Source organism: Pseudomonas sp. NY15356, from assembly GCF_048068175.1.
GTDB lineage: Bacteria > Pseudomonadota > Gammaproteobacteria > Pseudomonadales > Pseudomonadaceae > Aquipseudomonas > Aquipseudomonas putida_K.
The window spans coordinates 113,399-171,069 of record NZ_JBLUPW010000002.1 but is presented as its reverse complement, the minus strand read 5'-3'; the positions used below and the strand labels follow the sequence as shown (position 1 = coordinate 171,069).

At 63.6% G+C, this 57,671-nt stretch carries 40 protein-coding genes (2 of these 40 running past the window's edge); 16 read left to right on the top strand and 24 right to left on the bottom strand.

Annotated elements, in window-relative coordinates; genetic code table 11:
• A protein-coding gene (locus ACNFCI_RS03385; RefSeq protein ID WP_368829337.1) for an MFS transporter crosses the window boundary here: on the bottom strand, positions 1-722 show its 5' portion. Its footprint begins 583 nt before the window's first position; only the first 722 of its 1,305 coding nucleotides appear in the window; it begins with the start codon at positions 720-722; the stop codon falls past the left edge of the window.
• A gap of 309 nt (positions 723-1,031) precedes the next feature.
• Here ACNFCI_RS03385 and ACNFCI_RS03380 point away from each other — a divergent pair, with 309 nt between their 5' ends.
• The 4 genes from ACNFCI_RS03380 to ACNFCI_RS03365 all read left to right on the top strand — a co-directional run bounded on the left by ACNFCI_RS03380 (position 1,032) and on the right by ACNFCI_RS03365 (position 5,103).
• Positions 1,032-2,195 (top strand): iron-containing alcohol dehydrogenase, encoded by a 1,164-nt coding sequence (locus tag ACNFCI_RS03380; protein WP_324812989.1) that lies wholly within the window; start codon positions 1,032-1,034, stop codon positions 2,193-2,195.
• A 58-nt stretch (positions 2,196-2,253) separates the two neighbouring features.
• Positions 2,254-2,568 carry an NIPSNAP family protein gene (locus tag ACNFCI_RS03375; protein WP_324812986.1) on the top strand — a complete coding sequence of 105 codons (315 nt, stop codon included), beginning with the start codon at positions 2,254-2,256 and terminating at the stop codon, positions 2,566-2,568.
• Between the two features lie 27 nt (positions 2,569-2,595).
• The gene (locus tag ACNFCI_RS03370) at positions 2,596-4,170 is read left to right on the top strand and encodes an aldehyde dehydrogenase (NADP(+)) (RefSeq protein WP_416767410.1); all 1,575 of its coding nucleotides are present in this window, start codon (positions 2,596-2,598) and stop codon (positions 4,168-4,170) included.
• A 147-nt stretch (positions 4,171-4,317) separates the two neighbouring features.
• Complete coding sequence (locus tag ACNFCI_RS03365) at positions 4,318-5,103, top strand: SDR family oxidoreductase (protein WP_368829336.1); 786 nt, start codon at positions 4,318-4,320, stop codon at positions 5,101-5,103.
• Positions 5,104-5,148: 45 nt separating this feature from the next.
• Here ACNFCI_RS03365 and ACNFCI_RS03360 read toward each other — a convergent pair whose 3' ends face one another.
• The 3 genes from ACNFCI_RS03360 to ACNFCI_RS03350 all read right to left on the bottom strand — a co-directional run bounded on the left by ACNFCI_RS03360 (position 5,149) and on the right by ACNFCI_RS03350 (position 7,889).
• On the bottom strand, positions 5,149-5,553 hold the full coding sequence (locus tag ACNFCI_RS03360; protein WP_368829335.1) for a hypothetical protein: 405 nt from the start codon (positions 5,551-5,553) through the stop codon (positions 5,149-5,151).
• Between the two features lie 198 nt (positions 5,554-5,751).
• Positions 5,752-6,717: a Rieske 2Fe-2S domain-containing protein gene (locus tag ACNFCI_RS03355; RefSeq protein ID WP_416767408.1), complete on the bottom strand. Its 966-nt coding sequence runs from the start codon at positions 6,715-6,717 to the stop codon at positions 5,752-5,754.
• 44 nt (positions 6,718-6,761) lie between these two features.
• Positions 6,762-7,889, bottom strand: a complete 1,128-nt coding sequence (locus ACNFCI_RS03350) for a Rieske 2Fe-2S domain-containing protein (RefSeq protein ID WP_368829334.1) — start codon at positions 7,887-7,889, stop codon at positions 6,762-6,764.
• A 231-nt stretch (positions 7,890-8,120) separates the two neighbouring features.
• On the opposite strand from ACNFCI_RS03350, the gene ACNFCI_RS03345 reads away from it, so the two are divergent.
• The 3 genes from ACNFCI_RS03345 to ACNFCI_RS03335 all read left to right on the top strand — a co-directional run bounded on the left by ACNFCI_RS03345 (position 8,121) and on the right by ACNFCI_RS03335 (position 11,411).
• On the top strand, positions 8,121-9,125 hold the full coding sequence (locus ACNFCI_RS03345) for a LysR family transcriptional regulator (RefSeq protein ID WP_368829333.1): 1,005 nt from the start codon (positions 8,121-8,123) through the stop codon (positions 9,123-9,125).
• Between the two features lie 294 nt (positions 9,126-9,419).
• Positions 9,420-10,547, top strand: a complete 1,128-nt coding sequence (locus ACNFCI_RS03340; RefSeq protein ID WP_368829332.1) for a helix-turn-helix transcriptional regulator — start codon at positions 9,420-9,422, stop codon at positions 10,545-10,547.
• A 129-nt stretch (positions 10,548-10,676) separates the two neighbouring features.
• On the top strand, positions 10,677-11,411 hold the full coding sequence (locus ACNFCI_RS03335; RefSeq protein ID WP_324812964.1) for a TraX family protein: 735 nt from the start codon (positions 10,677-10,679) through the stop codon (positions 11,409-11,411).
• A gap of 142 nt (positions 11,412-11,553) precedes the next feature.
• Here the strand turns inward: ACNFCI_RS03335 and ACNFCI_RS03330 are convergent, their stop codons facing one another.
• The 4 genes from ACNFCI_RS03330 to ACNFCI_RS03315 form a co-directional block, all read right to left on the bottom strand.
• Positions 11,554-11,862, bottom strand: coding sequence for a hypothetical protein (locus ACNFCI_RS03330; protein ID WP_324812961.1), 309 nt, complete (start codon positions 11,860-11,862; stop codon positions 11,554-11,556).
• Positions 11,863-12,037: 175 nt separating this feature from the next.
• Positions 12,038-12,742 (bottom strand): SDR family oxidoreductase, encoded by a 705-nt coding sequence (locus tag ACNFCI_RS03325; RefSeq protein WP_324812958.1) that lies wholly within the window; start codon positions 12,740-12,742, stop codon positions 12,038-12,040.
• 82 nt (positions 12,743-12,824) lie between these two features.
• Entirely contained in the window at positions 12,825-13,736 is a 912-nt protein-coding gene (locus ACNFCI_RS03320) for a LysR substrate-binding domain-containing protein (protein ID WP_324812955.1), read from the bottom strand.
• Between the two features lie 243 nt (positions 13,737-13,979).
• Positions 13,980-16,142 carry a TonB-dependent siderophore receptor gene (locus ACNFCI_RS03315; RefSeq protein ID WP_368829331.1) on the bottom strand — a complete coding sequence of 721 codons (2,163 nt, stop codon included), beginning with the start codon at positions 16,140-16,142 and terminating at the stop codon, positions 13,980-13,982.
• Positions 16,143-16,447: 305 nt separating this feature from the next.
• Between ACNFCI_RS03315 and ACNFCI_RS03310 the strand changes: the two genes are divergently transcribed.
• From ACNFCI_RS03310 to ACNFCI_RS03300, 3 genes are all read left to right on the top strand, one after another.
• Entirely contained in the window at positions 16,448-17,422 is a 975-nt protein-coding gene (locus ACNFCI_RS03310) for an AraC family transcriptional regulator (RefSeq protein ID WP_324812949.1), read from the top strand.
• Positions 17,423-17,601: 179 nt separating this feature from the next.
• Entirely contained in the window at positions 17,602-18,147 is a 546-nt protein-coding gene (locus ACNFCI_RS03305; protein WP_368829330.1) for a carboxymuconolactone decarboxylase family protein, read from the top strand.
• Between the two features lie 137 nt (positions 18,148-18,284).
• Positions 18,285-18,902 (top strand): nitroreductase family protein, encoded by a 618-nt coding sequence (locus tag ACNFCI_RS03300; protein ID WP_368829329.1) that lies wholly within the window; start codon positions 18,285-18,287, stop codon positions 18,900-18,902.
• 91 nt (positions 18,903-18,993) lie between these two features.
• Here ACNFCI_RS03300 and ACNFCI_RS03295 read toward each other — a convergent pair whose 3' ends face one another.
• From ACNFCI_RS03295 to kdgD, 4 genes are all read right to left on the bottom strand, one after another.
• A complete protein-coding gene (locus ACNFCI_RS03295; RefSeq protein WP_416767405.1) occupies positions 18,994-20,571 on the bottom strand; it encodes an aldehyde dehydrogenase (NADP(+)) in 1,578 nt (525 codons plus the stop codon).
• Between the two features lie 76 nt (positions 20,572-20,647).
• Positions 20,648-22,027 (bottom strand): glucarate dehydratase, encoded by a 1,380-nt coding sequence (gene gudD, locus ACNFCI_RS03290; protein ID WP_324812935.1) that lies wholly within the window; start codon positions 22,025-22,027, stop codon positions 20,648-20,650.
• 18 nt (positions 22,028-22,045) lie between these two features.
• A complete protein-coding gene (locus tag ACNFCI_RS03285) occupies positions 22,046-23,392 on the bottom strand; it encodes an MFS transporter (protein WP_368829327.1) in 1,347 nt (448 codons plus the stop codon).
• 112 nt (positions 23,393-23,504) lie between these two features.
• A complete protein-coding gene (gene kdgD, locus ACNFCI_RS03280) occupies positions 23,505-24,416 on the bottom strand; it encodes a 5-dehydro-4-deoxyglucarate dehydratase (protein ID WP_224456199.1) in 912 nt (303 codons plus the stop codon).
• 305 nt (positions 24,417-24,721) lie between these two features.
• Between kdgD and ACNFCI_RS03275 the strand changes: the two genes are divergently transcribed.
• The gene (locus ACNFCI_RS03275) at positions 24,722-25,462 is read left to right on the top strand and encodes a FadR/GntR family transcriptional regulator (protein WP_368829326.1); all 741 of its coding nucleotides are present in this window, start codon (positions 24,722-24,724) and stop codon (positions 25,460-25,462) included.
• A gap of 54 nt (positions 25,463-25,516) precedes the next feature.
• On the opposite strand, the gene ACNFCI_RS03270 is transcribed toward ACNFCI_RS03275, so the two are convergent.
• Entirely contained in the window at positions 25,517-26,023 is a 507-nt protein-coding gene (locus ACNFCI_RS03270) for a YkgB family protein (RefSeq protein ID WP_224456197.1), read from the bottom strand.
• A gap of 181 nt (positions 26,024-26,204) precedes the next feature.
• On the opposite strand from ACNFCI_RS03270, the gene ACNFCI_RS03265 reads away from it, so the two are divergent.
• Positions 26,205-27,050 carry an AraC family transcriptional regulator gene (locus ACNFCI_RS03265; RefSeq protein ID WP_368829325.1) on the top strand — a complete coding sequence of 282 codons (846 nt, stop codon included), beginning with the start codon at positions 26,205-26,207 and terminating at the stop codon, positions 27,048-27,050.
• Between the two features lie 13 nt (positions 27,051-27,063).
• Here ACNFCI_RS03265 and ACNFCI_RS03260 read toward each other — a convergent pair whose 3' ends face one another.
• Positions 27,064-27,810, bottom strand: coding sequence for a sulfite exporter TauE/SafE family protein (locus tag ACNFCI_RS03260; protein ID WP_324812921.1), 747 nt, complete (start codon positions 27,808-27,810; stop codon positions 27,064-27,066).
• Between the two features lie 114 nt (positions 27,811-27,924).
• Here ACNFCI_RS03260 and ACNFCI_RS03255 point away from each other — a divergent pair, with 114 nt between their 5' ends.
• Positions 27,925-28,821: a LysR substrate-binding domain-containing protein gene (locus tag ACNFCI_RS03255; protein ID WP_368829324.1), complete on the top strand. Its 897-nt coding sequence runs from the start codon at positions 27,925-27,927 to the stop codon at positions 28,819-28,821.
• Positions 28,822-28,846: 25 nt separating this feature from the next.
• Here the strand turns inward: ACNFCI_RS03255 and aspT are convergent, their stop codons facing one another.
• The 10 genes from aspT to ACNFCI_RS03205 form a co-directional block, all read right to left on the bottom strand.
• Entirely contained in the window at positions 28,847-30,535 is a 1,689-nt protein-coding gene (aspT, locus tag ACNFCI_RS03250; RefSeq protein WP_368829323.1) for an aspartate-alanine antiporter, read from the bottom strand.
• A gap of 170 nt (positions 30,536-30,705) precedes the next feature.
• A complete protein-coding gene (locus ACNFCI_RS03245; RefSeq protein ID WP_368829322.1) occupies positions 30,706-31,374 on the bottom strand; it encodes a DUF3313 domain-containing protein in 669 nt (222 codons plus the stop codon).
• A 65-nt stretch (positions 31,375-31,439) separates the two neighbouring features.
• A complete protein-coding gene (locus ACNFCI_RS03240) occupies positions 31,440-32,753 on the bottom strand; it encodes an OmpP1/FadL family transporter (RefSeq protein WP_368829321.1) in 1,314 nt (437 codons plus the stop codon).
• Positions 32,754-33,298: 545 nt separating this feature from the next.
• Complete coding sequence (locus ACNFCI_RS03235) at positions 33,299-34,306, bottom strand: AraC family transcriptional regulator (RefSeq protein WP_324812910.1); 1,008 nt, start codon at positions 34,304-34,306, stop codon at positions 33,299-33,301.
• Between the two features lie 190 nt (positions 34,307-34,496).
• Positions 34,497-36,596: an HlyD family efflux transporter periplasmic adaptor subunit gene (locus tag ACNFCI_RS03230; protein WP_368829320.1), complete on the bottom strand. Its 2,100-nt coding sequence runs from the start codon at positions 36,594-36,596 to the stop codon at positions 34,497-34,499.
• A complete protein-coding gene (locus tag ACNFCI_RS03225) occupies positions 36,596-37,936 on the bottom strand; it encodes an efflux RND transporter periplasmic adaptor subunit (protein WP_324812904.1) in 1,341 nt (446 codons plus the stop codon). Before ACNFCI_RS03225 ends, ACNFCI_RS03230 begins: the two co-directional genes overlap by 1 nt.
• Positions 37,937-37,942: 6 nt before the next feature.
• The gene (locus tag ACNFCI_RS03220) at positions 37,943-38,704 is read right to left on the bottom strand and encodes an efflux RND transporter periplasmic adaptor subunit (RefSeq protein ID WP_368829319.1); all 762 of its coding nucleotides are present in this window, start codon (positions 38,702-38,704) and stop codon (positions 37,943-37,945) included.
• Positions 38,688-40,226, bottom strand: a complete 1,539-nt coding sequence (locus ACNFCI_RS03215) for a TolC family protein (RefSeq protein ID WP_324812897.1) — start codon at positions 40,224-40,226, stop codon at positions 38,688-38,690. The genes ACNFCI_RS03220 and ACNFCI_RS03215 overlap by 17 nt, the downstream gene beginning before the upstream one ends.
• A 38-nt stretch (positions 40,227-40,264) precedes the next feature.
• Positions 40,265-51,196, bottom strand: coding sequence for a VCBS domain-containing protein (locus ACNFCI_RS03210; protein WP_416767401.1), 10,932 nt, complete (start codon positions 51,194-51,196; stop codon positions 40,265-40,267).
• A 47-nt stretch (positions 51,197-51,243) separates the two neighbouring features.
• Entirely contained in the window at positions 51,244-52,380 is a 1,137-nt protein-coding gene (locus ACNFCI_RS03205; RefSeq protein ID WP_324812892.1) for an AI-2E family transporter, read from the bottom strand.
• Positions 52,381-52,723: 343 nt separating this feature from the next.
• Here ACNFCI_RS03205 and ACNFCI_RS03200 point away from each other — a divergent pair, with 343 nt between their 5' ends.
• From ACNFCI_RS03200 to ACNFCI_RS03190, 3 genes are all read left to right on the top strand, one after another.
• Positions 52,724-54,361, top strand: coding sequence for a mechanosensitive ion channel family protein (locus ACNFCI_RS03200; protein WP_416767399.1), 1,638 nt, complete (start codon positions 52,724-52,726; stop codon positions 54,359-54,361).
• An 85-nt stretch (positions 54,362-54,446) separates the two neighbouring features.
• Complete coding sequence (locus ACNFCI_RS03195) at positions 54,447-56,708, top strand: tetratricopeptide repeat protein (RefSeq protein WP_416767457.1); 2,262 nt, start codon at positions 54,447-54,449, stop codon at positions 56,706-56,708.
• A gap of 214 nt (positions 56,709-56,922) precedes the next feature.
• A protein-coding gene (locus tag ACNFCI_RS03190; protein ID WP_368829316.1) for an AAA family ATPase crosses the window boundary here: on the top strand, positions 56,923-57,671 show its 5' portion. It continues 232 nt past the right edge of the window; only the first 749 of its 981 coding nucleotides appear in the window; its start codon is at positions 56,923-56,925; its stop codon lies off the right edge, out of view.

Sequence of the window (57,671 nt, the reverse complement as noted above, 5' to 3'; positions counted from 1 at the left end):
TTGAGCAGCACGCGCAAGGGGATGCGGGCCTTGGTCGCCGCCGCATGGGCGCTGGCGTTGCCCTCGGTGATGTGCTGAAGCTCTGCCTCGTTGACGCCCGGGTGCTCACTGGGGTGATTGCGGATGTACTTCCACGCCAGGATACCGGCCAGGATGGTGCCTACGCCTGCGACCACGAAGGCCAGGCGCCAGGAGCCGAGCCAGGCGATCAGCCCGGAGATCAGGATCGCACCCAAGGCACTGCCCAGCGGTGCGCCGCCGTCCACCAGGACCGCACCACGGCCCCGTTCGTTGGGCGTGAGCCAGGAACTGTTGAGCTTGGCGCCGGCGGGCATGATCGGTGACTCGGCCACGCCCAGGCCGATGCGTGTGAGCAGCAGCACCACCCAGTGGTGCGACGCTGCGCCCAGGGCCTGGAAGGCGCCCCAGGCGATGGTCGCGGCGCCGATGATGCCCCGGGTGTGGAAGCGATCGAGCAGCAGGCCGCCAGGGATCTGCATCAGCGCATAGGACCAGAAGAACGCACTGAGCATCAGCCCTTCCATGGCCGGTGTCAGGTTGAATTCCGGCGCGATCAGCGGCAAGGCCACCGACAGCGAGGCACGGTCGATGTAGTTGATCGCGGTGAGCAGCAACAGGATCAGGAAGATGCGCCAGCGCACCGTGGTCATGGGGGCGTTGGCGTCCAGCGCCAGCGCAGCCGGGGAGGAGGTCGTCTTCATCGCAGGTGCTCGTTCTTGTGATTATCGGGAGTGCACCGGCTGGAGCCTGCGACGTGGGCATTGCCCGTGGCCATCGGCGGTCCGGCCCGTGTGCGCTCCGATTGTTGGAGGCCTGGGTAGACGCCGGGTAATGAAAAGAGCTGATCCGGGGATAACGGCTGCTTATCGATAAGCCACGGTTATCCCCGGATCAGCTCTTTTCATTATCTGGTGCCGGCCGGCGCCGCCTAGATTGCCCAGGCACGGCCCGCTGCGACTCACGGCGGGTTCAACAAGAACAACGCGGCTCCACGTGCCCGAGGACCTTCCATGAGCAATTTCCAGTTCCATTTCCCCACCCTCACCCGATGCGGTGAAGGCCTGGCCAACCAGGCCGGTGCGCTGCTCAAGCCCTATGTACAGGGCGCTCTGCTGGTGGTCACCGACCAGGGTTTGATCGACGCGGGTATCCTCGGCGGGTTCTTCGCCTCTCTGGAGCAGGCCGGTATCGACTACCACCTGTTCTCGGCGGTGCAGGCCAACCCTAGCACCGACGTGCTCGATGCCGCCGTGCGCCTGTTGCGCGAACATGATTGTCGGGCGGTGATCGGCGTGGGGGGTGGCAGCAGCATCGACACAGCCAAGGGCGTGGCGGCGATGGCCACCAACCCGGGCAACATCCTCGACTACGAGGGCTACGACAAGCTGGTCAACCCACCGCTGCCGATCTTCGCCATCCCCACGACCGCCGGCACCGGCAGTGAATGCACCGCCTCGACCGTGTTCACCAACACGCAGACGCTGTTCAAGACCGTCATCATCAGCCCCCAGCTGTTCCCGCGCCTGGCCATTCTGGACCCGGCACTGACCTTGAAACTGCCGGCGTCGATCACCGCCGCCACCGGCATGGATGCGCTGACCCATGCCATCGAGTCCTACGTTTCGCGCCAGGCCAACCCGATCAGCCAGTCCATGGCGCTGCAGGCGATCCGCATGATCGCGGGCAGCCTGGAGAAGTGCTACTTCGTCGGCACCGACATGGCTGCGCGCGAGCAGATGCTGCTGGGCTCGTTCCTGGCCGGCGTGGCGTTCTCCCAGTCCAAGCTGGGCAATGTGCATGCCATCTCGCACACCTTCGGTGGTGTGTTCAACATCCCCCACGGCATCGCCAACGCCGCGTTGCTGCCCTATGTGATCAAGTTCAACGTCCCGGCCTGCCCGGAGCGCTTCCGTGACATCGCCATTGCCCTGGGAGCCGATGTTACTGGTCTTGACCTGATGCAGGCGGCGGCCTGCACCGTGGAGCGTGTAGTGGCGCTCAACCGCGCCATCGGCATCCCGGCCACCATCCGCGAGCTGGGCGTGGACCTCGAGTTCCTGCCGCAGATGGTCAGCGACTCGATGCGCAGCGGCAACGTGCTGGTCAACCCACGTTTGACCACAGCCCGCGATGTCGAGCGGCTGATCACTGACGCCTACCACGGCCACCTCTGACCCCCCATTACCCTCCGCGTGCCCGGCTGCGGGCACGCCTGCCTAGGAAGCCTTGACCATGTTCTATGAAATGCGCACCTACACCCTGCACATCGGCAAGATGAAGGAATACCTGGAGCACTTCGAGAAAGAAGGCCTGCCGGTGATCTCGCGCTACGCCACCCTGGTGGGCTGGTGGTACACCGAGATCGGTGAACTCAACCAGGTAGTGCACATCTGGGCCTATGAAAGCCTGGATGACCGTATCCGCCGCCGCGCCGCACTCTATGAAGACCGCGACTGGCTCGAACGCTTCATTCCAAAGGCCTTCCCCATGCTGGTGCGCATGGAGTCGAAGCTGTTGATGCCGGCGGCCTTCTCGCCGATCAAGTGACCTTTGTTTTCTCGCGAGCGTATTTCCATGTCCGACGGTTACAACTACATCGGTGGGCGCCGTAGCGGCTTGGGCACGGTGCTGTTGAGCAGCATCGATGCCCACAGCGGCGAGCGCCTGCCCGGCTTCTTCCACCAAGCCACCGAGCAAGAGGTGGATGCCGCGGCCCAGGCTGCGGCGAACGCCTACCCGGTCTACCGTGCCCTGGCGCCAGAGCGCCGAGCGTGTTTTCTGGAGGCCATCGCCGATGAACTGGACGCCTTGGGCGGAGATTTCATCGCCCTGGTCGGGCGCGAGACTGCTTTGCCGGCCGCGCGGGTCAGCGGCGAACGCGGCCGCACCAGCGGCCAGCTGCGGTTGTTCGCCCAGGTGCTGCGCCGGGGCGATTTCCTCGGCGCGCGCATCGACCGCGCCTTGCCCGAGCGCCAACCGCTGCCGCGCCCGGACCTGCGCCAATACCGGCTGGGCGTCGGCCCTGTGGCGGTGTTCGGTGCCAGCAATTTCCCGTTGGCCTTCTCCACGGCAGGTGGCGACACCGCCGCCGCACTGGCCGCCGGCTGCCCCGTGGTGGTCAAGGCGCACAGTGGGCATATGGGGACGGCACAGCAAGTGGCCGATGCCATCGAGCGGGCCGCGCGCCGCACGCAGATGCCGGCAGGGGTCTTCAACATGATCTTCGGCAGCGGTGTCGGCGAGCGCCTGGTGCGTCACCCGGCGATCCAAGCGGTGGGCTTCACCGGGTCGCTCAAGGGCGGGCGTGCCCTTTGCGACTTGGCGGCGGCACGGCCACAGCCGATTCCGGTGTTCGCCGAAATGAGCAGCATCAACCCGGTGCTGGTGCTGCCCGAGGCTCTGGTGCAGCGCGGCGAGGCCATCGCCCAGGAACTGAGCGCCTCGGTGGTGCAGGGGGCAGGGCAGTTCTGCACCAACCCTGGCCTGGTGATCGGGCTGCGTTCAGCCGCGTTCAGCGCCTTCGTCGAGGCCTTGGGCCGACAGCTGGATGACCAGCCGGCGCAGACCATGCTCAACCCTGGCACCCTGGCCAGTTACGCCGCGGGGCTGCGCGCCTTGGAAGCGCACCCCCACGTGCAGCGCCTGAGCACCAGCCGCCACGACGGCCCGCAGGCGTCGGCGCAGCTGTTCAGGGCCGATGCCCGGTTGCTGTTGGAGGGCGACGAGCTGTTGCAGGAAGAGGTGTTCGGCCCGGCCACGGTGGTGGTCGAGGTGGATGATCGGCAGATGCTGCTGCAGGCCCTGGCCGGGCTGCGCGGGCAGCTGACTGCGACCTTGATCGGCGAACCTTCGGAGCTTGCCGAGGCAGGCGACTTGCTGGCGGTGCTGGAGGAGAAGGTCGGGCGGGTGCTGGTCAACGGCTACCCGACCGGTGTCGAGGTGTGTGATGCGATGGTCCACGGTGGCCCTTACCCGGCCACCTCCGATGCCCGGGGAACCTCGGTCGGCACCTTGGCCATCGACCGCTTCCTGCGGCCGGTGTGCTACCAGAACCTGCCGGATGCGTTGCTGCCCGATGCCCTGAAGAACGCCAACCCGCTGGGGATCGATCGACTGGTGGATGGGGTGTTCAACCGCAGCGCGTTGTAGCACCATCGGGGCGAGTGGGGACAGCGACCGTTGTGGCAGTGGGCCGGCCCTGCGATCGGGCCCGCCCAGCCAAGGGCGTTGCCCGTTGATCGCTGGGCCAGCCCGCTCCCACAGCGCCGTACAACGTATTGGTAATTGGGAGTCAACATGGATCTGGGTATCAACGGCCGCTGGGCCATCGTCTGCGCCGCCAGCCAGGGGCTGGGCAAGGGGTGTGCCCAAGCCCTGGGCGGCGAAGGCGTCAACCTGGTGATCAACGCCCGCACCGCCACCACCCTGGAACAGACAGCCGCTGAGTTGCGTGGCCTGTTCCCGGGCATCGAGGTGCGTACGGTGGTAGGCGACGTAGCCGAGCCAGCTGTGCGTCAGGCCCTGCTCGCGGCCTGCCCGCAGGTCGATATTCTGGTCAACAATGCCGGCGGCCCACCCCCGGGTGATTTTCGCGACTGGGGCCGGGACGACTGGCTCAAGGCGCTGGATGCCAACATGCTCACGCCCATCGAGCTGATCAAGGCGGTGGTCGATGGCATGGCCGAGCGTGGTTTCGGGCGGGTGGTGAACATCACCTCCGGTGCGGTCAAGGCACCGATCGATATCCTTGGCCTGTCCAATGGCGCGCGCAGTGGCCTGACCGGTTTCATCGCCGGGCTTGCTCGCCAGCAACGTCTGGCCGGGCGCAACGTCACGCTGAACAACCTCCTGCCAGGCGCCTTCGACACCGCTCGCCTGCAAAAGACCCTGCAGGCTGCGAGCCAGGCCAGCGGTGACCTGCAGGCAACCACCCAGGCCCGTCGTCAGGCGATCCCGGCGGCGCGTTTCGGCAAGGCCGAAGAGTTCGGGGCGTATTGCGCGTTCCTGTGCAGCGCCCAGGGTGGCTATATCACCGGGCAGAACCTGCTGATCGACGGCGGGGCGTATCCAGGGACGTTCTGACAGGCTTCGGGCATCAAGATGCCCGAAGCCGAAATGAGAGGGATATCAACGACGATAGTAGCGGCGGTCGTAATCGCGGTAGTCGCGGTCGTAGCGATGGTGCATCGCGCGATAGTGGTGGCGCTCCCAGTCGCGGCGGCGCTCGGCTGCGCGGCGGGCCTGCTCGCGGCGCCAATGGTCGCGACGCCAATCACCTCGGCGGTCGTGCCAGCGGCCGTCGTGGTCGTGCCAGTAGCGGTCGTCATGGGCAAGCAGCGGTGCCGATTGCAGGTCGGCGGTGCTGGCCAGGTTGGCCCAGGGGTTGTCGACGGCCTGGCGCGGAGCCTGGGGGGCTGCGACGTGCGGGGCAGTCGCAGGGGTGGACGCCTTCATTTGCGTTGCTGATGCCGAGCCCATTGCCGCGAACGCGAACAGGCCGAGCAGCACTATCCGTGGGACATGGAATTTCATGAGCGAAGACAACCTCTGGTGGACAATGGGATGTAGCCGGCTGGCAAATGGTTTGCCGAGCTTCGTGCCTATCCACATAGACCGATAAATAGGAAAAAGTTCTAGGCAGGTGCGTACAAATAGCTGCCGCGGCTTTTGTGAATGCAACCATGAACAGAAACGCCACCCGTTCGGGTGGCGTTCTGGCGACGCTCGGCGTCAGGCGATAATGGCCTGTGGGGGGGTATCGACGAAGAACTGGCGATACCACTTCCTCAATTCGAACAGTTGGCCATCCTCCTTGCACAGCAGCGGAGCCTCCCGGTACACCTTGTTCTCCCAGATCTCGACATCCTCGTAGAACGCTTTGTGGGCGAAGCCTGCATATTCCTCGGCGATGGCGTCGATGTCGCTGATTGCCGGGTCGTGGCGTAGCTTGAGGCCATAGCACAGGTCCAGGCTCTGGTGGTCCACCGGCGTATGGAAGTTGACCTGCCGGCTTTCGTGGGTGCCTTGCATCTCGACGTGCATCAGGCCCGGCCCGAAGTAGGTCGCCACGGTATCCAGTTGGCTGCCCAGCGTGGGGTGTCGGCCGATCAGCGAGATCTGCCGGGCGATGTGTCCGTCGTATTCGACGGTGATCTTGTCGATCGGCGACTGGTGGACGATGGCGAAGTGCGGGGTGTCCACCAGGTTCTCGATGATCTCCTTGCCCTGGGTCTTGATCCTCCAGCGCTTGAAGTACCAGCGTGTCCAGCCGTCATCATCGTTCATCTCGGTGGAGCGCGGCACCTCCCATTCGGGCTCGCCCCCCTGCGGATCGAACCAGAGGTGGATCATCTGGTTCAGCTCGCACACCGGGTGCCACTTCAAGGCGCCTTCCTTTGCCTTGGGCGGAATGCGCTCGGCATAGGGGATGGCGGTGCATTTACCTTGCTGGTCGAACTGCCAGCCATGGAAAGGGCAACGAATGGTGTTGCCTACGCACTGGCCGCCGCCCAGGTGGGCGCCAAGGTGAGGGCAATGGGCATCGAGGATCGCGACCTCACCGTTTTCGCCTCGAAAGGCGACGTAGTCCCGATTGAAGTACTTGAGCGACTTGACCTGCCCGATGGCCAGCTCATTCGAAAAGAGCACGCCAAACCAGCCCTTGGGAAAGCGTTCGGCAAAGAAATCTTTGTTCACGGCTGAATCTCCAGGTGTTTATTGTTTTTTTTCGCCCATCCACCCTAGGCGTCAGAAGGTGCCAGCTGGGTTTCCTGCTGCCTGACCGGCTGGCCGTCCAAGCCCACGCCGTGAACGTCCATCAGCCACTGCGCCGTGTCTGCACGTTCCCGCGAGATGAATACGCGTTTCTCGGCGGTCTTGGCAGGGACTTGGTCGCGGTCGAGATAGAACTGCTCATACCATTCGCGCAGCTGATAGACCGGCCCGTCGCCGCCACACAGGATGGGGTTGTCCACGCGTTTCTTGTTGTCCCAGATGCGCAGGTCCTGGAAGAACGTTTCCTGGCCGTTGGCAATATAGGCGGCGATGAGTTTCTGGTTTTCGGAGAACGACAAATTATCCAGCGCTCGTACTTTCATGCCGAAGTGCATCATGAAACGATCCTGGGTGATCGGCACGTTGCCGATCATCATGATGCATTCAAGTTTATGGCCCCACATTTCCGCTTCCATGTCGGCAATGACATAGGACGGGCCATAGTAGTAAGCAATGCTGCGCAGTGAATCGCCGGTGCCGATCAACTGGTTGCCGCCGGTCAACATCTGGCAATAGGTATGCCCCTGGGAGACATTGAGGTAACTGCTGACGGGGGAGCCATGCACCGGTTCGAAGTGGTAGACATCGGCCAGGTTATCGATAAGTTCGCGGCAATTGGTATTGGCCGGTTTGCTCAACACCACCCAGTCCGACCAGTTTTCTTCCTGGCAGCAGCGGTGCGGTGGAATACGTTGCTCGGCCATGGGTGGCAAGCCTTCATGGTCATGCCAGATGAACAACAATTCGTTTTCCACCATGCATTCCCATTGGCGAATTCGCGCCTTGGGCGGGATCTTCTCGCAGTAGGGGATCTTCTCGCAGTAGCCGCCATCGCCCCATTGCCATGAATGGAAGGGACACTCCAGGGCATTGCCCTTGACCGTACCGTTCGCCAGGTTGGCGCCCATGTGCGGGCAATAGGCATCGAAAACCCGAATGACACCGTCTTCGCCGCGAAAGGCCACCAGTTCCGTTCCGAAGACTTCGAACGCGGTCACTTCGCCTTGCTTGATCGTGCGTTCCAAGCCAAAACAGTGCCAGCCACGCGCGTAACGATTGGGTGTCTTGGAAATGATCCGTGCAAACTCCACCATCGTCCTTTCCTCTTTTTTATATATTTCCAGGCTCCGCCGTTAGACGGTTCGGCGGGAAGAAAACTAGTGGCGCAGGTCAGGCCTGTAAATGTTCAAATTTGCACGCGTGTGTGCAATCGTGCACCGCTGGGCCAATCGCTGGCGCTTCATTTTTCTTGGGGGCAACCCCGGCCAAGTAGCTGTTTACAAGGCGATGCCACGCGGTTGACCCTGGCACGGGTGCGTGCTTTTATGCACCCCGTTCGCGCCCAGTTGGATACGTGGCCATGGTTGCCAGGGTGGGGCAGGCTACCCGGCGCGGCCCGATATCGTCGGCACCACATGGAGGGGCGCGAAGTGTTGGACTGGGATGATCTACGTTATTTTCTCGCCGCCGTGGAAGCGGGCTCCTATTTGGGGGGCGCCAAAGCGTTGGGCGTGAATCGGACTACCGTAGGTCGTCGTGTCGAAGCCTTGGAAAAGTGCATCGGCAGCCCGTTGTTCAAACAAACCGCCTCGGGATACCACCCCACCGAAGTGGGGATCAAAGTCCTGAAGTGTGCCAAACAGCTGGAAAAGCACGTGGCGCAACTGTCCACGGCCCTGGTCAACCATCAAGGCGCACTGCAAGGGCATGTACGCATTGCCGTCGCCGCGGAGCTTGGCAGCGACTTGCTCGCCGAAATATTGCGATTCCAGCGCAACCACGGCGAGGTCACCGTGGAAATCTCGAGTGTGCGTGATCCCGTCACCGCCTTGACCCAACGCAAGGCCGACATCGCCCTGGGCGCCTTGCGTGCCAAGCCTGAGTACCTGGCAGGGCAGTGCCTGGGGCGATTGTCGCTCGGCGTCTATGGTGCCGCGCATGTGTCGCGTCATGGCATGGGCGCGCAGGACACCGCCTGGGTGGGATGGTCCGAAGACATGCACGGCTGCCTGCTGGCCAGCCTGATGGCCAGCCATGTTGGCGAAGATGCCCGTACCGTCAGCTGGGTGGACTGCTGGGCGGCCCTCAAGGCAGCGACCTTGGCGGGTAGCAGCGTTGCCCTGATGTGGCAGGCCTTCGCCGAAACCGATCCAGGTCTGGTTCGCCTCCCGGGTTTGCTGCCCGGCCAAGGGCAGGGGGCCGACCTGTGGTTGCTGTCGCTCGAGGCGATCCCGCTGGATGCCTGCAAGAAGGCAATGAGTGATTTTCTATTCGCAAGCCTCAGGCAAACACTGGCCGCAGGGCCAGGTTTCACCGCCGCCGGTTGCTAGGGCGCCTACCCGCGAGCGTTGGGCCATAGTCCCAATGGCCGATGTCTGCTCGGTGATCGCTGCCGAGAATGCTTTCGCACTCGTCCAACCAGACGTAGCGAGGAAAGGGTGATGATCGATCTGGGCGCGAACGTGGCCATCGTGACCGGTGCCGCAACGGGCATTGGCTGTCGGGCTGCGTTGAACTTCGCCAAGGCAGGTACACTGCCTGGCAAGCCTCATGCAATCGGCCAGAGGGCCTGATGGCAGTGCTTCCAACACCGTGCCAACGTCAACAAGAAAAGCGGTTTTTCAATGCACAACCTCAGCGTCGAGTTGTTCAGTGACCTAGTCGGCAAACTCTATCAAGGGCCACGGGAGACCATTCCCTGGGCGGCATTCCTCAACCAGCTCAATGTGCAGATGCGCAGCAAGTACGTCACGTTCATGCTGCGCCCGCCAAGCCATCTGGACGTCGGCCTGATGATCAATACCACCGGCTCCACGGCGGAGATCACCAGCTCGTACAACCAGTATTTCTTCGCCCTCGACCCCTTCGTCGATTTACCTAACCGCCAAGTGGTCACCAACTCGGAGTTCATCACCGACAACAACTGGCTGAATTCGGAGTTCTACAAGAGCTTCCTCGAGCCGTTGGACGTGTTCCATATCCTGGGTGCCGACATCACCACCTGTGACGGTGTCAATTGCCGGATCCGCATCAGCCGCAGCCGTAGTGCGCCTGCCTTTGGCGATGAAGAAAAGGCGCTGTTGGCGCAGTTCATCCCACACCTCGAACGGTCGGTCGAGATCCACACCCAGCTCAATCGCATCGCCACCGAACGCAACCTGTATGCCGAGGCGGTGGACCAGCTCGAGGTCGGCACGATCCTGCTCGATGAGGCCGGCCGTGTCCTGCAGACCAACGAGGTCGCCAATGGCCTGATCCAGGCCAAGGATGGCATCAGGTTGGTCCAGGACTCGCTGGTGGTCGGCAGCAGCCGCGAGACCCAGGAGTTCCGCCGCCTGGTCAAGCGTTCCTTGCTCTCGCACAAGAGCAATACCCCGTCGGTGGTCGAGGCCCTGCGGGTCAAGCGTACGTCCGGGCGCGCGGACCTGGGCATCATCGTGCGCTCGGTACCGCCGCTGGAATGGAGCGAAGGCAAGCAGTGCCCGGCGGTGGTGATCTTCATCAGCGACCCGGAGCGGCATTCCAGCGCGCCGAAGGAAATCGTCAGCGCGCTGTTCAACCTCACGCCAGCAGAAACCAGCCTGGCCATGTTGCTGGCCAACGGCTTGACCAAGGACGAAGCCTCCAAAGAGCTGGGCATCAGCACCAACACTGCACGTGCCCACCTGCGATCGATCTTCTCCAAGACCGGCGTGACGCGCCAGACGATGCTGGTGCGTCTGATCCTGCGCAGTGTCGCGACCTTGGGTTGATGCGCACGACTGCCTGGCCGTGGCTACCCTCTGTATTATCCGAACCGACGACAGACCTCATCGGCGTTCGCCGCGTTGGACGAGGTGCTTCGTTACAGACGTTGACACACGTAGGCCGTGGAGCATGCCGTGAACCCTGGAGAAGCCAACGCCAACAATAGGCGCCATGCGGGCCAGGACCTGATCAAGTGGATCGCCCTGGTGACCATGGTGCTCGACCACATGCGCCTGGCCTGGCCGGCGCTCAGTGGCCTGTTCGTGCTTGGCCGGCTTTCGTTCCCCTTGTTCTGCCTGGCCATTGCGATCAATGTTTCGCGCACCCGGCCAGGTGAGCTGTTCACCCGGAGCAACGGCCGCTACCTTGCGCTGTTGGTGCTGTTCGCTGCGCTTTCAGAGGTGCCGTATCGCCTGATTGGCACCTCGGACACATTCAATGTGCTGGTGACCCTGGCCCTGGGCTTGCTGGTTGCCTGGGGGGCGCACCACCGAAGCGTCGAAAGCCTGGCTATGGCGGCCGCGGCGGTGGCAGTCGCCTGTCTGCTGAACGAGCCGCTCATGTATGGTTTCTTTGGCGTGCTTCTTCCTTCGGCGTTGTTGCTGGCGATCAAGCGCCCGATGTGCTTTGCGCTCGTGCCCGTTGCGCTGTGCGTCATCATCAACACGCGCACCGGGTTGTTCACGCGTGCCCTGGAGCTGGAACCCTATGCCATGCTGGCGTTGCTGGTTGCCGCGCTTGCGCCTGTACTTGGGCTGGCGCTGTTCGGATGCAGGTTACCCTTGCGGGTCATACCGGTCACGCGATGGAGCTATTGGTTCTACCCAGGCCACCTCGCTGTGCTACTCGGTATACGCGCTGTGCTCTAGCGCTTTTTCCACATGGCGTTGCTGCCGTTGGCCGGAGCGGGCTTGCCCCGCGGTCAAGGGGGTAGCCCTTGCCAGGCGGCCTTGTCCAGAAGGCCAGGCAGGCGCCAGGGCAGTCACCCACCCCGGCGCCGCTCAATGGCAATCAGCGATTCTTGTCCCACTGCTGAGTGTCGTTTTGCGATTGCTGCCCACCCATGCGATCCCTGTCGGTGGGGTTCTGCTTGTCGGTCATGTCCTGGCCTGCCTGGCCGCCCTGGCTTCCGGATTCCCGAGACCGATCCCAGTCCTTGTTCATCTTGTCCTCAGGCTTGCGGTCCGATTGCTGCCCACCTTTTTGCTGGTTAGGCATGCCGCTTCCCGGGCCCTGGCCACCTTGCTGGCCTGTGCCGGTGTTGTTGCCCATGCCGGTGTTGGTGTTGCCTTGGTTACCCTTGTCTTGATTGTTAGCCATGATCGCTTACCTCAAGTCAAACACAGGAAGATCTGTGTCCAATTTGGAGTGACCGGCTTCGTCTCGGTATGCATTTATCGCAACCTTTTCGGACCAAACGCGTTAACAACCAGTGGGCCGGCATTTAAAGCGCCAAGCACAGGTCGGCACCGGCAAGACGAACGCTTCACCTTCATCAGACGCTACGCGTCACCCCACCATCGACCCTGATGTTCTGCCCGGTGATATAGGCCGCGCCATCGCTGGCGAGGAAGGCGATGGTCGCGGCGATTTCCTCGCTGGTGCCGTATCGCTTGAGCGGCACGCTGTCGCGACGCTGTTCGGTGGCGGGCAGGCTGTCGATCCAGCCGGGGAGTACGTTGTTGATGCGCACGTTATCGGCGGCGAAGTTGTCCGCGAAGATCTTGCTGAACGCCGCCAGGCCAGAGCGGAACACCGCCGAGGTGGGGAACAGTTCACTCGGCTCGAAGGCCCAGGCCGTGGAGATGTTGATGATCACGCCGCCTTTTTGCCGCTGCATGATCGGCGTCACCAGTCGCGTAGGGCGGATGACGTTGAGCAAGTAGGTCTCCATGCCCTTGTGCCAGTCCTCGTCACTGATCTCGAGGATGGGCGCGCGAGGGCCGTGGCCGGCGCTGTTGACCAGCACGTCGATGCGGCCCCACTTCTCGACGACGGCATCGACCAGGCGCTGCAGGTCTTGCACCGACTGGTTGCTGCCGGTGACGCCGATACCGCCGAGCTCGGCGGCCAGCGCTTCACCCTTGCCCGAAGATGAAAGGATGCCGACCTTGAAGCCATCGGCCGCGAGACGGCGCGCCGCGGCTGCACCCATGCCACTGCCGCCGGCGGTGATGATTGCTACTTTTTCTACCGACATGCTACCTCCTGGGAATTGAAAACACGCTGTTGCAGTGGGTTCCACACTAGCAGTCGCAGGAGTCTCCAGGGAGGCAGCCCAGCTATGCCGAGCCAGTAGATTGACTTTCGTCTGCCTGGGCGTTGAGCCAGTGCCTGACGATATCCAGGGCGGCAGGCTGTTGCGCCTTGCGTGGCCATACAAGGTAGAACGCCTTGTCCAGACGCAAGTAGTGGGGGAAAACCTGCACCAGCCTGCCCGTGGCGATATCGTCCTTGACGAAGGCATGGCTGGCCAGGGCAATGCCTTGCTTGCCAACGGCAGCTTCGATCGCCAGCGACGTCTGGTTGAAACGGACATGCCTGGCTGTCGTTGCGCGGTGGCCGGGAAATACGGTGGCGATGAACTGCGGCCAGTAGTCATGGGCATCGTGAAGCGCGGCGTACCCTTGAAGGGCTTCGAAGCGATCAGGGTGGCCGCGTTCAGCCAGCAAGGCGGGGCTTGCCACCGCAACGATCCGTTGCTCCATCAACCGCTCCGTGTTCAGGCCGGGCCCGAAGGGTGGGTGGCCGTAGCGCACGGCGATATCGACGCCATCGGTATGGAAATGCGAAAGCCGCTCGGTGGCCAGCACCCGAAGGTCGATGTCCGGATGCGCCTGGGCGAAGTGCCCCAGCTTCGGGATCAGCCATTTAGCGGCGAAGGTCGGTGTGACGCTGACGGTGAGGTGGGAAGGTTCTGGGCGCAATAGGCGGGTGGCCTCCTCGAGCATCGTCAGCGCACTGCGAACGTTCGCACTGTAGGCACGCCCGGCATCGGTCAGGCCAAGGCCGCGGGGCAGGCGGTCGAACAGGCGAACTTGCAGGCTCGCTTCCAGCCCGCGGACCTGTTGAGCTACTGCAGCCTGGGTCACGCCGAGCTCCTCGGCGGCAAGACGAAAGTTCAGGTGACGCGCCGCCACTTCGAACACGCGTAGTGCGTTGAGTGAAGGCAAACCAGGAAAACCTGCGGGCATGGCAATGGGAATTCTATTGGGTAACGAGGGGAGAGTGTGGCACGTGCCTGTCTGCCAAGGGAAGCCGGACCAATCGCGGGACAAGCCCGTCCACAGGGGATTCGCAAGTCTTGAGAACAGCGCAATCTCGGTAGGAGCTGGCGCTGTCCGGGCATATTGCGCGGTGCCTGTGGGAGCGGGCTTGCCCCGCGATAGGGCCAGCCCAGGCAACGACCTCCCATATGGCACCGCAGCGTCGTGGTGTCAGAAGGTATATTTGGCGGTCAACATCAGGTTGCGCGGATCACCGAAGGTATCGCCGCCGTAGTCCACCGATTCGGAAATGGACGAGTAGTATTTCTTGTCGAATACATTATTGGCGTTGAGCTGCAGATCGAGATGCCGGTTCACCTGGTAGCCGGCCATCAGGTCGGTGACCGCATAGCTGCCCTGGATCAGTCGGTACTCACCGCCCTCGGTCGGGATGTCGTTGTACATGCGGCTCTGCCAGGTCACGCCACCACCGATGCGCAGCTTCTCCAGCGGGCCCTGGAAACGGTACGTGGTGTACAGCTTGAATTGGTGTTCGGGGGTGTCGGTTTCAAGCGGCTTGTTGACCTTGGCGGGGGCATTGTCATCCTTGATGGTATGCACGCGGGCGTAGGTGTAGCCCGCACCGATCTGCCACTGGTCGGTCAGCGCACCTTGCAGTTCAAGATCGATACCTTGGCTGCGCACTTCGCCGGAGGCCTGGTAGCAGGTCAGTTGTGGGCAGCTCGGCAGTTTGACCTCGACCTGGCGGTTTTCCTGGTCGATCCGGAACAGCGCCAGGCTGGCATTCAGCGCGCCATCGAAGTACTCGCCCTTGATCCCGACCTCGTAGTTCTTGCCCACGATGGGCGTCACTGGCTGGCCGGTGCCATCCCGGCCACTTTGCGGGGTGAAGATATCGGTGTAGCTGGCGTAGACAGAATGGTGCTCGTCCAGGTCGTAGATCAGGCCACCATAGCGAGTGACCTTGCGCGTCACTTTGTAGTCGCCCGCGTCATTGTCTCGCTGGTCGTAGTCGTACCAGTCCAGTCGCCCGCCCAGGATCAGCTTGAGCGGGTCGGCCAGGCTCAGGCGGGTAGTGGTGTAGACACCTTCCTGGTTGATCAGGTAGCGGTTGTTGCCGGTATGCACGAAGTTGGGCTTGCCGCCGTCGAGAGGGTAGTCGGTGTCGTACGGGCTGTAGTTGTGCTCGTTCATGTCGTACAGGCGCTTGCTGGCGCCGACCACCAGCTCGTGGGTGCGGCCCAGGGCTTGGAACGGGCCGCTGGCGAAGGCATCGAGGCCCAGTTGGTTCTCGTCGTGCTTGGACTGGTAGACGGTACGGCTCAAGGTCTTGGCCGTGTTCCAGCGCGATTGGTACGAGCCCCGGAACAGGGCGTTCTGCTCGCTGTAGTTGGCGTTGACCTGCAACTTCCAGTCATTGGCCAGCAGATGACGCAGTTCGGCGAACAGGGTATTGATTTCCTGGTCCTTGTTTTCCCAATCCGTGCCTGGGTTGTACGAGCGCGACACGTCCAGGTGGTGGCCGCTGAGATCGGTGGGGATGGCGCCCCAGAAGAAATTGGTCTTGTCCTTCTGGTGGGAGAAGCCGAGGGTAAGGGTGGTGTCCTCGCTCAGGTCGGCTTCGGTGATCGCATAGAACAGACCGTGATCTTCCTTCTGCCCATCTCGGAAGCTGTTGGCGTCACGGTACGAGGTGACCACCCGCCCACGCAGCGTGCCGCTTTCGTTGAGCGGGCTGGAGGCGTCCAGTTCGCCCCGATAGTTGTCCCAGCTGCCGGCAGCACCCGTCAGGGTGATCTTCCGTTCGGCCAGCGGGCGCTTGCGCACCAGGTTGATCGCCGCCGATGGCGTACCGGCCCCGGTGACCAGGCCGGTGGCGCCGCGTACCACTTCCACGCGGTCGAACATCGCCAGGTTCGGTTGGGCGCCTACCACCCAGCCGGTGTACGAGCTGGGGATGCCGTCGTACATGATGCTGTCCACGTCGAAGCCACGGGCCGTATAGGACTGCCGGCCAGGGCCGCTGGATTGATTGAGGAACAGGCCGGGGGTGTACCTGGCCACATCGTTGATGCTGGTCATGTTCTGGTCATCCATGCGCTGGCGGGTGATGACGGCCACCGCCTGGGGTGTTTCGCGCATGGTCAGGGGGAGCTTGGTGGCGGTGGACATGCTGCCGGTGGTATACGACTGCGATCCTTCGGTGGTGCTGCCCAGGCCCGTGTCCGTGATGGCCGTGGCGCCTAGCTCGAGCACCGCGGGCGCTGCGGGTTGCTCGCTGGCGACCGTGGGTGTGAGCGGCGCCACGCAGATGGCGATTGCCAACAGGCTGCGTGTGGGCGTGAAGCGTTGGGGCGAAGGGGCCTGGGACATGCTGTCATCCTTGTTGCTGATGATTATGATAATGATTAGCAATAAGTTTGTCAGAATGTGTCTCTTGCTGACAATGCATTCGAATGGAGAGGTTGGACGTGGGCTATCGTCGCGGAGGGTAGAATGCAGGCAGGGTTCGCTGCGATGGTCCAGCGCCTACGTGAACGCCGCTCGATCTCGAGGCGCTGACGATGCCATGATGGACATTTCCAAGCCGCTCCCGATCAAGGACACTCAATGTTTGCCGAGCACCTTTTGATGTTCTTGCCGATCACGCTTAGGCCACAGCCAGGTTCGGAGGTCGTATGTCCCAGATCGATTGGCTGAGCCAACTTTTGAAAGTGATTACCGTCACCGGCCAGTTGGAGGTGCGTTGTTCCTTTGGTGCGCCGTGGCGTGTCAGCTGGGAAAGATCTGCGGCGCACGAGATTCCCTATCACGTCGTGCTCAAGGGCCGAGCGATTGTCGAGGACCTGGAGAAGGGAACCTGCAAAGAGCTCGTGGGTGGGGATATCGTGCTTCTGCCCCATGGCGCAGCACATGTGCTGCATGATGGCAGTGGCGATGAAACCGCGACGGCCTCCATCCGGCATAGCGCCGCGGGATGGATGGTGAGTGAGAATCGAGGCCAGGGAGAACGCCTGGACATGTTGTGCGGTCATTTCTTCATCGCGCCACCTCATCACCGATTGATTCGAGATTACCTGCCGGTAGATCTGGTCGTTCGTGCCCTGGATGGGCCGTGTGCAGGCAACGGCCTTTCGGCGTCGAATCATCTGGCTGGCTTACTGACCCTGATGCGCATGGAAACCATCGAGGACAAGCCTGGCGCAGGCGCCATTCTCGACGCACTGACTTCTGCATTGTTTGCCTTGGCGCTTCGCGCTGGCAGTGAAGCTGAACACGCTCCCGTGGGCTTGTTGGCGCTTGCGGGACACCCTCGACTGGCCCCGGCTATTTCCGCCATGTTCTCCAATCCAGCGCACTCCTGGAGCCTGCCTGAGCTGGCAGGGCTGTGCAGCATGTCCCGCGCCACTTTCATGCGGCATTTCCAAGGCAAACTGGGACGGTCGGCCAACGAACTGTTGCTCGATATCCGCATGAGCCTGGCAGCAAATGAGCTGAAAAAACCTGCAGCGACGACCGAGGCCGTAGCCGATTCGGTCGGCTATCGATCAGTGGCTGCGTTCCGGCGTGCATTCACGGACAGGCTGGGGATGACACCTGGACAATGGCGTCGGCAGGCATTCGATGAAAGCAGAGCTTCAACATCTCGGTAGCCGAAGTGTGGCGGGAGTATTGCCCCGTTCGCGCCAATTCAGCGCTAGCCGCAATAGGGGCTGGCGGATTCTTGATTGATCCTTTTGAGCATTTTCTTGAGCGAATGTAGTCTCGAAAGGTATATCGCGCAGGCCTAGAGTGGCGTCTCCCAATCGATGTACCCCTACGGAGACATACCATGACCAGAACCATCGTCCTCAAGCCCGAACATGTGCCGGCCGCATCCCAAGCCACGCTCGACTCGTTCAGCAAGGGGCTGGGCTTCACCCCGAACATGATGGCGAGCTTTGCGCAAAGCCCGATTGCGTTCAACGCCTGGGCAACCTTGCTTGGCGCCTTGAACAAGGCACTTGATGTGAAGACCCGAGACAGCATCGGCCTGACCGTGTCGGAAGTGAATGGCTGCAATTATTGCCTGGGTGTTCACAGCTTCACGGCCGAGCATCTGGCAAAGATGCCGGCCGATGAAATCATCCTGGCGCGCCAGGGCCATGCCAACGATCCCAAGCGTGATGCCGCGGTGCAGTTCGCACGCAAAGTCATCGAGACCCGTGGCCAGGTCAACGATGGCGACCTGCAGAAGGTTCGCGAGGCCGGCTATACGGATGCGAACATCATGGAAATCGTAGCGCTGGTGGCGATGTACTCGCTGACGAACTTCTTCAACAACGTATTCGATCCGGAAAAGGATTTCCCAGCCGTCACGCCGGCAGGCTCGATCTGAACGCAACGGCCGCGCCGCTGACGCGGCCGTTCTCCATAGACAGGGGGGGCTGTTCGCTTTTTGCGATCGTCCTGGACGCCTGGCGTTGGAGCCCCGTTTTTGCTTGCTCGCTTGAATCTTCATCGACGAGGACCACCATGACCAACACTGTCATCGAAAACATCCTGAGCCGCAGTGCCGCCAAATACTACGACCCTGCCGCTACGCTGAGCGACGATCAGATCCGTGACCTGGTGCGTATCGGTACGTGTGCGCCAACCTCCTTCCATCTGCAGAACTGGCGCTTCATTGCCGTACGCACACCCGAGGCCAAGGCCCGGTTGCGCGCGATCGCATGGGACCAGCCCGCGGTCACCGAAGCTGCGGTGACCTTCGTTGTCATCGGTCAGTTGGCAGATGCCAGCACCATTCCTGACCGTCTGGCGCCGGTGGTAGAGGCGGGCATCATGCCGGCGCATCTTGTGCCCGAATGGGAAACGCCCGCTCGTAGCCTGTATGACGATCAACCCCAACGCCAGCGCGACGAGGCGGTGCGTACCGCGACGTTCGGCACTGCAGCAATGATCTATGCCGCCCGCTCACTGGGCTGGGGTACGACGCCGATGATCGGTTTCGATGCCGAGGCTGTTCACCACCAGTTCGGCCTGGCGGACGAGGAGATTCCGGTGATGCTGCTGAGCGTTGGACCGGAACGCGCCGGCAATTGGCCGCAGAAGCCGCGTATGCCTGTCATCGATGTACTGAGCTTCGCTTGATCCTCGATCCAATCGATTGCCCGGGCATCAAGAATGCCCGATCTTTCTGTGATAAAGCCCCGGCCACCTTGCGCTGCCCGGGGCTTTATCGTTACACCGCGTCGCAGCTGGGCACGCCATCGATCAGGCGCAGCAGGCCCAGGGGGTTCGCATTTTTCAGCGCGTCCGGCAGCAGCGCGTCCGGATAGTTCTGGTAGCAGATTGGGCGTAGGAAACGATCGATCGCGAGCGTGCCGACCGATGTTCCTCGAGCGTCGGAAGTCGCCGGATATGGCCCACCATGTACCATCGCGTCGCAGACCTCCACGCCCGTAGGATACCCGTTGAGCAGGAGGCGTCCGGCCTTTTGTTCCAACAGCGGAACTAGGTTCGCGAACGAATCCAGGTCCTGCGGCTCGGCGATGAGCGTTGCGGTCAGTTGGCCGTGGAGCCCTTGCAATGCTCGCTCGAGCTCGCTTGCGTCGGCGACTTCGACAACAATGGACACGGGCCCGAAGACCTCTTCTTGCAGCAGTGTGTCTCCCCCGATCAACAACTCAGGGTCTGCCTGGAACAGTTGCGGATGAGCGTGTCGACCTTCCTGGCGAGCCCCTGCCAGATGATGGATCCCGGGGTGAGCATGCAGCGCTGCGATACCGCGCTCGTAGCTGCTCAGAGTCCCCGCGTTGAGCATGGTCTGAGCGGCCTGATCCGCCATGCGAGCGGACAGTTGCTCCAGGAAGTTATCGAACGCGGCCGAGCGGACGCCAAGTACCAGGCCTGGGTTGGTACAGAACTGGCCGCAGCCCAGCACCACCGAGGCCGCCAGCTCGGTAGCTATTTGCTCACCGCGTTTTTCCAGTGCAGTGGTCAGCACCACGACCGGATTGATGCTGCTCATCTCGGCAAAGACCGGGATCGGCCGAGGTCGCGAAGCGGCCAGGTCGCACAGCGCGCGTCCACCTTTCAAAGAGCCCGTGAAGCCGACAGCCTGAATGGCCGGGTGCTTTACCAACCGCTCGCCGACACCCGCCCCGTAGATCATGTTGAAGACGCCTGCAGGCATGCCGGTATCGGCAGCCGCACGGGTGATCGCGCAGGCAACGAACTCTGCGGTGGCCATATGGCCGCTATGCGCCTTGACCACAACGGGGCAGCCGGCAGCCAAAGCTGCCGCTGTATCTCCGCCGGCGGTGGAGAAGGCGAGCGGGAAATTGCTGGCGCCAAAGACAGCGACCGGGCCGACGCCCAGTTTGCATTGCCGAAGATCGGGCCTGGGCAGTGGTTGACGATCAGGCTGGGCCCGATCGATGCGTGCGCCCAGAAAGTCTCCGCGACGCAGCACTTGGGCGAAAAGGCGCATTTGGTTGCTGGTGCGCGCACGCTCCCCTTGGATCCGCCCAGCGGGCAGGGCGGTTTCCCTGCTCACAGTGGCGATGAATGCCTCGTCCAATGCGTCCAACTCGGTTGCGATCGCTTCCAGGAAGTCAGCTCGGCGGCTCGGCGACATGCTGCGATAGGTCGGGTAGGCAGCCTCGGCAGCCAGTGCTGCGGCATCGACTTCTTCTGCAGTGGCCTGGAAAAAGGTCGTCGGGAGTGCTTGGCCAGTGGTTGCATCCAGGCTCTGGAGCGTGATGGGGCCGGCTGCGCTTCGAGCGCCCGCGATGAAGTTGTGTCCGATAAGAGGCATGGCGAGGTCCTGTGATCGTAGATGTCGAAGGGGCGGCTTGCTTGTGGCTCACCGCTGCGAAAGGCACAAAAGGGTGTCAACGCACCAGGCAAGGGCGCTTGTTGTCGAATGTCCAGCCAGGGATCAGGAACTGCATGGCGACGGCGTCATCACGCGCGCCCAGGCCTTTACGTAGGTAGAGTTCGTTGGCTTTTGCCAGTTGATCCTCATCGACCTCGACGCCAAGGCCAGGGCGTTGAGGTACCGTCACGAAACCATCGACGATCTGCAACGGGTCACGAGTCAGGCGCTGCCCATCCTGCCAGATCCAATGGGTATCGATGGCCGTGATCTGGCCCGGCGCAGCAGCTGCCACCTGGGTGAACATCGCCAACGAAATATCGAAGTGGTTGTTGGAGTGCGAGCCCCAGGTCAATCCCCAGTCATGGCACATCTGGGCAACGCGTACCGACCCTTGCAGCGTCCAGAAGTGAGGGTCGGCGAGTGGAATGTCGACGGACTGCAGTTGAATGGCATGGCCCATTTCGCGCCAGTCGGTGGCGATCATGTTGGTTGCAGTGGGCAGCCCGGTAGCGCGCCGGAACTCGGCCATCACCTCTCGGCCAGAATAGCCATGCTCAGCGCCACAGGGGTCCTCGGCATAGGTCAGGACATGATGCTGGTCGCGGCAGAGCCTGATGGCGTCCTTCAGTGACCAGGCGCCGTTGGGGTCAAGGGTGATTCGGGCTTCAGGGAAGCGCTCGGCGAGCGCGGTCACGGCCTCGATCTCTTGTTCGCCGCGTAGAACGCCGCCCTTGAGCTTGAAATCGGTGAAGCCATATCGGGCCTTGGCGGCTTCAGCGAGGCGAACGACGGCTTCGGGTGTCATCGCTTTTTCGTGGCGTATACGGAACCAGTCGTTGTCGGCATCCGGCTCGCTGCGGTACTCCAGGTTGGTATCGTTGCGGTCGCCAACGTAGAAGAGGTAGCCCAGCATCTTTACCTTGTCGCGTTGCTGGCCTTCGCCCAGCAGGGCTGCCATCGGGACGCCCAGGTGTTGGCCGAGCAGGTCCAGCAGTGCCGACTCCATGGCGGTCACGGCATGGACAGTGATACGCAGATCGAAGGTCTGCAGACCGCGCCCCGCTGCATCGCGGCTGGCGAAGCTCTGGCGCATGGCATTCAGTACGCGCTGGTAATGGCCGATCGGTTGTCCAACGACCAGGCTGCGCGCATCTTCCAGCGTCTGGCGGATGCGCTCGCCACCAGGGACTTCACCGACGCCTGTGTTGCCAGCGCTATCGCGCAGAACAATCACGTTGCGGGTGAAGTAGGGGCCATGGGCGCCGCTCAGGTTCAACAGCATTCCATCGTGGCCCGCGACAGGAACCACCTGCAGGTGCGTGACGACAGGCGTCCCACTGGGGGGCTGCACGGGCTGGTTGGAGATAGGCTGGGTAGCAGTGTGAAGGTTCATGAAGGCTTTCCTGCAGTATCAGTGGGGCTGGCTCAGTGCCGTGGGGTGTTTGGCGCTTTTGTCGTTCGCACTCTTTGGCGTCGTACGAACGAAGAAGACGAGAACGGCGGCAAGGAGCGAGGTGCAGGCGAGACCGTAAAGGCCGCCCTGGATAGAACCGGTTTGCTGCTCGAGAATGCCGAAGGTCGTTGGGGCTACGAAGCCGCCGAGGTTGCCCAGGGAGTTGATCAGCGCGATCACCGCGGCTGCGATACGTGCATCGAGATACCCCTGGGGAATCGGCCAGAAGAGCGAGGAGGCCGACTTGAAACCGATCGCAGCGAAGCACACGGCTATGAAGGCGAAGACAGGGCCCCCCGTGGTCGAGAGGAACATACCCAAGCCGGCGATGAGCAGCGCGGTGGCGACCCATGCCTGCTGATACTTCCAACGGCCCGCACAGGCGGCGAATGCGTACATCGCGAGAATGGAAATCAGCCAGGGGATCGAGTTGAAGAAACCAACCTGGAGGTCGCTGAGGCCACCCATGCTTTTGATGATGCTCGGCAGCCAGAACGTTGCGGCATAGATGGTCAACTGGATGCAGAAATACAGCACGCAGAACAACACGATCTGGGGATCACGCAGCAGCGTCCAAAGGGTTGGCTTGGGGCCCGTCATCGACTCGCGCTCACGTTGCTCGCGCTCGATCGCACCGTTAAGTGCATCCTTCTCGTCTGCAGACAGCCATTTTGCATCGTTGGGCGTGGAATCAAGCCAGAACCAAACGGCGAAGCACAGGGCGACGGAGACCATGCCTTCAATGAACAGCATCCATTGCCATCCATGCATTCCGAGCCCCTGGATTTGCATCAGTGCACCTGCAAGCGGGCCGGAGATGAGCGATGCTGCCGCAGACCCACTCAGGAAGATGGCGATCGCTTTGCCGCGCTCTTCTTTCGGCAGCCAGCGCGTGAAGTAATAGATGACGCCAGGGAAGAACCCGGCCTCCGCTACGCCCAGGAGGAAGCGCAGGATATAGAAGTGGGTTTCGTTCTGCATGAAGGCCGTGGCACTGGCAACCAGCCCCCAAGTCAACATGATGCGAGTAAGCCAGAGACGGGCGCCGACTCGCTGCAGAAGAATGTTGGAGGGGACTTCGAAAAGTGCGTAGCCGATGAAGAAAAGGCCTGCACCCAATCCATAGGCGGCCGCTCCGATACCGAGATCGCTCTCGATGTGAGGGCGCACAAAGCCGATATTCACCCGGTCGATGTAGTTGACGATGAACATGACGACGAACAGCGGCAGCACATGACGCTTTACCTTGCGTACCGCCCGGCTGAGCGCGTCGCCATCGGTGGCTGAATCTGCGATCTGGTTCATGACCGGATCTCCCATTAATTGTTTTTGTGTGGGCTTCACCGACCAGGCTTACACCGGGCCGGTGGTTCTTTGAAGCGACAGGCGATCAGCGTTAGGCGCCTGGCGCTCTGTCTTATTGCGGGCCGAGCTTTTTGATCAGGGCGTCGAGCATTTCCATTTCTTCACCGTTCAGATCGGTCAAGGGCGCACGCACCGGACCTGCGTCATGGCCCGCCAGTTTCGCGCCGGCCTTGATGATGCTCACGCCGTAGCCTTCGCAACGATTGCGGATGTCCAGATAGGGTAGGAAGAACTCGTCGATCAGGCGGTTGACCGTAGTGTGGTCGTCGCTGGCGACGGCGTTGTAGAACTCGATGGCGGTCTTGGGGATGAAATTGAAGACAGCGGAGGAATACACCGGCACACCCAGGGCCTTGTAGGCAGCGGCATAGACTTCGGCGGTCGGCAGGCCGCCGAGATAGGTAAGGCGCTCGCCGAGACGGCGGCGGATGGCGACCATCGGCTCGATTTCACCGATGCCGTCTTTGAAACCGATCAGGTTCGGACAGCGATCGGCGAGCTTTTCCAAGCTGTCAGCGGTCAGCCGGCAAACGTTGCGGTTGTAGACCACTACGCCGAAGTCCACGGAGCGGCAGACCTGCTCGACGTGGGCTACCAGGCCTTGTTGGCTGGCTTCGGTCAAGTAATGCGGCAGCAACAGGATGCCAGCGGCACCTTGACGCTGTGCTTCCTGGGCATACGCGATTGCCTGGCGAGTCGGGCCGCCAGCGCCGGCGAGGATCGGTACCTGGCCATGGCAGGTCTCTACCGCAGTCTTGATGATCGAGGAATATTCGTTGGGCTCGAGCGAGAAGAACTCGCCGGTGCCGCCAGCGGCGAAAAGCGCACTTGCGCCATAGGGGGCCAGCCACTCTAGCCGCTTTGCGTAGCTTGCAGCGTTGAAATCGCCGCTGGCGGTAAAGTCGGTGACGGGGAAGGACAAAAGCCCGGAAGACAGGATCGATTTCAGCTCTTGAGGATTCATGGCGGGTCACAGCCTGGTTAGCGTTGTTGTGGTGAGTTCGGTCTGGCTTGTCTGACATGTCGGAGTCGATCATAGGAGCGAAAAAGTTGTCCTACAAGCGATTTTTTGTGTGGGAAAATCAGCATACAACCAATTTTATGCGTAAATTAATCGCAATTTAGGTCTATATTTCAGGTTTTTGTGTTAGGGATGGTGGGTGATCGAGCAGATAAATTTTATCGAAAACACTATGTTGTCATACAAGTTGACGATGTTAGACTCGCCTAAAACCGCTTCGGTTGTCATACATCTATAAAGAGGAATGCATGGAGCTCCACGATTCTCCGGCCCCCGCTACCCGGAAGAAGGGCCATACGCGCGCTCATGACCTCGTATCGGACCTGACGCGTCGCATTTTGATGGGAGCCTTCAAACCAGGGGACAAGCTACCTTCGGAAGCGGCTATCGTGCGTGAGCATGGCGTGAGCCGAACGGTGGTGCGCGAAGCGCTTTCGAAGCTGCAGGCTTCGGGTTTGGTCGAGACCCGGCATGGGATTGGCACGTTTGTCATCATGCGTCAGCCCCAAACCGGCTTTCACCTCGGTATGGAAACCGCCGCGAGCGTTCGTCAGGTCCTGGAGGTGCGCATTGGCCTGGAAGGGCAGGCTGCCGCCCTGGCTGCGCTCAGGCGCACTGATGAGCACCTGCGCAGAATGCGTGAAGCGTTGGATGACTATCAGGACTTGGCTGCAATAGGGGACAGTTGCGTCGAACCTGATCGCCGGTTCCATCTGCTGATCGCCGAAGCGACCGGCAACGTCTATTTCACCGAACTGATGGTTCATCTGGGGAGCGCCCTGATTCCTCGGAACCGGATCGAATCGAACGAGCGCCCCGAGGCCAATCTGGCGCGCCAGGCCTACCTCGCCAATCTTGAACACGAGGCCATCTTCAACGCGATACGCACCCAGGACCCGGATGCAGCCAGAGCGGCAATTCGTCTGCATTTGACCAACAGCCAGAATCGCCTGATCAACGACGATTCGCGGCCTAGGGGTAGGGGATGAGCGAAAGAGGGCCTTCTGCTGGTGCAGAAGACCCTTGTCAAAACACGCGATTTTTTATTTCTGCTCAAGTGCAGTCATCGATGTGCCGGCAATGAAAATCGAAGCGGCGAGCAAACCCAAGTCCTTCAGCAAGAACTGGCCTGGCACCACGGAAATCGCAGGGAAACCGAGGCTCGGTTCGAACACGCCTGGGGTGGTCAGCATGAATGAAAGCGTCGTGATGAACAGGCCTGCGGAGAGCAACCCGCCCAAAGCCGAAAACTTGGCAGAAAACACCCGGCCGGCAATGAGTAGGCCAATGGATACCTCCAGAACCCCCAGAAAGTTGGAGAAACCTTGGACGCTCATGAGGTTGTATACCCAGTAAAGCAACGGGCTGTTGCTGACGAAGCCATGAATGCCGTTTGCCTCGTAGCCTGTGAACTTCATGCCTCCAAACCAGAAGTAGATGATGGCCATGGCCACGTAGATGCCTGCAACGCCGGTGCGGGTGACGTGCTGGCCCAGCCCTCTGTTCAGAAGGCGGGTGGCGATGGAACGGTCAGCGAGAGAGGTGTTCATGAGCGATCTCCAAGAAAGTGTGTTGCACGGGCCTGCTTATCAGGGGGCGTACGGCGCACTTCCTTTCGAAGCAAGCAACGCCGTTTGAGTACGGGGTCATGATGCAACGGAGCGTCGTTCTTTTGGGCTTAAATAGTCTAGAATTTGCTGCAGATCGTCCAGACTAGGGGTGCACAAATCCATGGATCGTTTATCCAAGCTACTGGCGCTATACGGCGTGCGTGCCGAGCTGTACTACAGCGGTGGGTTTTGTGGCGCCAGGCAGTACACCGGCGCAGATCGCAAGGGGCATATGCATCTACTGCAGGGCGGGGTATTGGAATTGTCGGTCGCGGGGCGCTCGAATGTACGGCTGACCGAGCCGAGCCTGATTTTCATTCCTCGCCCCAACTGGCACCAGTTATCCAGCACGCCGGCGGGTGAAGCCCGTTTGCAATGCGCGTCCCTGGAGTTTGCAGGCGGTGTGGACAACCCGCTGGCGGCAGCATTGCCTGATGTGATGGTGTTGCCGTTGGCCGAGCTTCCAATGCTCTCGGACACGGTCAAATGGTTATTCGCCGAGGCCGACGGCGACCATTGCGGTCGTCGCGCTACGCTGGATCGGCTCTTCGAGCTGACCGTCATCCAGCTGTTGCGGCATCTGCTCGACCATCATCAGCTTGAGTCCGGAATGATGGCCGGCCTTGCCGATGCTCGCCTGTCTCGCTCATTGGTCAAGATTCACGAGACGCCTCAACATCCCTGGTCGATATCGGAATTGGCCAGCGAATCGAACATGTCGCGCGCGAGCTATGCGGCGCGCTTCAAGGCTGTAATCGGGCAGACACCTGCCGATTATCTGCTGAGCTGGCGAATCAGCTTGGCCCAGAAACTGTTGCGGGAAGGAACCGCCATGGCGCTGGTTTCCGACCAGGTCGGGTATGAAAGCCCCTCTGCGCTGGCTCGGGCCTTCCGGCGCAAGACGGGGCTCAACCCTCGTGATTGGGTGAAATCGATCGATGCAGCTGATGCGCACCCTGTTCGATAGTCGGCAGCGTGTATCAACAGAATGGACGACAAAAAAGCTCAACCCCCAGCACGATCAGGAACAGCATGAAGCACTGCCGAAAGCGCTTGGGGCTGATCCGCCTGCGTACAACCTGACCGGCCCACATCCCGGCCAATGCCGGAACGATGGCCAGCGTGGACGTGCCCAATTGCGCGACCTGAAACGCGCCGTGGGCGAGCAGCCCTGTCGCGAGCGCGAGGGTGGAAACGGTGAACGACAAGCCAAGCGCCTGCACCAACTCCTCGCGGCTCATGTGCAACGACCCAAGATAGGGAACCGCCGGCATCACGAACACGCCCGTAGCGCCGGTGACCATACCCGTGGTCAAACCGATCATCGGCGACAGCCATCGCTCGAGCTGCGCGGGAACGGAAAAGGCAGGCGTGATGAGCGCATACATGGCGTACACGATGAGCGCTACGCCAAGGGCGAACCCAGACCAGGCAGGATTCACCTTGACCAGCCATGCTGAACCGGCAACCGTTGCGAGCGTGATGCACAGCATCATGGGCCATAGGCGGCGCATCAGCCGCGCCACTGATGGGCCGCAAAACAGCTGCCACACATTGGTCACCAAGGACGGAATGACCAGAATCGCGGCGGCACTGGCTGGGGGCATCATCGTTCCCAGTAGCCCCATGGCTACGGTAGGAAGGCCCATGCCTGTCACGCCTTTCACCATCCCTGCGAGCAGGAAGGTGCCGATCAGCAGCAAGATGTTCAAAGCAGCGTCGTGCATCGCAGGCCTCTATAGCAATGTGTTTGAGCCAATTGAAGCCACGTGCGCGTCTGGGCACAATGCGGAAACATCAGCTGATGCTTCGGACATTCCGAAGGCAGGAGTAGAGTTCACATGCGCCTCGACTTGGCAGATCTGCAGCTGTTCCTGTGCATCGTGGATGCCGGCAGCATCACCGCCGGGGCCGCGAGCGCGAATCTCGCCCTGGCCTCGGCAAGCGAGCGTCTGCGCAACATCGAAAGCGCAGCCGGGGTGGCGTTGCTCGAGCGACGCCCCAGAGGCGTCGTCACCACGGAAGCCGGCGAGGCGCTGGCCCATCACGCCCGCCTGATACTCAGGCAGCAAGAGATGCTCAAGGGCGAGCTTCAAGACTTCGCCGCAGGCGCCCGGGGAACGCTGCACCTCTATGCCAATACCGCCGCGCTCATCGAGTTCCTGCCCAGCCGTCTTGCGCCATGGCTGGCCGCCCGGCCTCGTTTGCGTATCGAACTCAAGGAGCGCACCAGCACCGAGATCGTTCGCGCCGTTGCCGCGGGGTTGATCGAGGCGGGTGTGATTTCGGATGCCATTGCGGCCGATGGGCTGCAAGTGCAGGCCGTGGCACGGGACCACTTGGTCGTGATCACGGCTGCACAGAATACCTACGCCCTCGGCAAGCAGGTGACGTTCGCGGACGTGCTGGGGCTGCCCTTCGTGGGCCTGTCCCAAGGAAGTGCATTGCAAGACCACATCGACGAGCATGCCCGTGCAGCGGGTAGGCCGTTCGACCTTCGAATCCGCATGAAGACATTCGAAGGGTTATGCGAAATGGTCGCGCATGGCGTTGGCATCGGGATCGTGCCGCAGAGCATTGCCAAGCGCTATCGGCGGCGCTATTCCCTTCACGTGGTTGCATTGCAAGACGGTTGGGCGCAGCGTCAGCTGTGCTTGTGCTTCAAGGCGTGGGGCGAACTGAGCGGGCCCATGCAAAGCTTGCTTGCCCACTTGGGCGGGAGCCCTGGGGTTGTATGAGGGGCCGCTTTAGGAGCGCAACGGATCATTGCGCAGTAAAGGCGATGATGATCGGTCCGCAGACAGCCAGCAGGACGTTGGAAATGGCATAACACACGGTAAAACCGATCACGGGTGTGTTGCTACCCGATTGTTCAATGATTTTGTTCATCGAGGCGGCTTCGGTCTGCGCACCTGCCAGGGCGCCAAGCAGGATCATCGGATGCAAGCGCAGCAGGTAATGGCCAAAATACAAGGCTACAAGGGGAGGAAGCAGGGTCACTGCCACCCCAGAGATCAGTATCGCCAAACCTTGCTCCTGCAACGCGGCGAGGGCAGCGGGACCGGCCAGCAGGCCCACCACCGCACCAAACGCAGTCAGTCCGAATTCGGAGAAAGCCCATTGCGCTGCCGGTGGCAGCGTACCGACATCCGGATGTCGAGAGTTGTACCAGCCAATGACAAGGCCGGCTACCAGCACCCCGCCGCCGATCCCCAGCTCGACGGGGATCAACCCAACATGGGTGGACATCATGCCAGCCAGCGAGCCCAGCACCATGCCGAGCGCATGGATGGCGATGTCACTTTTGTAGTTTCCCTGGCGAACCCGGCCGATTTGCTGGGCCAGTGCTTCTACGCTGGTTGTACGGCCCACCAAGGTAATGACATCCCCTTTGCGCAACACCGTCTGTGGCAACAACGGGAGTTCCAGACCCTGGCGGGTGATTGTCTTGATATAGCAGCCCATGCGCTCAGCGCCCACCAGGTCATGCTTTATCTGTTGAATCGTTTTATTCGTCAGAGTGCGTGAAGTCAGGGCGATCTCGGCGGTCAAGGTCGGGAAGGACATCGAATCGGGGTGATCCAGCTCTGGCCCGATCCATTCGCTCAGGTGGGGTACGGCCTCGCGCAACGCGAACACGCCAAGAACATCCTCTTTTTCCAGGCGCAGGCTGGGATCTCGGTCGAGGACTTGGCTGCCACGCACGACCCGCTCCACGCTCATGGATGGGTGCAATGCCTCGACATCACTGACAGTCAAACCGTGCATCGACGGGGACGCAAGCCGATAGGCGCGCACCACGATGCGAGTGTACGGGATGCTCAGAGCATCTTCTTCGCGCTCGACGCCGAGTTCTTGTTCCAACGCTCGCGCCGATTCGACGAGATCGATACGCAAGAGGCGGGGTGCAACGCTTCCTACGAAAACGACCAGGCCAATGGTGCCAAACAAATAGGTGATCGCGTAGGCCACGGCCATATGGCTGTTCAGCTGAGCCTTGGCGGCCTCGCCCAACGGGAGCTGGGCGATGGCACTGCTGGCGGTCCCCATGATGGCAGTGTCGGTCAAGGCACCGGCCCCAAGCCCTGCGGTGAGGCCTGCATCAAAACCATAGAATCGGCACAAAACAAGGATAGTGGCCAAGGCCGTGGCGCAAAGCACGATCGATAGCAATACCAGTTTGAACGTCCCACGGTTCAGGCTGCCGAAAAACTCCGGCCCGCTTTTGAAGCCGACGGCATAGATGAACAAAGCGAAAAATACCGACTTCAGCTCATGGGGTACCGTCAGCCCGATCTGTCCGATCAGAAGGCCAACCAACAAGGCGCCGGCGACCGAGCCCAAGTGAAAACTACCCAGACGAATACGTCCGATCAGGATGCCCAATGCGATGGTCAAGAACACCGCGATTTCTGGATTGGTGCGTAGGGCGTTGAACAAGAAGCTTGTCATCTGCAGCAAGTCCTTGGTGCGAGGTCTCAATCAAAAGGCACAGGCGTTGCCCGCTGCCAAAAGCTCCTTTGGGCCGATAGCGGCCGGTCCTGCATGGCCGCTATCGATCCAACACTGATGTTTCGTTCAAGCTGTCCCCCGTGTGGGGTAGCACCAATAGCCTGCGCAGCCTATTTTTTTAAAGCCTGGAAGGACCTAACCATGTCCTTTGCCCAAGCATCGAGCACCGCTCGGGCATCCTTGGCTTGCATCACCTGCGAAGAATTCTCCAGCTCCGCTCCGGCGCCCTTGCGCACCACTTCAGCCACCAACTCGTTACTGGTCCCATCGATGAACGCCGCCTCGGTAGCGACGCTGGTGTCCTGGTCGCGAATACCGGTGGCAGTGCTGATGCCGGCCGCCACCAGGGCGATCGGGATCACCTCGTAGGGGCGCAGACCCTTGGTGGAGGCGCTTACGGCGGTAATCGCCGGGCGTACCACCAGCACGCCAGGGCCAGGGCTGGTGGCCAGCGGCAGCACTTTGGAGAATTGCGTCTTCAGGGCCTGGTCGTAGTACTGGGTGATGCCCTGCAGGGTGGTCTGTGGGATCTTCTCGGTCGGCTGCGGGCGTGGGTAGAGCTGGCTGGGCTCGATATAGACGCTGGTGTAGTCGTTGGCGTTCACGCCAGGCTTGATCCAGCGCATCACTGGGGCGCCGGTGGGGGACTTTTCTTCCTTGAGGATGCTGTAGTCCTTCAGAAAGCCTGAATACTGATCGGATTCCACGTACTTGCTCGCACAACCGCTGAGCAATAACGAGGAAAGGCACACGGTAGTAGCGAACGACTTGAGTTTCATGCAGTTTCTCCTTGGGACATTCGGCGATGCGTTGCGACCTTGCAGTTCGGTACGCGAGAGTCGGGTCAGAAGCGCCAGGTCGCGCCTCCTCCAATGATGTGCAGGGCACTGTTATCGAAGCTGCCGGACAAGGTATTGCCCGAGCGCGCCTTGGTCTGGTCCACGTCCATGTCACCCAGCCACACGAGGGTGTAGGCCAGGTGCAGGTCGAGGCCGTCGTCGACCGCGTAGTTCACACCGGTGGCCAGGCGCCAGCTCTCGCCCATGGGGTTGTCGACGGTGCGGTCCTCGTCGTCCACCGCCGAGCTGTCGTAGCCCAGCCCCATGCTCCAGCGCACACGGGGCGTGGCCTGGTATTGGGCGCCGATGGAGGCGTGCCAGGTATCCTTGTACTTGCGGTCGACGGAGCGGCTGACACCGCCGTTGTTGGCGTCGACATCCACGCCGACATCGCCGAAGTCGCTCCAGTCTTGCCAGCCGAGGCTGCCCAGCAGCGTCCATTGCTCGTCCAGCTCATGGGCCACGCTGAGCGTCACCGTCTGCGGCACGTTCAGGTCCAGCTCCAGTGAGTCGACGTCCAGGCGGCGCAAGCCTGCGTTGATGATTGGGTTGCTGATATCGCTCAGGTGGGGGCTGTCCTCGAACTCCAGCTTGATCTTGCTGGTGTAGGCCAGGCCCAGCTTGGTGCGAGGGGAGAGTTGGTAGAGCACACCCAGGTTGACGCCGGTGCCGACGTCGGTGTCTTTGTATTCCAGCTGGCCGTCGGGCCGATCGCGCAGGCCCAGCAGGTTGTTGTCGATGGCCATTTCGGTGCGGTAGTAGCCGTACATGATGCGCGGGCCGATGCCCACGGAGAGGTCATCGGTGAACTTGTACGCCAACGTGGGCTGGAAGGAGACGCCGATGATCGCGGCCTCCTGGGTGAAGTAGCGCCCGGCCCAGTCGTCATCGTAGTCCAGTGCCAGGCCGAAGTTGCCGTACATGCCGAAGCCGATGGCCGCGCGATCGTCGATCTGGTGGCTGATGAACAGGCTGGCGCCGGGCAGGTACTGGAGGGCGTTGCCCCCTTCGTTGCCGTCGAACTGGTTGTTGCGGTCTCGCGAAAAACGCAGGTCGCCCAGGATCACTTGGGCATTGGCGCTGACCTGGGTGCCGTGCAATTGGGTAAGGCCCGCCGGGTTACTCATCAGCACACTGGGGTCTCTGGCCAGCGCTGCCGAGCCGGCGTTGGCCAGGCCGTTGCCTTCCTGGCCGGCCTCGTAGATCAGGATCCCGCCGGCATTTGCGGCGCTGCAGCCCAGCAGCAAGGCGCACGCGGCGGCCTTGGCCCGCCGGTGACTCTTTTGTTGATGCACTGCTTCAACTCGATCACTCGTCATGTGCGTCAGTCCGTACAGAAAAATTTTGAAGAGGTCGCGCTCTTAATGGTGTGTTACTCGCAAACACAGGCCGTCATTAACCACGTCGAAGCGGTGGTCTTGTTCCGGGCCAGGTTATCGGTGCAACGTGTGTGTGCGCTTCGATCATTGGTGATAACGAGCACGTGGTAGGGGACTTGCACGGCCGCTGCCCCGCACAAGGGGCGCATAGCATCAAGGCGCATTCAGGCATCATCGACGCGTCGTGATCGTGTGCTCTTAACACGTGATCGAAAAGGGAAGCGCGACAAGGGGAGGCATGAGAACGAATTGGCAACGACCTTCATTACAAGCTCCTTTTGAATGGCTGCATTGCCCCAACTAGAGAGGCCAGATCAATTGAGCATAGCGAGCTTTGAACGCTTTCTCGGCGGTGTGGCTGTACTCTTTTGGCGACAAGGAGCCAACGCGCGTACTGGTATGTTTGCCGAGCCTTTTCCAGGGAAGGCCTGCCAGGTGCCCGAGTAAGCTGTCATCAAATGGGTATATCTTCGTGTGTGGCTACATCAACTGCTTTCGCGCTTATCGAATTTCTGGCGATGCTCCAACGGCGTGCACTCATACCAGCGATAATGCGCACGGCAGAATGAAGCCGGTCGCCGGTAACCCAGCTCCTGGGCGATCTGGGCAACCCCCAGGGAGGTGTGGTGCAGCAGCTGCCTGGCCTGTTGGCAGCGCACCTGCTCGACCAACTGTTCGAACTCCACGCCGTTGCTGGCCAGGCGCCGCTGCAGTGTCCTGACGTGGACTCCCAGTAACAGTGCCACCTGCTCCAGGCTGCAACGCTGCTTGGGCAGCAGTATCTGTATTTGCTGTTTCACCTTCTCGAGCAGTTCGGTCTCGGCCCCGTATTGGTTCTCCAGATAGAACCGCACGATATCGTGCAAGGCGGGGTCGTACTGGACGCAGCGGTATTGCAGGTCTTCGGCATCCATGACGAGTGCATCGTGTTCTTGCCCGAACAGTACCGGGCAACCGAAATAGCGTTGATACACGGCCATGTGCGCCAGGGGCAGGTGCCTGAACAGCACGGTCTTGGGTACGAACGAGCCACCTTGGAGCTCATTGATCAACAAGCCGCCTTGCAGTACCGATTTTTCGATGATCTGTGGTGTCTCCCGGCTGTCGGGCAGCGAGTTCTGGAAGTACAGCAGCGCACGGCCGGGTCGACGTTCCAGGCTGTAGTGGATCGACGGGCTGTACACGCGCATGTAGCGGATCACCGCGATCAGGGCATCGCCGACCGTGGGCGCCGAGCGCGCCAAGTGCTGGAGCGGGCCGAGCAGGGTGAGCCCCTGGCGCGTCGCCAGCTCCAGGCCGAAATGCGGTAGGTGCAGGGCCCGGGCGCTGCCTTCGAAGATCTGCACCAGGCTCTTGTAGGCGAAGCGTTTTTCGTAGTTGCCGACCACGTCCAGGCCGATGCGGTGGGGCGCCAGGTAATCACGCAGGTTGGCGCCGTGGGCGGCGAGCAGCTCGCCGTATTGGAGGAAGGCGGTACCACGGATGCTGTCCATATCGTTCCCTTGCGTTCAGGTGGCACGGTACAAGCGCAACGCTTTCGAGTATGGCTGCTGCGCCGATGCCGCGTACGGTGAACCGATGACCGTTCACTCGATCATGTGGTGGGCGTATTAAAGGCCAGGCGAGCGCGTATCTCCAGTATCCACCGGATGAATTGCGGCAGGGTTCGCAGTCGGTGGCGGGTCAGAAGCCGCTTTCACGCATGAACACCGCCGCCAGGTGCATCAGGCCCTCGGCCAGCAGGCTGCGACGCTGGCCCTCGATCTGCAGGTGGCCCCGGGTTTCACGTAAGGAGGGCGGGGCCGTGTCGAGCTGAACCAGCAAGTGGAACAGCGGCGAACTGGGAACCCGCGCCTCACCTTCGCCAACGACCTCCAACGGCCCGCCGTGACGGGACGCCAGCGCTTGTTGAGGCAACTGGCTGATGCGGGTGGTGCCGATCTGCACGACCTTGCCGGCGATGGCCTGGGGCACGCCTTCGGGGTAGAAGCGTACTGGGCTGCCCTCGCGCAGCCGCTGAACCTCGTCCGGGCCTACGTAGGCATCCACCTGCCAGCTGCGCGGGTCGATGAGCACGCCCAGCGGTTCGCGGGTGCCGACCCACTGGCCGCTGCGCCAGTCCGGGTTGAGGTCCAGCCATTGCCCGGTGAAGGGGGCCTGCAGGTTCAGGCGGGCGATCTCCGAGCGGGCGGCGCGCACTTCTTGGTACTGCACGCCATAGCGCTGGCGGGTCGCGGCCGCTTCGGCCAGGCCTGCAGGGTCGGCCAGCAAACCGGCCAGGCGCTCGTTGTAGCCGCGCATGCCGGCTTCGCTGCCCGCCAGGCGGGTGGCGATATCGGGTTGGGCGAGCTCCACCAGGGTTTGCCCGGCCTGTACCGGACCGGCTTGGTGCACACGTTGCAGCAGGGCCGGGAAGGGGGCGTACAGGCGTATCTGGTGCTCTGCGCGGGCAAGGCCCACCGCATGGATCTGGCTGCGCCAAGGCACCGCCACCAGCAGCAGGGCCAGCGCCAGCAGGCTCCAGAACACCCGGCGACGGCCAGGCAGCACGGCGCTTCGGTGGTGCCACCAGTGTTTGAGTTCGCGTCCGATCGGTTGCAGGATGAACCAGGCGATTTCCACGGCGAAGAGAAAGATCCCGAGCAGTTTGAAGAAGAACAGGTACACCGTGACCGCGATGCCGAGGAACAGCACCAGGCGGTATACCCAGGTCAATATGGCGAACGCCACCAGCAGCCTGCGCTGCGCGGGTGGGAACGGCTCCGGCCAAGGTTCGTCCAGGCCCAGCAGGGTGCGCCGCAGGGTCACCTTGGCCAGGGCGGTGGCGCGTTCGTGCAGGTTGGGGAAATCCAACAGGTCAGAGAGAATGAAGTAGCCGTCGAAGCGCATGAACGGGCTGGCATTGAGCGCCAGCGACAGCGCCCAACTGGTGGTGGCCAAGTAGAGCAGTGCATTGCGCAGCGCCCCCGGGTCGCACAGCGCCCAGCCCAGGGTGGCCAGCCCCGCCAGCCCCAGCTCGGTGACGATGCCGGCGCTGGAGATCGCCAGGCGCTGGCGGGGGCTGCGCAGTTTCCAGCTTTCGCCGGTGTCGGTATAAAGCATCGGCCACATCACCACGAAAGCGATACCCATGTGGGCTACCTTCAGCCCCAGGCGGGTGGCCACCAGGGCGTGGCCCAGTTCATGGAGCGTCTTGGCCACCACCAGGGCGAGGGCGAAGCTGAGCAGCCCTTCGGCGGAGAACGACTCCACCACGTCGTGGCGGAATGTGTCCCACTGGTGCGCCACCAGTACGATGCCCAGCAAGCCAAGGCCGGCGACCAACGCACCCGTCAGGGGATGGAACAGCCAGCCCAGCCGGTGCGCGAGGCGCCGCAGATGGCGTTGCGGATGCATCAGAGGCACACGGAAGAACAGGTAGTGGTGCAGCCACCATTTCCAGGTCAGCCATTGCCGGCCCTTGCTGGCCTGGCGAAGGCGTTCCAGTGCCTGGGCACCGGGGTGTACCAGTTGATGTCGCTCGAGAAAGGCGCGAAAACCCAGTACTTGCTCCGGGTCAGGCTTGAGTGCGGTCTGTTCGGCGATCTGCTCGGCGATGCGTCGCGGTGTCTGCTCCCAGCGCAGCAGGCATTCGAACTCCAGCCAGCCGATGCGGAAAAAGCGGTTGGTGACGCTGTCGTGGATCACCCATGCAGGTTCGCCTTCGCGGTTGCTGTGGGCTTCGGCGATGTCGAGGTCATCGCGCAATGGCGGCGTCGGCAGGTCTTCGGCGCTCGTGTTCATCACCATCCCGTCCAAGCTCGGGCAGCCGCCAGCGGGCGACGCAGCAGGTAATAGCCCAGGGGCACGCGTTCGCCATACAGCTTGGCGGTACCGTGCAAGCCCAGGCGGGCATGTTCAGGCGAGCCTTCGACGCTGGCCAGCAGGCGGTAGGCGGCCACGCCATCATCGCCGGGGCGGGCTTCGTAGCTGGTCTCCAGGATCGCTCCGTGCAGCGGCGAGAGAGGGTAGGCGGTGAGGAACAGGGTGACCGGCGCGCCGCTGTCCAGGGCGATCGCATCAGCCACCGGCAGATGGATACGCAGGCCGGGCTGGCTTGGGTCGGCGACCTGCAGGATACGCTCGCCGATGACCACCGGCTTGCCCAGCCAGTCGTTGGGGTCGCTGTACACGGCCACCCCGGCGCGTGGCGAGAGCACGGTGGTACGTGCCAGCTGCGCCTGCACCGCGGCAAGTTCGGCGCGGCGTTGGCGTAGCGTGCCGTTGAGCACGGCCAGTTCGCCTTTGCTCTGGGGGTTGTCGAAGGCGCGCTGGTTGGCCGCCAGCAGCTCGGCGTCGGCCACGGCGACTTCCTTGGCCAGCACTTGGGCACGGCTGCGCAGGGTGGTTTCGTCGAGCGCGAACAGGGGCGTGCCGACGTCCACCGGTTGGTTGGGCCGGACCAGCATGCGGGCGATCACCCCATCGATCGGCGAGCTGATCACCTGGGCGTTGCGCGACACGACTTCCGCCGGTGCCAAGGCGGTCTGGCGCACCGGTAACAGCAGCAAGGCGGCCAGCACGGCGGCGCCGACCAGCAACTGGCGCCGGCTCGGGCGCCAGAAACGCAGCGACCGGGGCTTGCCGAACGCGGCCCAGCAGTGCGCCCAGGTCTGGAACACGCCCTGCAAGAGGCTCACCATCGAGGGCGCCGGCGCCTCGTCGAGCAAAAATACCAACAGCCCCAGGCGCTGGCCATGGCGGTCGTGCAGCGGGACGCACCACAGGCCGCTGGGCCACCATTCGGCCCAGCCATCGGCGATATCGTCGGGCAGCTGCAGACCCTCGCGCGCCAGCCAGGTGGGCGAGGGCTCGCTGAGCTGGGCGTTGAGCCAGCGGCAGGCGCGGCGCAACCACACCAGATAGGGTGAATCTTCGGTGGGCCGCGCCAAGCCTGAGAGGCACAGCAACTCCAGCTGGTCGCCGTGTCGGGCCAGCACCAATGCCTGGCGAAAGCGCAGCAGGGCATAGAGGTCGTTGGCCATTGAGAAGGCCAGGGCGTTGAGGCTCTCGGCCGCCAGGGCACGATCACGCAGGTTGGCCAGGCTCAGCAGCAGTTGTGGCGGCGGCAACAGTTCGCTCATGGCCGCTTACTCGTGCGCATCGGGGAAGCGTGCAACGCCACTCATGCCCGCGATCAGCTCCGGGTAGGCGGCGTCCAGGCGGGCCTCCAGCTCCACGGTTTGCGCCACGGCATCGACCCGGGCGTTGATCGCGCTGACTTTCGCCGGGTAGTGTTTGCCGGTTTCGTGGATCTGCACCACCAGGGGCATGTCCGGCTTGAGCCGGGGGAGCAGGGTGGAGGGCACGTTCAGGCGAACCTTGAGCGCACTGTCGCTGACCAGGTCGAACAGCGGCGCGCCGGCCTGCACGGTCTGGTAGGGCTTGACGTAGACCTTGACCACCCGCCCGCCGAACGGTGCCTGCACCTGGCAGTAGCCGGCCTGGGCTTTGGCCAGCGTGAGGGCGCCTTCGGCCTTGCTCACTTCGGTGTTGGCCATGGCCACCTCCAGGTCGCCGGCGGCGTCGAGCTTGCGCAGGTTGCGCTTGGCCTCGAGGTTCTGCCGCGCCATGTTCAGCTCGGCACCGGCCACCTTGGCCCGGGCTTGTACCTCCACGCATTGCAGCTTGGCCAGGGTGGCGTGCTTGGCGACCTGTTGGCCGAGGCTGGCATCGAGCGCGCCCAGGGTGCCGTTCATCTGGCTGGACAACGTGGTCTCCAGGTCGGACGCCAGCAGGACGCGGATGGCGTTGGCATCGTCCTCGGCCGCTTCGCTGGCCAAGGCCAATGGCGCGCAGGCCAGGCACAGCGACAGCAGGGACCATGACAGGGACTTAGGGCTTGGCGACATTGGCGCTTCCTTGGTTGCTGGCGGTGAGCAGGTGGCTGCTGGTCTGTTGTTCCAGGGTGCGCTGGATCTCCTGGGCCAGGGTCTTGACGTCGTGGTCCTGGACCTTGTCGGGCAGCACGGCGAAGCCTACCGAGTTGTACAGCCGGCCCCAGGCCGCCTGCGCGTCGGAGTAGGCGGCCTCGCGCTGGTAGCGCGAGAGCAGGTAGCGGCCTTCGGCGCGGATCAGCTCGAGCTCGGTGCCCAAGGCCGCGCTACGGGCTTTTTGTGCGTAGTCGAGCAGGCTCTTGTCCACGCGCAGGCTGTCGTCGGCGAACTGTACTTCCTGGCTGGCCAGCTGGTAGCGCAACAGGCCCACCCGTACCTGGGTGAGGATCGCCATGGACAGGGCGGTACGGCGCATGTCGTCGGTCTTGGCCTGGCTCTGCTCGGCGGTCTTGAGAGCCGGGTACTGCAGCAGACGCAGCAGGTTCACCGACACCTGCAGGCCGGTGTCGTTCCAGTGGTTGTTGTACAGGTACTTGTTGGAGTCGTAGGTGTAGCTGTAGTTGACGCTGACGTTGGGCCAGAGCTGGGCCTTGGCGATCTTCAGGTCGTTCTGGTCGACGCGCTTGCGGTACCACTCCTCCATGATCTCCGGGCGGTTGCGCAAGGACAGCTGTTCCAGCGCATCGACGTTCTGGGTCACCTGCGGCAGCGGTGCTTCAAGGTTGTCAGCCAGTTCCATGCGGGAGTTGGGCGGCAACGACATCAAGGCCGCCAGCTCGGCGCGGGCGAACTCCAGGTCCTGGCGGCGCACGGTGAGCATGTACACCGAGTCGAGCAGGGCGCGTTGGTAGGCGAGGATGTCCTGGCGCGGCAGCAAGCCCTTGGTCTCGGCCTCACGCGCGGCGGTCAGGGCGCGGTGGGTGCGCATCAGCAGGCTATCGACCTCTGGCAGCAGGCGTTGGGCGCCAAGGGCACGCCAATAGGCGTTGCGCACATCCTGCAGGACGTTCTGCGCCACGCGCTCGCGGCGCTCTTCGGCCATGAGGATCTGGTCGGCCTTCTGCTGGGTGCGGTAGTAGGCTACGCCGAAGTCGAGCAGGCTCCAGCTCAGCCCCAGGCTGTCGATGGTGCGGTAACGCTCCTCGGAGGTAGAGGGGCGCAAGCTGACCTGGCGGTCCTGGATGCCGATGGAGGTGCCGCCGGAGTCATTGTTGCGCCCGGCGTAGCCGGCCGAGGCCACCAGGCGCGGGAGCATCTCGTGGGCGGTGACATCCCGCAGGTCGGAGGCCAGCGCGCTTTCCAGCAGCTTGAGGCGGTAATCGAGGTTGTACTTCAACGCCCTGGCGGCAGCTTCGTAGAAGGTGATGGGCGTGGTGACCGGCTCCTGTTCACGGTACATGCGCGCCTGGTCGTCGATGACGCGCTGGCGCATCTCCTGTTCGTCGTAGGGCTCGGCCTCCTTCAGGGCCGAGCAGGCGCCCATCAGGAGGCTGGCGGCGATGATTGCACTCAAGGCTGTGACACGGTGTCCAGGCATATACGGTCCTTGATTTACGCGTGGTCTTTTCAGGTTGTTCATGGGCGCGGCCCTCGGCGTTGTGCGGCGTCCTGCAACTGGGCGCGCAGACCGGGGGCGGTCTGTGGGCGGTCGGCGGCAGGCACCATGTCCGCAGGCAGCGGCGCCCACAGCGACGGGTCGCTGAGCAGGCCGTCGGCGCTCAGGCCGGTGACGCCGTTGCGGCCCTGCACCCACAGGGTGTCGAGTTCGCTCCTCTGGCGGCTCTCGGCCACCGCCTGGGCGACGAACTGTCCGGGTACCAGGTCCAGGTCGGGGGCGATCCTGGCGCGGATCTCGGGCGCGGCGAACAGGCTGGCGGCATCGCCGTTGGCGCCCCGAATGATCTGCTGGCGGGCAATGTCGATACGGCGGATCTCCGGCTCCACGTACAGCGCCGGTTCAAAATCCAGAGGTGGTTCGGCGAAGGCGTTGCGCCCGGCATCGCGATCCAGGTAGGGCCCTGGTGGGATATAGGGCGAGGCGATGTCCAGGTTGATGGTCAACTGCGCCTGGTCGGTGGCCCCGGCGAGGTCGGCGATGGTGTAGGTGAATACATCCTGCAGCACCTGGCCGAGCCCCGCCGCGGCGAGCACCTCGGGGTTGCTCTGGTCGATGGTGTAGGTGTAGCTGCCATCGGCGTTGAGGGTCAGGAAACCGTAGCGGCCGGCCAGCACCTGGCCGACGCTGCCCTGGGTGCCGCCCGCTTGTTCGGCGCCGGTGCGCACGCCCACCACGGTGAGGCGATCGCCGCCGTCGACATCGCTGTCGTTGGGCAGCACATTGCCGCTGCTTTGCGGTGCCTGGACCTGGTCGCTGGCGACATTGCTGTCGTCGCGGGCCACCGGGTTGTCGTCCGCGCCCTGGACGGTCACGTTCAATTGAGCGGTGGAGGTCGCCCCGGCAGCATCGCGCATCTGGTAGGTGAACACCTCGCGCAGGGTTTCGCCGGCGCTGCGCAAGGCCTGCACGCGCGGGTCGGCATTGTTCACTTCGTAGCGGTAGCTGCCGTCGGCGTTGAGCCGAAGGGTGCCGTAGCGCCCCTGCAGGAGAATGCCTGCGGCCGCCGATTGCCCGGTTTCGCTGGTGACGGTGAGCACCTGGCGGGTTTCGCCATTGGCCAGGCTGTCCACGTCGGTATCGTTGGCCAGCACGTTGCCGGTCGGGTCGACGCCGGGGCGGGTGTTGCTCACACCGCCCGCTTCGACGGCGATGGCCGTGTCATCCTGGGCGACGGGCGTGTCGTTGGCGCCACGGATGACGATCACCAGTTGCGTGCTGCCAGTCGAGGTCCAGCGGTCCTGGACCACGTAGGTGAACTCGTCGGTCAAGGTCTGGGAGGCGGTACGCAGGGCCTGCACGGCTGGGTTGTCGTTGTCCAGCTGGTAGTGCCAGGTGCCATCGGCATCGAGCACCAGCGTGCCGTACTGGCCTTTGAGCGGTTGCCCCGGCACGCCGTCGGGCGCGCCGCTCGGGTCGGTGCCGGTACGGACTTCCACCACCGTCATCGCATCGCCTTCGGCATCGCGGTCGTTGCCCAGCACGTTGCCGCTGGGGTCCACCCCCGGGGTTGTGTTGTTCAGGCCGCCGGCCTCGACAGCCTCGGCAGTGTCCGGGTTGGCGTCCGGCGGCGAGTTGCGGGCGAAGACCACGATGTGGATCTGCGCCTGGTCGACCAGGCCGCCTGCGTCGCGCACTTCATAGGTGAAGTAGTCGCTGAGGGTTTCCAGCAGGCCCAGGGCCAGGACCGCCGGGTTGCTGTTGTCGACGCGATAGGTGAAGGTGCCATCGGCACCGATGATCAGTTGCCCGTAGCGTCCATCGATGAGGGTGCCGTTGCTGTTGTCGGTGCCGGCGTTGACTCCGGTCAGCGTGCCGCCGGCCGACTCCTGGCCGGTACGGATACCGCTGACGCGCTTGCTGTCGCCGGCATCCACGTCGGTGTCATTGCCCAGCACGTTGCCGCTGGGGTCGAAACCGTTGTTGATGTTGGGCTTGGCCGCCAGGGCCAGGGCAAGGTCGTCGTTGGCCACGGGGGCGTCGTAGGCCCCCTGCAGGGTGATGGTGAGCTGGGCGATATCGCTGGCCCCGGCGGTGTCGTGCATCCGGTAGGTGAACGTCTCGACCAGCGTCTGCCCGGCCTTGAGCGCCTGGACCCGGGCGTCGTTGTTGTTCACCCGGTAGCTGTAGCGGCCATTGGCGTCGATGGTCAGCACGCCGTACACGCCATTGACCACCTGGTTGCCGCTGACCGTGACGAACGTACCGCCAGCAGCCTCGCTGCCGGTACGGATGCCGTCTACCTGCTTGCTGTCGCCGGCGTCCACGTCGGTGTCGTTGGCCAGCACGTTGCCGCTGGGGTCCAGCCCCGAGGTACCGTTGGCAGTACCGCCGCGTTCGATGGCTGTGGCCTGGTCGTCGCTTGCCACGGGGTTGTCATTGCGGCCTTGGATGGTGATGGTCAGGATCGATGTGGTGGTGGCGCCGGCAAGGTCGCGAACGGTGTAGACGAAGCGCTCCTGCAGGGTTTCGCCGGAGGTTCGCAGGGCCTGCACCAGCGGGTTGCTGTCATCCACCACGTAGGTGAAGCTGCCATCGGCGCGCAGGGTCAGGGTGCCGTAGGCGGCCGTGAAGGCGCTGCCCACCTTGCCGGTGGCCAGGCCCTGGTGAACCCCGATCACGCCCATCAGGTCGCGGCTGTCGACATCACTGTCATTGCCCAGGACATTGCCGGTGGCATTGCGCCCGGGCGTGGTGTTGGCCACGCCGCCTGCCTCCACGGCCGTCGCATTATCGGGGCGGGCCACCGGGGTATCGTTGGCACCGGTGATGGTGATGCGCAGGGCGGCCTGGTCGGTGGCGCCGGCAGTGTCGATCACGGTATAGGTGAAGGTATCGACCAAGGTATTGCCGCTGGTGCGCAGCGCCTGCACCGCGGCGTTGTCGTTGTCCAGGCGGTAGCGGTAGGTGCCGTCGGCATTGAGGGTCAGCCAGCCATAGGTGCCGCGCAGCTCGGTGCCGAGGCTGCCGGTGCTGCCGCTGGCGTTCTCGGCCCCGGTACGTACGGCGTTGACGGTCTTGGTCTCCTCGTTGAGCACCGAGTCGACGTCACGGTCGTTGGTCAGCACGTTACCGGTCGGGTCGCGCCCTGGCTGGTTGTTGCCCACGCCACCGGCCTCGATCGCCGTGGTACCGTCGTCGGCAGCCACCGGGTTGTCGTTCTGGCCTTCGATGAGGATGAACAGGAACGCAGGGTCGGAGAAGCCGCCCTTGCCGTCGGTGACTTCGTAGCTGAAGGTATCGATCAACCGGTCGGCATCGGTGCGCAGGCCTTGGACGGTGGGGTTGCTGTTGTCCAGCACATAGGTATAGGTGCCATCGGGGTTGATGGTCAGGGTGCCGTACTGGCCGGTCAGCGTGGTACTGCCGTTGACGGACGTGGTGGTGGTCGTGCCGGTGCCGATGGCGGACACGGTGATCGGGTCGCCGTCCGGGTCGTGGGAGGTGCGGGTCACGTCGCCGCTGGGGTTGATGCCCGGCAGCTGGTTGTTCACGCCACCTTGCTCGACCGCACGGCCAACCACGATCTGGGCCACGGGTGGGTCGTTGACGCCATGGATGGTGATGACCAGCTGGGCGCGGTCGGTAAGGCCTTCGGTGTCGGTGATTTCGTAGGTATAGATCACCTGCACGGTCTGCCCGGCGGCCAGGCCTTGGATGGTCGCGTTGGCACTGTTGACGTCGAAGACGAACGACCCGTTGGCACCGATGGTCAGGGTGCCGAAGGCGGCCGGGTCGATGACCTGCACACCATTCTGCTCGGCGTAGATGGCGTCGATCACCCGGCCATTGCCGGCGTTGCTGCCGGCCGGGACCGAGGTCATGCCAGGGTTGGAGAGCTCGGTCGCCGAGCTGATGCCGGTGACGTTCAGGCGCGTGCTGGGGCGGTCGGCGCGATCGACGTCGAGGTCGACGCCGTTGCCGCCGGGTTGGTTAAGGCCGCCCCCGCGGCTGGGGAAGAGGATCACGTTGCCGACGGGGTTGCTTTCTTCGCCCGGGGTGTTGGTCGCGGCCGCCTGGGCCACGGCGCGGTCGTCACTGGCCACTGGGTTGTCATAGGCGCCCTTGATGGTGATGCGCAGTTCGGCCAGGTCGCTGAGGTTGCCGGCATCGGTCACCCGGTAGGTGAAGTACTCGATCAACTGGTCGTTGGCGCCAAGGCGCTGCACGGCGGTGTTGCTGTTGTCCACCACATAGGTGTAGGCGCCGTTGGCGCTGATGGTCAGGGTGCCGTAGGTGCCGTTGATCACCACCGGCGCGTTGGTGACCGGCACGATGGCGCCGGAGGCGCTCTCGCGCAGGTTGCGCACCCCAGTGACGGTCTTGGTCTCGCCGTTCTGGTCCACGTCGGTGTCGTTGCTCAGCACGTTGCCGACGGCATTGCTGCCGGGCGTGCCGTTGTTGACGCCGCCAGCCTCGAGCGCCTGGCCGTCGTCGTTCACGGCCACCGGGGTGTCGTTGGCCCCCTGGATGGTGACGGTGAGCGTCGAGGCACTGGTGGCGCCGGCCAGGTCGCTGATGGTGTAGGTGAAGACCTCTTGCAGGGTGTTGCCGGACAGGCGCAGTGCCTGCACCGCAGGGTCGTCGTTGTCGACGATATAGGTGCTGCCGCCGGCCGAGGAAATGACCAGTTTCCCGTACAGGCCGACGATCTCCACCGTACCGTTGACCGGTACGCCCAGCTGCGTGCCGCCTTGCAGCCCGGCGCGGATCACCCGGATGGCATCGCCATTGGTGGCGATATCGACATCGCTGTCGTTGGCCAGCACATTGCCGCTGGGGTCGCTGCCCGGGGTCTGGTTGCGGGTGCCACCGGCTTCGACGGCGATGGCACTGTCAGGCCGGGCCACCGGGGTATCGTTGACCGGGTCGACGATCAGCTGCACGGTATCGGTGTCGCTCAGCGCATCCTGCGGGTTCTGCCCGGGGATGCCGTCGTGGTTGGCATCACCGAAATTGCCCCGGTCGTTGGTGACCATGGTCAGGGTTTCGCTGGTGCTGGCGGTGTTGAAGTCCTGGTTACCCTTGTAGTAGAGCTGCGAGAGCAGGGCGTTGAGCTGCGACAGGGTGCCGGTCAAGGTCAGGGTGCCGCTGGCCCCCGCGGGTGGGGTGGCGCCGGGCGCGGGCGGCGTGGCGCTTTGCCAGAGCACGCCGTGGCGCACGGTCAAGGTGACGGATATCACCCCGCTGCCAGCGTCCGAGTCGCTGACGGCCAGGCCGTTCAGGTGCAATACAGTGTCTTCCTGGCCGCGTTGGCCGGGGAGGGTGTTGACCGGTGCTTCGTTCAGGTGCACGTAGCCGGCGTTGGCGGTGCCGGTTCCGCCCTCGGCCAGTGTTACGCTGACATTGCCCAGGCCGCTGACACTGGTGCCGGTGTCGGTATCGATGCGCACCGCGAAGCGATTGCTGGCCGACAGCTGCAGCGACTGGGGCACGGCCACCAGGTAGTTGCCTGCCGGCAGCAGGGCGAACTGGTAGCGCCCGTTGCTGTCGGTCTGGGTGGAGAACACGCGGTCATCGGCGTTGCCGAACACCCCGTCAGCGCCGGCCCAGGTGACCTGTACACGCTGCCCGGCCAGGCCCGGGCCATCGGGCGTGGTGCTGCTGGTCGCCGAGTTTGTGTCGTTCCACAGCGTGCCCTGCACGACGCCGAGGCCGGCGCCTTCGCTGAGGATGTAGTTGTTCAGCCCGCTCGTGCCGTCCTGCCCGGTACGTTCGCCATCAGCGGTGCCGCCGGTGCCGGGGCGCGAGCCGCCCCAGCCACCGGTCTCGAAGCTGGTCGGCAGGCTGCTCCAGGTGAGCACTGCGGCACTGGCGGCGTTGTCCGGCACCACGGCATTGGGCACGGTGACGCGGTAGACCACCTGCACCCGGTCGCCCACCGCCAGGCGGTCGAAGTCCACCGACAGAGCGCCGCTGGAGGTGACCCTTACCCCGGCGGGCAGGTTCGCCAGGTCCAGTGCGCTGCCGTTGACCAGGATGCTTTGCACCTGGTAGTTGCTGCCATTGGGGAACTGGTCCTGCAAGTGGACGTTGTAGGCGGGGATGTCGCCGTTCTGGGTGAAGCCCACCGACACCGTGGCAGTGGTGCTGCCGGTGCCCGGCAGGATGTCGATGACGTGTTTGTCCAGGCCGGTGAAGCTCGGTTCCACCACTCGCTCGAAGAGCTGTTCGCTCTTGCCCCGGTCTACATCCTGGCCCGGCAGGCCGACATGCTCGAACGCCTGCACGCCCAGTGAAGCACCGCTCTGGTTGCTCGCCACGTTGGTGACGCGCACGTTGAACTCGAGGATCACGCCTTCGGCATTGGTGTCGGAGGTTTCGCTGTTGCGCACGTTCCCCAGGTTGAAGGTGACCGTCTGGCTGCCGTTGGCATTGGTGACGATACTGAGGTTGCTGGCGTTGCCGTCGAACACGCCGTTGGGCCTGACCCCGCTGAGGTCGGCATTGATCGGTTGGGACACCGCGCTGTCCTGGTCGCCGGGCATCCACAGGGTGCCGCCCTTGATCAGGTCGGCATCGGTGGACAGACCGTTGAAGGTGTTGGACACCATGGCGATGAGGATGTTGTTGAGGTCGGCAGGGATGAACGACAAGCCCGCACCCAGTTCGATGCGAATCTGGTAGTTGGGGTTGTCGCCCACCGGTACCAGTACCGACACGCGGTAGCGGATCACTTCGCCCACGGCAACGTTCTCGCTGATGCCGGCGGTATCGACGTTGCCGGATGCATCCCGGGGTGGGGGCGTATCGGGCAGGCCGCCGACGTGGGAGATACGGACCCCGTTGGTGACCGGGAATACCAGGGCGGAGTCGAGCCGGTAGTCGTTCAGCGTACCGCCGTTGAGCACGCCGTCGGCGCCGGTGCGTTCACCGGTGTGGTTGCCGTCCAGGCTGGTCCAGCGAACCTGGGCGTTGTTGGTGAAGGCGGCCAGGCCGGCGGCGGTCGCATTCACCGTGCCGCGCAGGTGCAGGACGATGCTGCCGCCCTTGGCGATGTCGATATTGGCACCCGTGGCCGTGCGCAGCTGGCCACCCTGGATGACAAAGTCCACGCCACCATTGTTGGTGGCTCCTTGGTAGACCACGCCGGTGATGGTCACGCCGTCGAGCTGGCTGGGCAGGTTGTCCAGCAGGCTGATGTCGAAGGCATCGAAGTCGCTCGAGGCCGTGCCGTTGCGCAGGGTGAGGGTGAAATCGATGATGTCGCCTTGGTCGAAGCCGCCGAAATCGGGGGTGGTGTCGATGTTCTGGATGATCTGCAAGGTCGGCTCGCGCAGGGTGACCGTGGGCGCGCCGCCGCTGAGGTTTACCTGGCGATCGAGCGCGACCGTGCCGTTGGGGGTGTTGCCGTCGATGTCCTGGTAACGCAGGGTGGCGCTGTTCTGCAGCGAGCGGTTGGCTTGGTTGCCGCTGACGTTGCTGGCGACCAGGCGCACACGGATCACGAAGGCATTGTTGCCGGTGTTGTTGTCGGCGCTGGTGGCCGAAACACTGAAGGTAAAGTGCGCGTCGACCCCATCGCTACCCAATGTGCCCCCGACGCCGCCGACTGCGCTGATGACTACGCTGCCAGCGAAGTCCTGGCTCAGGCTGCCGCCGCTGCCCAATGCCGTGAGGATCTGCAGGTAGCCCAGGTTGTTGTTGAAGGTGGTATCCAGGCGCATGCCTGGCGGGATCAGGTCGTCGATGCTGAGGTTGCGTGTGGTGCCTTCCGGCAGACGCACGATGATGTCATAGAGCATGCTTTCGCCGACCACCAGGTTGCTGCCGGTGGTGTGACCGGCGCTGGAGTCGCCGTTGTCCAAGCTGCCGCCGGCGAAGGTCTTGCTGGTCACTACGTCATAGGCGCCACCGCCGCCGCTGTTCTCGATGGCCGTGGCCAGGCGCAGCCTGTCGCCGCCATCGATGCCCGAGACATCGCCGTTGATTGCGGACAGCTCGGTGACGCTACCGGTGAACGGGCGCCCGCCAGTGCCGGGCTGGGCCCAGCTGCCGGTGGTGCCGGTGACGCTGCCGTTGCTGCTGGAGACCACACCGTGGCGGATGTCCAGCACCGGTTCCGCGACTGACACCACCACGGCCACGTCCGAGCTCAGCAACGGGTCTTTGTTGATCGTGGTGGTCTGGCTGGACTGCGCCAGCACGTCCAGCGAGCGCTGGTCGGCGAAGGGCTGGTCGCCTACGCGCAGGGTGAAGGTGAGCTCGATGCGCCCACCGGCGGCCTGGTTGACGCTGTACTGGCCGAAGTCGAACACTACCGAGTTGCCGGGCCCGCTGGACACAGTGACCGCCCGCGACGGGTCGCTCTCGCCAGGGCCGAAGCTCCATTGGCCGACACCGTTGCCGACAGTCCATGTCACGCCACTGACGTCGAGTAGCGGCAAGGGCAGGTAGGCGGTGAGCTGGAAGTTTTCGTAGTCGCCGGTGACCAGGTCATAGGAGAGTTGGAACGTTATCAGGTCGCCGGGGCGGATCTCGCCGCTGGTCGGAGGCGCGCCGTTGTTCACTTTGAGGATGTCGATGTCGACCTGGCTGGTCGGCACGGTGCTGACGGTGCTGGAGCCGTCGGTCTGGATGCCTGTCCCCAGGTTCACGGCATCGAGCAGCACGGTAGCGCTCAGGGTGGCATTGTTGCCGACGCTGTCGCCTTCGTTGATGTCTTTGTGCGGTGGGTAGTTGCTGACATAGGCCTGGCTGATCACCGCGTTGTAGCTGATCACTGCCAGGGTGGCTGACGTGCGGGTGTCGTCGAAGGCCAGGTCGCCGAACAGGGCGCCGAGCGTGCCCGATGCCCGGCGCAGCGACTCGGCCATGTCGATCACCAGGGTGGTGGTGCCATCGGCGTTCGGGGTTTGCGTATAGACCAGCTGGATCGTGCCGCTGGCTCCGTCCTGGCTCACGGTCATGGTCAGCGGCCCGCTGATGGTTTGGCCGTCGGCCAGGGTATCGACGATACGGAACTGACCGTTCTGCAGGATATTGCTGCCGAAGGCGAAATAGTCCGACAGCGCCACGTTGAGCACGTAGCGCAGGGTATCGCCTGGGCTCAGGCCGGTGCTGCCGAGGTCGGTCTGCAGCACGGCCTGCTTCTGCAGGGTGATGGACTTGGCGACGAACTGCGCGCCGGTACCGTCGCCGGTGGTGCTGAAATCCACCTCGGTGGCCGGTGGGTTGAGGTCGCGTGGGTCCAGGGGTGTCCATTCGCCAGTGGCAGTGGGGGTACCGAAGGCGATGGTCACCGGGTCACCGGTGTTGGGGTCGAGCACGGCGTTGCCCGCGCCGCCCACCTCTGGCACATAGAACGTCACCCGGGAGGTGGCGGGGGCACTGAGGCTGTCATAGGTGATGCTGTAGGCGGTGATGAACACGCTGTCACTGTTGATCGCCGCGGCGATCAGCGCAGGGTTGGTCAGCACCGTGCCATTGCGCAGGGTGACGGAGGTGAGGGTGCCCCCCGCGCCGGGGGTGATGGCCGTGACCTGGACTTGGTCCGGCACGTTCTGGGTGACCACTACGTTGTGCAGGGTCTGCCCGCTCGCCGGGGTGACGGTGACGGTCTGGTTGTGGGTGAAGTTCGGGCCGGTGGCGGTTTCGCCTTCGGTCATGTCCAGGTTCTGGGTCAGTTCCACCAGGGTGGGGTTGACCACCAGCGCGTGCAGGCTGGCTTCCACCAGGCTCGGGTCGACGGTGGGGTTGTTCAGCGAGTCGTTGCCGTATTCGAAACCGGCACGGGTATTGATGGTCAGGGCCGGGCTGCCATTGGTGTTGCTGGTGTCGGCCAGGTTGCTCAGGCGCGCGGTGACCTGCACGGTGATGTCCGGCTGGTCCTGGGAAACACTGGCATAGGGCACCTGCAGCACCACGAACTGATCGCCCGGGCGCATGCCCACACTGGCGGCGGTGACCACCAACGGCTTGCCGTCAGCCCCTTTGGCCAGCGGGTGGGTGGCGTTGCCAGCGGCGTCGAAGGTGACCACGTAGCTGGTCAGGGTCTGGCCCAGGTAGGAGGCGCCGACGAAGCTGATACCGTCGTCGCCGTCCTTGCCGGTGGTGGGCAGGAACAGGTCGATGTACGGGGCATAGCCGACCTGGCTTGCACCGTTGCGCAGGTCCACCTCGAAGGTGAAGGTGTTGCCGATCAGCACGTCGTTGCTGGGCATGCTGATGCTGGTGGTTGGCGCGGCATTGGCCAGCAGGCCTTGGAACCGTTCCAGGCTGGTGGCCGAAAGGGCGATGCCCTGGTCGATCACGCCGTTGCGTACCTCCAGCGCCCAGTCGCCACCTGCGGCGCGGCTGCCGGTGGCGTTGCTGGAGGCGCCCACGTCGGCGCCGGTCCAGCGCGCCAGGCGGTCCACCAGTGCCTGGCCGGCCGCCCCGGCACCGATGTCACAGCCATAGAGCTGGATATCGGCTCCGGCGCTGAGCTCGGCCTGCCACTGGCCCAAGGTGCTACCGAACTGGTCGAGGTTGGCGGCGGTGAAGGTCTGGTTGCCCAAGGTGAACTGCCCGGCAGCGCCGTGGGAGAACACTTGGATCGAATCGACCGTGCCCATCTGGGCGAGGGCGGCGCTGATGGCCGCCAGGGCATCCTGGCCTGCATCGACCACCAGGGTGAGGGTGTCCGCGCCGAGTCCGGCGGTCAGTTGCTCGCGATTTTCCACGCGGCTGTCGAGTACCACCAGGGTTTTCGGCACCGTCGATGTTGGGCCTGCGGCTGTGCGTTGGTCCGGGGTGGACGGATGAGCGTCGGCCTGTGCGGCGTCGCCTGTATCCTGGTGATGCTGGTCAGCCGCGGCGCTCGCGGCGGCGCCATCGAACAGGATTCTCGGTTCAAGGGCCAGGGTCTGGCTCTGCGGGCGGAAAACCTTTGCGTTGTGTCCCATATCCATTTGCAATCCATCCTGAGAAAGGGGCGCACCCCGGTGCTTCGCGCGGATCAACGCTCGCTTGGGTGGGTATCGGCCAGCTCGTCGTCGGGCAGGGTGTCGGCCTTTCCAGGTGCGGCCGAGGCCTGGCCGACCCAGGAATTGAACAGCTCATAGCCGATGGCCAGGATCACCGGCCCGATGAACAGGCCGATGAAGCCGTGGCTGATCATCCCGCCGAGGGCGCCGATCAGCACCACGGGCATCGGTACCGACACCCCGCGGCCGAGCATCAAGGGCTTGAGCACGTTGTCCGAGAGCCCGGCGGCAATGGTCCAGATGGCGAACACGATGGTCGCGGCATTGGCGCCTTGCTGGCTGAACACATAGATGACGATGGGCAAGGTGACCAGCAGCACCGGCAGTTGCATGATCCCCAGCAACAGCACCAGCAGGGCCAGCAGCCCGGCGGCGGGGATGCCCATCACCACCAGGCCGATGCCGACCAGCAGCATCTGGATGAAGGCGATGCCCACCACGCCCTGCGCCACCGCACGGATGGTGGCGGCGCATAGGCTGGCCAGTTCGGCGCCCCGTTCGGGGTTGAAGATTCGCTGGGAAATGGCCACGGCCCGGCGTGCGCTGCGTTCGCCATTGGCAAGGAACAGCCCGGCGATGATCAGCGCCAGGATGAACACCAGGACACCACTGCCCACACCGGCCAGCTTGAGCAACACCAGGCGGCTCACGTCCTTGAGGTGCGGTGCGGCTTGCTGGAAGGCCCAGGAAAGGTCTTCGGAGGCATGTAGCCAGATGCGGTACAGCGGCTCGCCGATCAGTGGCCAGCCTTGCACGGCCTCCGAGGGCGCGGGGATGGCGAGGTTCCATTCATGGACCGACTGCAGGGCAGCCTGGATCGAGCCGGCCATGGACTCACCGAGAAAGCCCAACGGCACCATGAGGCAGAGCAGGATCAACAGCACCAGCAGGGTGGCGGCCTTGCCCACGGAAACGCCCAGCCATTGAGCGATGCGCAGGTTGAGTGGGTTCAAGGTCACTGCCAGGATCACGGCCCAGATCATGACACCGAGGAAGGGATAGAAGATCTGGTAGCAGAACAACGCCAGGACGGTGATCAACCCCGCCCGTATCAATACATCCAGCAGCTCTTTGGGGCTGGTCGTAGCGGGGGTCTTGTTGCTTGCCATGGTCCGTTCGCGTCCTTTGCCGTTCCGTTTGACGCAACAGTCTGGATCAGACTTGCACGGGGCATCGGCCCAGTACTCTCCGATCACGACAGCTTTTTCGGCGTAAGCCACCTTGGCGGGCCGGTATTGCGTGGGTGACCTGAATGCCTGCCGAGCATGGGCCGGCCTGCATGGCTTGGTGGCGTGGGGGCGAGGAACGAACGCGGGGTGCGCCGGGCTTGCGCGGCGTGGTGTCATGCATTGGTTATCGGTCCGACGCAGTCAACCGAAATTTGACTACGCTAAAGTCCATTCGGTCGGTAGAACGTGAAGCGGATCATCCGAGGGGACAAGGAGCGTGGGAATGAGGTGCTGGATCAGCATGAAGTCGCTGCTGTTGCTCGGTGCGTTGTTGTCGCTGTTCATGTTTGCTTCATCCCCTGCGATGTCCGAGGACAGCACCTCGGTGGAGGGCGTGCTGGGGGAGCCGGCCCAACTGAAGATCGCCAACCGACCCATCATGACGTTCCATGCCACCTTGCTGGGCGAAACACCCGCGGCCCGTGCCAAGCGCGCCGCAGCGGTGGTCGACGAGGCCTTGCAAGGGGCGGACGACACGCTCGAAGTGCGCGTCGAGCCGGTCCTCAACAGCTACCTGATACTGCTCGGTGATCGCCGGGCCTTCATCATCGCGCCGCTGGACGTGCTGCCCGGCAGCGTGTCGGTGCGTGAAGCGGCAGAGCAGGCAGCCAGCAACCTGCGCACCGTGGTGACCGAGACCGGCCAGGCACGCAGCCTGCATTTCCTGTTGAAGGCCGCAGGCTATTCGGCATTGGCGACCTTCATCTATTTGCTGCTGCTCAAGGGCACTCGAGCGATCCGGCGCAAGCTGCTCGGCCTGCTGCTGCCCCTGATGGGAAAGCATTCGCAGGTGTTCCGGGTAGGGCAGATGCCCTTGTTCGACCTGCAGAACCTCTATTACCTGGTCGATCGCCTGCTGTGGTTGCTGTACTGGCTGCTGCTGTTGCTGTTCAGCTACCAGTGGATGAGCTTCGTGCTGTCGCAGTTCCCCTATACCCGACCATGGGGAGAGAGCCTGAACGTGTATCTGCTGCGGCTGGTCGACTACCTGCTGTCGGGGATACTCGACGCGATCCCGGGCGTGGCCGTGGCGCTGTCGATCTTCTTCATCGCCCGGGGTGTCAGCGGGTTCTGCAAGCGCGCCCTGGAGCGCATGTCGCGCCCCGGGACCCTGCGCTGGCTGACGGCCGAAACCTTGCAACCCACCACGCGCCTGGTGTCGCTGGCCATCTGGCTGTTCGCCCTGGTCATGGCCTACCCGTACCTGCCGGGTTCGGACAGCGACGCCTTCAAGGGCCTGTCCGTGCTGCTGGGCCTGATGATTTCGCTGGGCGCGACCAGTGTGGTAGGCCAGGGTGTGGCCGGCCTGATCCTCACCTACACCCGTACCCTGCGGGTGGGGGAATTCGTGCGGGTAGGCGAGTACGAGGGCACGGTGATGGAAGTGGGGATGTTCACCACCACCATCCGCACCGGCCTGGGCGAGGTGCTGACCATCCCCAACTCGATGATCACCGGGTCCGTCACGAAGAACTACTCGCGCATCGTCGTCGGCCAAGGGTACATCGTCGATACGGTGGTCACCATCGGCTATGACACGCCATGGCGCCAGGTGCACGCCATGCTGGTCGAGGCGGCGCGGCGTACCCACGGCATCCTCGAACAGCCCGCGCCCCAGGTGTTCCAGACCGCGTTGAGCGACTTCTACCCCGAATACCGCCTGGTCGCCCAGGCCGTCCCCAGCGAGCCGCGCCCGCGCGCGGAACTGCTGAGCATGCTGCACGCCAACATCCAGGACGTGTTCAACGAATATGGTGTGCAGATCATGTCGCCTCACTACCTGGCAGACCCACAAGAGGCCAAGTTCGTCCCGCCGGAGCGTTGGCACACGGCCCCGGCAGTGCCGGAGCAGGACGGGTGAAACCCGCCATCGAAGGCATCCCTGCCGATTCATCACCCTCATCGCGCATGAGTAAGGAAACCGAGTGTATCGTCACCCCCTGTTGATGCTGTTGTGCCTGTTGCTGTTCGCGCCCATGGCCACCTGGGCGCAGCAGGCCGGGACCTCCCCGGGCCAGGCGAAGGACCGGGAGGGCTATGCCGACGCCTCCAGCTGCAAGGGGTGCCACCAGGCGCAGGCCGCGCAATGGAAGGACTCGGACCATGCCTGGGCCATGCGCGTGGCCAGCGCCCAGAGCGTGCTGGGCGCCTTCGATGGCCGTAGCTTCGAGGAGGACGGGGTCAAGGCGCGGTTCCAGCGCAAGGGCGAAGGCTATTACGTGCGTACCGAGGGCCCCGATGGCAAGCCCGCGGACTTCAAGGTGCGCTACACCTTCGGCTACCACCCGTTGCAGCAGTACCTGGTGGAACTGCCCGGCGGGCGCCTGCAGGCGCTGACCATCGCCTGGGACACCCGACCCAAGGCACAGGGCGGGCAACGCTGGTTCTCCCTGTACCCCGGGCAGCGCTTCGCTCCCGACGATGCGCTGCACTGGACCGGGCGCTACCAGAATTGGAATGCCATGTGCGCCGACTGCCACTCCACGCGGTTGCTCAAGCACTACGATGACAAGCAGGACAGCTACGCCACCACCTGGCAGGAGCAAACCGTGGGTTGCCAGGGCTGCCATGGCCCCTCCCAGGCGCATGTGGACTGGGCCAAACAGGCCAAAAACGAGGCCAAGGGCGGCGTCACGCCGGCCCAGATGGGGCTGGCGGTGGACTTCAAGGGCCTCGACGGTAAGGGCCTGATCGAGCAATGCGCCTTCTGCCACAGCCGCCGGCAATCCCTGGGCATGGGCCAGCAGCCGGGCAAGCCCCAGCTCGATGCTTCGCTGCCGGCGACCTTGCGCGAGGGCCTGTACCACGCCGACGGGCAGATCGACGGCGAGGTGTACGTGTATGGCTCCTTCACCCAGAGCAAGATGTACGCCGCCGGGGTGAGCTGCACCGACTGTCACGATCCGCATACCACCCGGGTGAAGATCGAGGGCAATGGCCTCTGCCAGCAATGCCACAACGCCAACCCACCCACCAGCCGCTTCCCCAGCCTGCAGGCCAAGGACTACGACAGCCCGGCGCACCATCACCACGCCCAGGGCTCACCGGGTGCGCAATGCGTCAACTGCCATATGCCGAGCAAGACCTACATGGTGGTCGACCCTCGGCGTGACCACAGCCTGCGGATACCACGACCGGACCTGGCGGACAAGACCGCCAGCCCCGATGCCTGCACCGCCTGCCACACCGACAGGCAACCTGCATGGGCCGCCACGGCGATCGAGGGTTGGTTCGGCACACCCCAGCGTCCGCCCCATTACGGAGAAACCTTGCATGCCGTGCGCACCGGCCAGGGCGACCGCCTGAGCTTGTTGACGGCGGTCATCGCCGATATCGGCAAGCCAGCGCTCGTGCGGGCGACGGCAGCTCAGCAACTGACAGAGCTGGGCGCACCGGCCATCACCCCGTTGAGCTGGGCGCTCAACTCCAAGGAGGGCGTGGTGCGCGCCTATGCCGCTGCGGGCTTCGCCCGGGTTCCGCCCGAAGCCCGCGTCAAGCAGTTGCTGCCATTGCTCGACGACCCGCTGCTGGCGGTGCGCGACGAAGCCGTGCGCGCCCTGGCCGATGTGCCGGCGCAAGCGCTGCCGGCCGAGCGCCGGGAGGGCTACGCGGCACAGCTGGCCGACTACGAGCGGCGCCTGCGCGACAACGCCGACCTGCCCGGCGGCCGGCTCAACCTGGCCGTGCTGCTGCAGCGTCTGGGCCGCCAGGCTGAGGCCATCGAGCAGTATCACCAGGCGCTGCGCCTGGACGCCCACTTCTCACCCGCCAGGGTCAACCTGGTCACCCTGTACAGTGGCGCGGGGCAACTCGACCAGGCACAGACGGTGCTGCGCGAAGGCCTGGCACTCAAGGACATGCCGGCGGGCGATCACGGCAACCTCGCCTACATGCTGGCGTTGCTGCTGGTCGAGCAGGGCAAGGCGCAGGAGAGCCTACCCTGGCTGGATGTTGCCGCCCGGGAGATGCCGGGCAACGCGCGGGTCTATTACAACCAAGGGCTGCTGCTGGCCCAGCTGAACCGGCGCGACGAGGCGCTGCGGACCTTGCACAAGGGCCTGGAGGCGGCGCCCGAAGACCCGGACCTGCTCTACGCCCTGGTCTACCTGCATGCCACGGCCGGTGAAACTCGCCAGGCCGACGCGTACGCACAGCGCATGCGCAAGGTTGCGCCGCAGGACCCACGCCTGCCACCGGCACAGCCATAGTTGCAGCCGATAAGGATTGACTGGCGAGGGATGTTCTTTACACGACAGCCGCCTGGGTATTTTTCGATGGCGAACAAGGACATGTGAACTAGATTTACCAAGCATCTTCATCTGCACGGTGGCTGGGCCGTGTGCCCGGGCGGTTCACCCCGGGCACGTCACCGCAGGGAAGTCGACTCATCGCGCAGTTGACGCAAGCCAAGGACAAACGACAGTGACCATTCGTGAAGAGATCACCAGCCTGGAGGCCCAGGTGGGGCTTCAGGTACTGGGCCAGGAGCGGACCATCCGCCATATCATGTTGGGCCTGCTGGCCAACGGGCATGTGCTGCTCGAAAGCCTGCCCGGCCTGGCCAAGACCCGCACGGTCAAGGCCCTGGCAACCCACCTGGACGCACGCATGAGCCGCATCCAGTTCACCCCCGACCTACTGCCGTCGGACATTACCGGTGGCGAGATCCTCCAGCAGACCGATACCGGCAACCAGCTCAAGTTCCAGCCCGGCCCGCTGTTCGGCAACGTGATCCTCGCCGACGAGATCAACCGCGCACCGGCCAAGGTCCAGGCGGCACTGCTCGAGGCCATGGAGGAGCGACAGATCACCGTGTCGGGGGAAACCCACCCGATGTCCGGGCTGTTCATGGTGCTGGCCACGCAGAACCCTATCGAGCAGGAGGGGACCTACCCGTTGCCCGAGGCGCAGATGGACCGCTTCCTGATGAAGCTGCTGATCGACTACCCCAAGGTCGAGGATGAGACGCAGGTGTTGCGGCTGGTACGTGGAGAGGAACATCGCCAGCAGGCCGGCGGCCATGGCGAAACCGCAACGCCCGTGGCGCAGGAGACGATCTTCGCGGCGCGCCGCGAAGTCGGGGCGGTGCATGTGTCCGAAGCCATCGACCGCTACCTGATCGACCTGATCAACGCCACCCGCCACCCGGCGGACTACGACGCCGACCTGCA

Coding starts and splice junctions, on each gene's coding strand:
- ACNFCI_RS03270 (WP_224456197.1), bottom strand. CDS start 26,023: ATGAACACCTCTCTCGCTGACCGTTCCATCGCCACCCGCCTTCTGAAC.
- ACNFCI_RS03210 (WP_416767401.1), bottom strand. CDS start 51,196: ATGGATATGGGACACAACGCAAAGGTTTTCCGCCCGCAGAGCCAGACC.
- ACNFCI_RS03315 (WP_368829331.1), bottom strand. CDS start 16,142: ATGTCCCAGGCCCCTTCGCCCCAACGCTTCACGCCCACACGCAGCCTG.
- ACNFCI_RS03360 (WP_368829335.1), bottom strand. CDS start 5,553: ATGAAATTCCATGTCCCACGGATAGTGCTGCTCGGCCTGTTCGCGTTC.
- ACNFCI_RS03330 (WP_324812961.1), bottom strand. CDS start 11,862: ATGGCTAACAATCAAGACAAGGGTAACCAAGGCAACACCAACACCGGC.
- aspT (WP_368829323.1), bottom strand. CDS start 30,535: ATGACAAGCTTCTTGTTCAACGCCCTACGCACCAATCCAGAAATCGCG.
- ACNFCI_RS03310 (WP_324812949.1), top strand. CDS start 16,448: ATGTCCCAGATCGATTGGCTGAGCCAACTTTTGAAAGTGATTACCGTC.
- ACNFCI_RS03285 (WP_368829327.1), bottom strand. CDS start 23,392: ATGAACCAGATCGCAGATTCAGCCACCGATGGCGACGCGCTCAGCCGG.
- ACNFCI_RS03295 (WP_416767405.1), bottom strand. CDS start 20,571: ATGCCTCTTATCGGACACAACTTCATCGCGGGCGCTCGAAGCGCAGCC.
- ACNFCI_RS03195 (WP_416767457.1), top strand. CDS start 54,447: ATGCTGTTGTGCCTGTTGCTGTTCGCGCCCATGGCCACCTGGGCGCAG.
- ACNFCI_RS03245 (WP_368829322.1), bottom strand. CDS start 31,374: ATGAAACTCAAGTCGTTCGCTACTACCGTGTGCCTTTCCTCGTTATTG.
- ACNFCI_RS03260 (WP_324812921.1), bottom strand. CDS start 27,810: ATGCACGACGCTGCTTTGAACATCTTGCTGCTGATCGGCACCTTCCTG.
- kdgD (WP_224456199.1), bottom strand. CDS start 24,416: ATGAATCCTCAAGAGCTGAAATCGATCCTGTCTTCCGGGCTTTTGTCC.
- ACNFCI_RS03220 (WP_368829319.1), bottom strand. CDS start 38,704: ATGTCGCCAAGCCCTAAGTCCCTGTCATGGTCCCTGCTGTCGCTGTGC.
- ACNFCI_RS03205 (WP_324812892.1), bottom strand. CDS start 52,380: ATGGCAAGCAACAAGACCCCCGCTACGACCAGCCCCAAAGAGCTGCTG.
- ACNFCI_RS03350 (WP_368829334.1), bottom strand. CDS start 7,889: ATGGTGGAGTTTGCACGGATCATTTCCAAGACACCCAATCGTTACGCG.
- ACNFCI_RS03200 (WP_416767399.1), top strand. CDS start 52,724: ATGAGGTGCTGGATCAGCATGAAGTCGCTGCTGTTGCTCGGTGCGTTG.
- ACNFCI_RS03370 (WP_416767410.1), top strand. CDS start 2,596: ATGTCCGACGGTTACAACTACATCGGTGGGCGCCGTAGCGGCTTGGGC.
- ACNFCI_RS03325 (WP_324812958.1), bottom strand. CDS start 12,742: ATGTCGGTAGAAAAAGTAGCAATCATCACCGCCGGCGGCAGTGGCATG.
- ACNFCI_RS03265 (WP_368829325.1), top strand. CDS start 26,205: ATGGATCGTTTATCCAAGCTACTGGCGCTATACGGCGTGCGTGCCGAG.
- ACNFCI_RS03340 (WP_368829332.1), top strand. CDS start 9,420: ATGCACAACCTCAGCGTCGAGTTGTTCAGTGACCTAGTCGGCAAACTC.
- ACNFCI_RS03235 (WP_324812910.1), bottom strand. CDS start 34,306: ATGGACAGCATCCGTGGTACCGCCTTCCTCCAATACGGCGAGCTGCTC.
- ACNFCI_RS03225 (WP_324812904.1), bottom strand. CDS start 37,936: ATGAGCGAACTGTTGCCGCCGCCACAACTGCTGCTGAGCCTGGCCAAC.
- ACNFCI_RS03345 (WP_368829333.1), top strand. CDS start 8,121: ATGCACCCCGTTCGCGCCCAGTTGGATACGTGGCCATGGTTGCCAGGG.
- ACNFCI_RS03215 (WP_324812897.1), bottom strand. CDS start 40,226: ATGCCTGGACACCGTGTCACAGCCTTGAGTGCAATCATCGCCGCCAGC.
- ACNFCI_RS03375 (WP_324812986.1), top strand. CDS start 2,254: ATGTTCTATGAAATGCGCACCTACACCCTGCACATCGGCAAGATGAAG.
- ACNFCI_RS03320 (WP_324812955.1), bottom strand. CDS start 13,736: ATGCCCGCAGGTTTTCCTGGTTTGCCTTCACTCAACGCACTACGCGTG.
- ACNFCI_RS03275 (WP_368829326.1), top strand. CDS start 24,722: ATGGAGCTCCACGATTCTCCGGCCCCCGCTACCCGGAAGAAGGGCCAT.
- ACNFCI_RS03230 (WP_368829320.1), bottom strand. CDS start 36,596: ATGAACACGAGCGCCGAAGACCTGCCGACGCCGCCATTGCGCGATGAC.
- ACNFCI_RS03300 (WP_368829329.1), top strand. CDS start 18,285: ATGACCAACACTGTCATCGAAAACATCCTGAGCCGCAGTGCCGCCAAA.
- ACNFCI_RS03240 (WP_368829321.1), bottom strand. CDS start 32,753: ATGACGAGTGATCGAGTTGAAGCAGTGCATCAACAAAAGAGTCACCGG.
- ACNFCI_RS03255 (WP_368829324.1), top strand. CDS start 27,925: ATGCGCCTCGACTTGGCAGATCTGCAGCTGTTCCTGTGCATCGTGGAT.
- gudD (WP_324812935.1), bottom strand. CDS start 22,027: ATGAACCTTCACACTGCTACCCAGCCTATCTCCAACCAGCCCGTGCAG.
- ACNFCI_RS03305 (WP_368829330.1), top strand. CDS start 17,602: ATGACCAGAACCATCGTCCTCAAGCCCGAACATGTGCCGGCCGCATCC.
- ACNFCI_RS03365 (WP_368829336.1), top strand. CDS start 4,318: ATGGATCTGGGTATCAACGGCCGCTGGGCCATCGTCTGCGCCGCCAGC.
- ACNFCI_RS03380 (WP_324812989.1), top strand. CDS start 1,032: ATGAGCAATTTCCAGTTCCATTTCCCCACCCTCACCCGATGCGGTGAA.